This is a genomic window from Sinanaerobacter chloroacetimidivorans (assembly GCF_018128545.1).
Lineage (GTDB): Bacteria > Bacillota > Clostridia > Peptostreptococcales > Anaerovoracaceae > Sinanaerobacter > Sinanaerobacter chloroacetimidivorans.
Genome location: NZ_JAGSND010000010.1, coordinates 57,672 through 115,342, shown reverse-complemented (window position 1 = coordinate 115,342; position 57,671 = coordinate 57,672). Strand labels below are relative to the sequence as shown.

General features: G+C 43.9%; 53 protein-coding genes (1 of these 53 only partly in view). 10 read left to right on the top strand and 43 right to left on the bottom strand.

Annotated features, from left to right (window positions below):
• From KCX82_RS14740 to KCX82_RS14700, 9 genes are all read right to left on the bottom strand, one after another.
• Positions 1–96: the 5' portion of a collagen-like triple helix repeat-containing protein gene (locus KCX82_RS14740; protein WP_227019254.1), read on the bottom strand. It extends 2,094 nt beyond the left edge of the window; only the first 96 of its 2,190 coding nucleotides appear in the window; its start codon is at positions 94–96; the stop codon falls past the left edge of the window.
• 216 nt (positions 97–312) lie between these two features.
• On the bottom strand, positions 313–2,148 hold the full coding sequence (locus tag KCX82_RS14735; protein ID WP_227019253.1) for a SpoIIE family protein phosphatase: 1,836 nt from the start codon (positions 2,146–2,148) through the stop codon (positions 313–315).
• Between the two features lie 163 nt (positions 2,149–2,311).
• Positions 2,312–3,106, bottom strand: a complete 795-nt coding sequence (locus KCX82_RS14730; protein WP_227019252.1) for a TatD family hydrolase — start codon at positions 3,104–3,106, stop codon at positions 2,312–2,314.
• 131 nt (positions 3,107–3,237) lie between these two features.
• The gene (gene metG, locus KCX82_RS14725; RefSeq protein ID WP_227019251.1) at positions 3,238–5,154 is read right to left on the bottom strand and encodes a methionine--tRNA ligase; all 1,917 of its coding nucleotides are present in this window, start codon (positions 5,152–5,154) and stop codon (positions 3,238–3,240) included.
• A gap of 164 nt (positions 5,155–5,318) precedes the next feature.
• On the bottom strand, positions 5,319–6,539 hold the full coding sequence (locus tag KCX82_RS14720; RefSeq protein WP_227019250.1) for a CynX/NimT family MFS transporter: 1,221 nt from the start codon (positions 6,537–6,539) through the stop codon (positions 5,319–5,321).
• 127 nt (positions 6,540–6,666) lie between these two features.
• Positions 6,667–8,751 carry a serine hydrolase domain-containing protein gene (locus KCX82_RS14715; RefSeq protein ID WP_227019249.1) on the bottom strand — a complete coding sequence of 695 codons (2,085 nt, stop codon included), beginning with the start codon at positions 8,749–8,751 and terminating at the stop codon, positions 6,667–6,669.
• Positions 8,752–8,975: 224 nt separating this feature from the next.
• Positions 8,976–10,022 (bottom strand): DUF4097 family beta strand repeat-containing protein, encoded by a 1,047-nt coding sequence (locus tag KCX82_RS14710; RefSeq protein ID WP_227019248.1) that lies wholly within the window; start codon positions 10,020–10,022, stop codon positions 8,976–8,978.
• Entirely contained in the window at positions 10,015–10,614 is a 600-nt protein-coding gene (locus tag KCX82_RS14705; RefSeq protein ID WP_227019247.1) for a DUF1700 domain-containing protein, read from the bottom strand. Before KCX82_RS14705 ends, KCX82_RS14710 begins: the two co-directional genes overlap by 8 nt.
• Positions 10,601–10,927: a PadR family transcriptional regulator gene (locus KCX82_RS14700; RefSeq protein WP_227019246.1), complete on the bottom strand. Its 327-nt coding sequence runs from the start codon at positions 10,925–10,927 to the stop codon at positions 10,601–10,603. Before KCX82_RS14700 ends, KCX82_RS14705 begins: the two co-directional genes overlap by 14 nt.
• A gap of 281 nt (positions 10,928–11,208) precedes the next feature.
• Here KCX82_RS14700 and KCX82_RS14695 point away from each other — a divergent pair, with 281 nt between their 5' ends.
• Positions 11,209–14,250, top strand: coding sequence for a methyl-accepting chemotaxis protein (locus tag KCX82_RS14695; RefSeq protein ID WP_227019245.1), 3,042 nt, complete (start codon positions 11,209–11,211; stop codon positions 14,248–14,250).
• Positions 14,251–14,346: 96 nt separating this feature from the next.
• Positions 14,347–15,540: an MFS transporter gene (locus KCX82_RS14690; RefSeq protein WP_227019244.1), complete on the top strand. Its 1,194-nt coding sequence runs from the start codon at positions 14,347–14,349 to the stop codon at positions 15,538–15,540.
• Positions 15,541–15,551: 11 nt separating this feature from the next.
• Here the strand turns inward: KCX82_RS14690 and KCX82_RS14685 are convergent, their stop codons facing one another.
• From KCX82_RS14685 to KCX82_RS14640, 10 genes are all read right to left on the bottom strand, one after another.
• The gene (locus tag KCX82_RS14685) at positions 15,552–16,523 is read right to left on the bottom strand and encodes an amidohydrolase family protein (RefSeq protein ID WP_227019243.1); all 972 of its coding nucleotides are present in this window, start codon (positions 16,521–16,523) and stop codon (positions 15,552–15,554) included.
• A gap of 21 nt (positions 16,524–16,544) precedes the next feature.
• Entirely contained in the window at positions 16,545–17,858 is a 1,314-nt protein-coding gene (locus KCX82_RS14680; RefSeq protein ID WP_227019242.1) for a TRAP transporter large permease, read from the bottom strand.
• A gap of 1 nt (position 17,859) precedes the next feature.
• Positions 17,860–18,348 carry a TRAP transporter small permease gene (locus KCX82_RS14675; RefSeq protein WP_227019241.1) on the bottom strand — a complete coding sequence of 163 codons (489 nt, stop codon included), beginning with the start codon at positions 18,346–18,348 and terminating at the stop codon, positions 17,860–17,862.
• A gap of 18 nt (positions 18,349–18,366) precedes the next feature.
• Positions 18,367–19,413, bottom strand: a complete 1,047-nt coding sequence (locus KCX82_RS14670; RefSeq protein WP_227019240.1) for a TRAP transporter substrate-binding protein — start codon at positions 19,411–19,413, stop codon at positions 18,367–18,369.
• Positions 19,414–19,695: 282 nt separating this feature from the next.
• Positions 19,696–21,501: a sigma-54 interaction domain-containing protein gene (locus KCX82_RS14665; protein ID WP_227019239.1), complete on the bottom strand. Its 1,806-nt coding sequence runs from the start codon at positions 21,499–21,501 to the stop codon at positions 19,696–19,698.
• 20 nt (positions 21,502–21,521) lie between these two features.
• Positions 21,522–22,433, bottom strand: a complete 912-nt coding sequence (locus KCX82_RS14660; RefSeq protein WP_227019238.1) for an AraC family transcriptional regulator — start codon at positions 22,431–22,433, stop codon at positions 21,522–21,524.
• Between the two features lie 413 nt (positions 22,434–22,846).
• A complete protein-coding gene (locus tag KCX82_RS14655) occupies positions 22,847–23,512 on the bottom strand; it encodes a GyrI-like domain-containing protein (RefSeq protein WP_227019237.1) in 666 nt (221 codons plus the stop codon).
• Positions 23,513–23,514: 2 nt separating this feature from the next.
• Positions 23,515–24,315 (bottom strand): MerR family transcriptional regulator, encoded by an 801-nt coding sequence (locus tag KCX82_RS14650; protein ID WP_227019236.1) that lies wholly within the window; start codon positions 24,313–24,315, stop codon positions 23,515–23,517.
• A 96-nt stretch (positions 24,316–24,411) separates the two neighbouring features.
• The gene (locus KCX82_RS14645) at positions 24,412–24,762 is read right to left on the bottom strand and encodes a GIY-YIG nuclease family protein (protein WP_227019235.1); all 351 of its coding nucleotides are present in this window, start codon (positions 24,760–24,762) and stop codon (positions 24,412–24,414) included.
• Between the two features lies 1 nt (position 24,763).
• Positions 24,764–25,243 (bottom strand): DUF6530 family protein, encoded by a 480-nt coding sequence (locus KCX82_RS14640; RefSeq protein WP_227019234.1) that lies wholly within the window; start codon positions 25,241–25,243, stop codon positions 24,764–24,766.
• Between the two features lie 367 nt (positions 25,244–25,610).
• Between KCX82_RS14640 and KCX82_RS14635 the strand changes: the two genes are divergently transcribed.
• The 3 genes from KCX82_RS14635 to KCX82_RS14625 all read left to right on the top strand — a co-directional run bounded on the left by KCX82_RS14635 (position 25,611) and on the right by KCX82_RS14625 (position 29,060).
• The gene (locus KCX82_RS14635) at positions 25,611–27,194 is read left to right on the top strand and encodes a PTS sugar transporter (protein WP_227019233.1); all 1,584 of its coding nucleotides are present in this window, start codon (positions 25,611–25,613) and stop codon (positions 27,192–27,194) included.
• Between the two features lie 79 nt (positions 27,195–27,273).
• Positions 27,274–28,113 carry a beta/alpha barrel domain-containing protein gene (locus KCX82_RS14630; protein WP_227019232.1) on the top strand — a complete coding sequence of 280 codons (840 nt, stop codon included), beginning with the start codon at positions 27,274–27,276 and terminating at the stop codon, positions 28,111–28,113.
• Between the two features lie 164 nt (positions 28,114–28,277).
• A complete protein-coding gene (locus KCX82_RS14625) occupies positions 28,278–29,060 on the top strand; it encodes a DeoR/GlpR family DNA-binding transcription regulator (protein ID WP_227019231.1) in 783 nt (260 codons plus the stop codon).
• 136 nt (positions 29,061–29,196) lie between these two features.
• Here KCX82_RS14625 and KCX82_RS14620 read toward each other — a convergent pair whose 3' ends face one another.
• From KCX82_RS14620 to KCX82_RS14585, 8 genes are all read right to left on the bottom strand, one after another.
• Entirely contained in the window at positions 29,197–30,030 is an 834-nt protein-coding gene (locus KCX82_RS14620) for a MetQ/NlpA family ABC transporter substrate-binding protein (RefSeq protein WP_227019230.1), read from the bottom strand.
• Between the two features lie 22 nt (positions 30,031–30,052).
• Positions 30,053–30,724, bottom strand: coding sequence for a methionine ABC transporter permease (locus tag KCX82_RS14615; protein WP_405127701.1), 672 nt, complete (start codon positions 30,722–30,724; stop codon positions 30,053–30,055).
• The gene (locus KCX82_RS14610; protein WP_227019229.1) at positions 30,717–31,463 is read right to left on the bottom strand and encodes a methionine ABC transporter ATP-binding protein; all 747 of its coding nucleotides are present in this window, start codon (positions 31,461–31,463) and stop codon (positions 30,717–30,719) included. The genes KCX82_RS14615 and KCX82_RS14610 overlap by 8 nt, the downstream gene beginning before the upstream one ends.
• 185 nt (positions 31,464–31,648) lie before the next feature.
• Positions 31,649–32,938 (bottom strand): O-acetylhomoserine aminocarboxypropyltransferase/cysteine synthase family protein, encoded by a 1,290-nt coding sequence (locus KCX82_RS14605; protein ID WP_227019228.1) that lies wholly within the window; start codon positions 32,936–32,938, stop codon positions 31,649–31,651.
• A 240-nt stretch (positions 32,939–33,178) separates the two neighbouring features.
• A complete protein-coding gene (locus KCX82_RS14600; protein WP_227019227.1) occupies positions 33,179–33,616 on the bottom strand; it encodes an RrF2 family transcriptional regulator in 438 nt (145 codons plus the stop codon).
• A 184-nt stretch (positions 33,617–33,800) separates the two neighbouring features.
• On the bottom strand, positions 33,801–35,630 hold the full coding sequence (locus KCX82_RS14595; protein ID WP_465250663.1) for an ABC transporter ATP-binding protein: 1,830 nt from the start codon (positions 35,628–35,630) through the stop codon (positions 33,801–33,803).
• 20 nt (positions 35,631–35,650) lie between these two features.
• The gene (locus tag KCX82_RS14590) at positions 35,651–37,393 is read right to left on the bottom strand and encodes an ABC transporter ATP-binding protein (RefSeq protein WP_227019225.1); all 1,743 of its coding nucleotides are present in this window, start codon (positions 37,391–37,393) and stop codon (positions 35,651–35,653) included.
• A 26-nt stretch (positions 37,394–37,419) separates the two neighbouring features.
• Complete coding sequence (locus KCX82_RS14585; RefSeq protein ID WP_227019224.1) at positions 37,420–38,184, bottom strand: DUF3298 and DUF4163 domain-containing protein; 765 nt, start codon at positions 38,182–38,184, stop codon at positions 37,420–37,422.
• Between the two features lie 204 nt (positions 38,185–38,388).
• Here KCX82_RS14585 and KCX82_RS14580 point away from each other — a divergent pair, with 204 nt between their 5' ends.
• Entirely contained in the window at positions 38,389–39,417 is a 1,029-nt protein-coding gene (locus KCX82_RS14580; protein ID WP_319633357.1) for a biotin--[acetyl-CoA-carboxylase] ligase, read from the top strand.
• Between the two features lie 252 nt (positions 39,418–39,669).
• Here KCX82_RS14580 and hisIE read toward each other — a convergent pair whose 3' ends face one another.
• From hisIE to hisZ, 8 genes are all read right to left on the bottom strand, one after another.
• Positions 39,670–40,404, bottom strand: a complete 735-nt coding sequence (hisIE, locus tag KCX82_RS14575; protein WP_227019222.1) for a bifunctional phosphoribosyl-AMP cyclohydrolase/phosphoribosyl-ATP diphosphatase HisIE — start codon at positions 40,402–40,404, stop codon at positions 39,670–39,672.
• A gap of 96 nt (positions 40,405–40,500) precedes the next feature.
• Positions 40,501–41,262 (bottom strand): imidazole glycerol phosphate synthase subunit HisF, encoded by a 762-nt coding sequence (gene hisF, locus KCX82_RS14570; RefSeq protein ID WP_227019221.1) that lies wholly within the window; start codon positions 41,260–41,262, stop codon positions 40,501–40,503.
• Positions 41,263–41,266: 4 nt separating this feature from the next.
• Positions 41,267–42,001: a 1-(5-phosphoribosyl)-5-[(5-phosphoribosylamino)methylideneamino]imidazole-4-carboxamide isomerase gene (gene hisA / locus KCX82_RS14565; RefSeq protein WP_227019220.1), complete on the bottom strand. Its 735-nt coding sequence runs from the start codon at positions 41,999–42,001 to the stop codon at positions 41,267–41,269.
• The gene (gene hisH, locus KCX82_RS14560; protein ID WP_227019219.1) at positions 42,002–42,601 is read right to left on the bottom strand and encodes an imidazole glycerol phosphate synthase subunit HisH; all 600 of its coding nucleotides are present in this window, start codon (positions 42,599–42,601) and stop codon (positions 42,002–42,004) included. It abuts the gene before it with no gap.
• 12 nt (positions 42,602–42,613) lie between these two features.
• Entirely contained in the window at positions 42,614–43,192 is a 579-nt protein-coding gene (hisB, locus tag KCX82_RS14555) for an imidazoleglycerol-phosphate dehydratase HisB (protein WP_227019218.1), read from the bottom strand.
• Positions 43,189–44,250 (bottom strand): histidinol-phosphate transaminase, encoded by a 1,062-nt coding sequence (hisC, locus tag KCX82_RS14550; RefSeq protein WP_227019217.1) that lies wholly within the window; start codon positions 44,248–44,250, stop codon positions 43,189–43,191. The genes hisB and hisC overlap by 4 nt, the downstream gene beginning before the upstream one ends.
• A 1-nt stretch (position 44,251) precedes the next feature.
• On the bottom strand, positions 44,252–45,559 hold the full coding sequence (gene hisD, locus KCX82_RS14545) for a histidinol dehydrogenase (protein WP_227019216.1): 1,308 nt from the start codon (positions 45,557–45,559) through the stop codon (positions 44,252–44,254).
• 1 nt (position 45,560) lies between these two features.
• Entirely contained in the window at positions 45,561–47,246 is a 1,686-nt protein-coding gene (gene hisZ, locus KCX82_RS23390; RefSeq protein WP_465250661.1) for an ATP phosphoribosyltransferase regulatory subunit, read from the bottom strand.
• A gap of 328 nt (positions 47,247–47,574) precedes the next feature.
• On the opposite strand from hisZ, the gene KCX82_RS14530 reads away from it, so the two are divergent.
• The 3 genes from KCX82_RS14530 to KCX82_RS14520 all read left to right on the top strand — a co-directional run bounded on the left by KCX82_RS14530 (position 47,575) and on the right by KCX82_RS14520 (position 49,833).
• Complete coding sequence (locus tag KCX82_RS14530; RefSeq protein ID WP_227019215.1) at positions 47,575–48,093, top strand: biotin transporter BioY; 519 nt, start codon at positions 47,575–47,577, stop codon at positions 48,091–48,093.
• Between the two features lie 290 nt (positions 48,094–48,383).
• Positions 48,384–48,926 (top strand): RNA polymerase sigma factor, encoded by a 543-nt coding sequence (locus tag KCX82_RS14525; RefSeq protein WP_227019214.1) that lies wholly within the window; start codon positions 48,384–48,386, stop codon positions 48,924–48,926.
• The gene (locus tag KCX82_RS14520) at positions 48,904–49,833 is read left to right on the top strand and encodes a DUF3298 and DUF4163 domain-containing protein (RefSeq protein WP_227019213.1); all 930 of its coding nucleotides are present in this window, start codon (positions 48,904–48,906) and stop codon (positions 49,831–49,833) included. The genes KCX82_RS14525 and KCX82_RS14520 overlap by 23 nt, the downstream gene beginning before the upstream one ends.
• Positions 49,834–49,935: 102 nt before the next feature.
• Here KCX82_RS14520 and KCX82_RS14515 read toward each other — a convergent pair whose 3' ends face one another.
• From KCX82_RS14515 to KCX82_RS14490, 6 genes are all read right to left on the bottom strand, one after another.
• A complete protein-coding gene (locus KCX82_RS14515; RefSeq protein ID WP_227019212.1) occupies positions 49,936–50,535 on the bottom strand; it encodes a histidine phosphatase family protein in 600 nt (199 codons plus the stop codon).
• Positions 50,536–50,946, bottom strand: a complete 411-nt coding sequence (locus KCX82_RS14510; protein ID WP_227019211.1) for a bifunctional adenosylcobinamide kinase/adenosylcobinamide-phosphate guanylyltransferase — start codon at positions 50,944–50,946, stop codon at positions 50,536–50,538.
• An 81-nt stretch (positions 50,947–51,027) separates the two neighbouring features.
• On the bottom strand, positions 51,028–51,834 hold the full coding sequence (locus tag KCX82_RS14505; protein WP_227019210.1) for an adenosylcobinamide-GDP ribazoletransferase: 807 nt from the start codon (positions 51,832–51,834) through the stop codon (positions 51,028–51,030).
• Positions 51,831–52,370, bottom strand: coding sequence for a bifunctional adenosylcobinamide kinase/adenosylcobinamide-phosphate guanylyltransferase (locus KCX82_RS14500; protein ID WP_227019209.1), 540 nt, complete (start codon positions 52,368–52,370; stop codon positions 51,831–51,833). Before KCX82_RS14500 ends, KCX82_RS14505 begins: the two co-directional genes overlap by 4 nt.
• Positions 52,367–53,131: a sugar phosphate isomerase/epimerase family protein gene (locus KCX82_RS14495; RefSeq protein ID WP_227019208.1), complete on the bottom strand. Its 765-nt coding sequence runs from the start codon at positions 53,129–53,131 to the stop codon at positions 52,367–52,369. The genes KCX82_RS14500 and KCX82_RS14495 overlap by 4 nt, the downstream gene beginning before the upstream one ends.
• Before the next feature lie 70 nt (positions 53,132–53,201).
• A complete protein-coding gene (locus KCX82_RS14490; protein ID WP_227019207.1) occupies positions 53,202–54,710 on the bottom strand; it encodes a radical SAM/SPASM domain-containing protein in 1,509 nt (502 codons plus the stop codon).
• Positions 54,711–54,877: 167 nt separating this feature from the next.
• On the opposite strand from KCX82_RS14490, the gene KCX82_RS14485 reads away from it, so the two are divergent.
• Positions 54,878–55,267, top strand: coding sequence for a putative ABC transporter permease (locus tag KCX82_RS14485; protein WP_227019206.1), 390 nt, complete (start codon positions 54,878–54,880; stop codon positions 55,265–55,267).
• Here the strand turns inward: KCX82_RS14485 and KCX82_RS14480 are convergent.
• Positions 55,196–56,113: a DMT family transporter gene (locus tag KCX82_RS14480; protein WP_227019205.1), complete on the bottom strand. Its 918-nt coding sequence runs from the start codon at positions 56,111–56,113 to the stop codon at positions 55,196–55,198. The two genes, KCX82_RS14485 and KCX82_RS14480, sit on opposite strands and share 72 nt — an antisense overlap.
• Positions 56,114–56,201: 88 nt before the next feature.
• Complete coding sequence (locus tag KCX82_RS14475; protein ID WP_227019204.1) at positions 56,202–57,587, bottom strand: citrate/2-methylcitrate synthase; 1,386 nt, start codon at positions 57,585–57,587, stop codon at positions 56,202–56,204.
• Positions 57,588–57,671 lie beyond the last annotated feature (84 nt).

The following is a 57,671-nucleotide window of genomic DNA, read 5'->3' as shown; positions in this document are numbered from 1 at the left end:
TCCAGCCGAAAATACGGTTGTTTCAAAGATTACATTTTGTCCGACAGCAACTGTTTCAGCAGTGCTTCGTTCAATTTGAAGAGCGATATCGCTCATAATAATTCCTCCAATTTTTGCGTCAGCGTTAAAACGCTGTTCGTCTAAAGTATAACTCCATTTCTTTTCTCATGGTTTTATCATAATCAATATATGATGATCTGTCCTTTTTTGTTTCGTCTTGGCTGTATGGTTATCCGAAAAACAGAAAAGGCGATAAATGAATTTCCAATTCGAAAAATATCATCTATCGCCTTTATTAATTTTTATAATCGTTTAATTTACTACGGCAGTGATTACCGTCATATCATCTTTTTCCTTAAGTCCATACCGTTCTACAGCTTTATTGATGATCAAGTCCGCCATAGTCTGAGGATCTCTGGAACGAATATTTTCAATTGCTTCTTTGATCCAGTCCATCTGTGCATCGGTTCTGTCAGCATCGGTGATTCCATCTGAAACGATAATGATTTCATCACCTCTTCTTACCTGGAGTTCAATATTGCTGATCCGAATGCTGTCTACAATGCCCATTGGGAGTGCGGAAACTTTTATGGCTTCCACCTTGTCACCCCTTTTAACGAATGTTGCTGCCGCCCCTATTTTAAATAGTTTTAACTTTCCTGTGACTTTATTGAATACTCCCAGATCCACTGTTGAGAAAATTTCTTCCGTGGACTTGAAAAGCAGCAGAGAATTAATGGTTCTTAGTGCCAGCTCCACATCAAAGCCTGCTTTCATTAAATTATACAGCGAAGTAATGGTTAAGGCGCTTTCTCTGGAAGCATTCCTGCCCTTTCCCATACCGTCGCTTAACGCAATCATAAATTCTCCGTCTTTCAGATCCGCACAGACGTAGCTGTCCCCCGAAACGTTATCCTCTTTGGCGTAACTTGAAACACCGACCTTGATCTGATATTTCTCCTTAGGCTGCATAATGGTGGCCGTAGAAACCGTAAGCTCCTCCATCATGGTTCTTATCACCTTTGCCATACCTCGGAACTGCATGGAGATAATGTTGCTTCTGTTCTTTGTATCACTGTAAAGAACTGCCAGCTTTTCAAAGGTTTCCAGATATCCCCCCAGCATAATTTTCATGCGATCCTTGGCAAGAAGCTCATAGTAAATATGATCCTGCCTGATTCTGGCGAAGACCAGTTCTGTCTTATTCATCAAGGATTGAGGAAGAAGGGCAAAAACACCGGCTGCCAGCAGCGGATCATAGATGGAAATGTAGAGCTCAGGATATCCTTTTATCAACCCGAATGCCAGGCATACTGCGGCAAAGCAAACAGCTGTAACCACACGGTTGAGACCTTTGAAAAAGCCTGCCACCATTCCGGCGCAAGCAAAGATTCCAATAATAGCAGGGGAACCGGAGGATACAATCATAACCACAATTCCCGAAGCCACCCCAGCACTGCCGCCTTCCATCACCCCGATTTTATATCCGATAAAAAGTGTCAGAAACAGTGCCCCAAGGTATAGCGGAGAGAACACCCAGATCGATTCGATACCTATACCTCCAAGAAGCATGGTGATCACTACTGTAGTGGCAATAACACTCTCTGCGATAGAGCTCTTATTCTTCACTTCTTTATCAATGAGTCCGTAGAATATATAGAAGATGTAGACGAATGCCAAGATCAAAATCGCTTCAACAAACATCATAAAGACATCATAAACAAATACCAAAGGAGACAGGAAATAATAAATGGACTTGGCCAGTACCATAACACCGGCAGCAATAAAAGCTCTCATGACAATACTGATCTTTATTTTGTTCAGCAGGAAAAATCCAATTCCGCATACCAGTACGGCAATGGCATCCCCCCACAAGTCATAGCCTGTCCCATAATTCGTCAGCAGTCCGCCCAGTATAATAGGCAGGGTGTAGACGTTGGCTCTGCCTTTACTCATCAGTACCGTAATCAAAGCAATCCCGCATGGGAATATGGCATAAAACAAGGATACTCTTCCCAGTAAAAAGGAACTTGCTACAATCAAGATCACTCTGGCGTAATCGTATGCAGCCACCTTTGACACAGTGCGAGAAGTTTTAGCTCTTTTACTAAAGAACGTATTTCGTACATTTTCTAATAGTAATTCCATCACAATCACCCCTTTTTTTTAGTATAAATGGTACCGTTGGGTAGATTTGTAACTTCTTGTAAGGGAAATGATGAAATTTCAGTCATGAACCTCTAGCTTTCCGCAAAAAAAGCTCCGGTTCTTTTCAAACCGGAGCGAATATTGTCGCTTTTCCCCTATTCTTTCAATCAATTCCGAAGAATCTTTTCGCATTTTCGCAGGTGATGCGGGCCACCTCTTCATAAGAGATTCCCTTAATTTCCGCTACCTTTCTGGCCGTATATTCTACGTAAGGCGGCTGGTTTGTCTTCCCCCGAAAGGGTTCTGGTGTAAGATACGGGGAGTCTGTTTCGATGAGAAGATGTTCCATGGAGACTGCTTCAACAACCTCGATCCCTTTTCTTGCATTTTTATAAGTAATAGGACCGGCAATGGATAGGGTGGCACCCAGCTTTACATATTGCCGGGCAAGTTCTTTACTTCCGGAGTAACAATGAAGAAGAACCTTTGCATCTCCCGACAGATTCCTTCTTTCATTGCTAAAAGCGCCTTCTTCCTTTAAAATTTTCATCACATCATCATTTGCATCCCGATCATGAATGACAATGGGCATGGAAATCTCCAAGGCCAATTGAATCTGTTTGCGAAACCAATATTGCTGGACCTCTTTTTCCGAATGATTATAGTAATAATCCAGCCCGATTTCACCGATAGCCCTGACCTTGGGTTTTTTCGCAAGACCCCTGAACATTGCCAGCGTTTCCTCATCCATGGTCTTGGCATCGTGGGGATGACAGCCTACAGCAGCATAACACCAGGGGTATTGTTGTGCATGCTTCACTGCCATGGCTGAACTGGCCAGGTCAAAGCCAATGTCCATAACATAAGACATGCCGGCCTTTTCTATGGCCTCGATGAGCTGATCCCGGTTTTCATCGTAACGCTCACTATTTATATGAGCATGGGAATCGAATAACATGTTGAGGTTCCTTTCATATAATTCATATACGCTAACCGGATGGCTGCGGTTATTGAAGAAAAGCCTTGAGCAGTTTTTCAAGATAACAGCAAACCGTCGGTTAGCTTTTAAATATTTTTAATAGAATACAACTAGTTGACCGAATTCCCATTCTCCGCATCAGTCGTCACAAAAGCCAATTTTTCACCGTTATCGGCAAAGAGAATCATCCCTTTTGATTCTTCCCCTCTCAGACTGATGGGCTTCAGGTTGGCCACGACGATGACCTTCTTGCCTTTCATCTCTTCCGGTGTATAATATTTTGCCACGCCGGATACGATCTGGCGGGTATCCGTTCCGATCTTTACCTGGGAAACCAACAGTTTATCTGCCTTGGGATGCTTTTTGCATTCCAGGATTTCTCCTACCTTCAGGTCAATTTTCTCAAAATCTTCGATGGTAATTTCTGGTTTGAATTCCGTAGGCGCTGCTTCCGGTTCAGCAGGCTCGTCTTTCAATGCAGCCAGCGCTTCCAGCTCCTTTTCAATATCAAGTCTTGGGAAAATCGGATCACCTTTCTTCACCGTTTCCCCGCTCATCATGTTAAATCGGAACGCATCCTCCCATGCTACATCAGCATACCAGATGCCCAGCTGTTTTCTGATTTCTTTTGAGGTCGTATGCATAAACGGATAAATAAGAATGGATATAATCCGGATTGCTTCTGCCAGATTATGCAGTACCGTATCCAGTCTGTCCTTTGTGGATTCATCCTTAGCTAATACCCAAGGCATGGTTTCATCTATATATTTATTGGTTCTTCTTACTACGATCCAGATTTCCTCCAGAGCCTGACTGAAGCTGAATCGATCCATGCAGGCTTCCACCTTATCCGCAGCACCTAATGCAACCGCTTTTAAATCTGCATCGAATTCCCCTTCCCCTTTGAATGGAGGAAGCGTCCCACCGTTATATTTTTCGATCATGGCGACGGTTCTGCTTACCAGGTTTCCAAGGTCGTTAGCCAGATCAAAATTCATGCGGTTTAGCATCACTTCGTTGGTGTACAATCCATCCTGTCCAAAGGTATACTCTCTCAGCAGGAAGTACTTCAAAGCATCTACTCCATAACGTTCAATGAGTTTTACAGGATCAACGATATTTCCTCTGGATTTTGACATTTTACCGCCCTCCAGAAGAATCCAGCCATGACCCAGGACTTTCTTTGGAAGAGGAACATCCAGAGACATCAGCATAGCAGGCCAGATGATGGAATGGAACCGTACAATCTCTTTTCCAACCAAATGGACGTCACATGGCCAATATTTATCAAATTTTTCCGGCTCATCAGGATATCCGAGAGCCGTAATATAGTTTGAAAGAGCATCCAGCCAAACATAAATGACATGTTTTTCATCGATGGGCACCGGGATCCCCCAGTTAAAGGAAGATCTGGAAATGCATAGATCTTCTAGTCCCTGTCTGGCAAAGCTCAGCATTTCGTTTCTTCTGGTATCCGGCTGCAAAAATTCAGGATTATTCTCGAATAAATCGATCAGCCTGTCCTGATATTTGGAAAGTTTGAAGAAGTAGGCAGATTCCTTCGCCTTCTCTACCGGTCTTCCGCAGTCCGGGCATTTCCCCTCTTCTATCTGGGTTTCTGTCCAGAAAGCCTCACAGGGAGTGCAGTACCAGCCTTCATATTCCCCTTTATAGATATCGCCCTTTTCGTACATTTTCATAAATATATTCTGAACTCTTTTAATATGCCGAGGTTCTGTGGTTCTAATAAAATCGTCATAGGAAATCTCCATGGTTTTCCATAATTCTTTAATACCCTCTACGATTTCATCCACGTGCTGCTGCGGAGACATCCCTTTTTCATCAGCTACTTTCTGTATCTTCTGTCCATGCTCATCCGTTCCGGTCAGAAACATGACATCATAACCGGCAAGACGCTTAAAACGTGCCATGGCATCAGCCATTACCGTGCAATAGGTATGTCCAATATGAAGATTGGAGCTTGGATAATAAATAGGTGTTGAAATGTAATAGGTTTTCTTCGTCATTCTTTTTTCATCCTTTCGTGCCCGGGTTCGTATAGCAGCTCGCCCAATTTGCGAATCAAATTGTTGGCGAACTTATGCAAGGAAATCACAAATCTTCGATTTGTAGATTTCCACTGCTGGGAACCGGCGGCTAAATTACCCTATAGTATAACATACATCGTTATTTAATTAAATAGCTTCTCCTTTTTTGATGCCAGTATTCCAACGATAAGCATCATAACGGCCAGCCCTATAAAAAGTATAATGACAAAATTCCAGGAATGGACCTTATCATAAAGCACACCGCATAAAGTGGGGCCGATGGCAGCCAATGCGTAGCCCACGGATTGCATCATTCCCGAGAGGGAAGCTGCTTCTTCGGCATTATCGGCTTTTAAGCCCGCCATAGCCATGGACCAGGCAAAGCTTGCAGCACCGCCATTTGCAATCAATAGAAGAGCAAGCATGGTGAAGGGGACGGAAGGCCGATACAAAAGCATCGCCAGCCCCAGTACACAGAAAATCCCTGACCCCAGCGCTACGGGTTTTTGGCTTTTCAATTTAGCGGCCATGACAGGGGCAAGAAAGGAGGCTGGAATACCAATCAGTTGAAACCATAGAGCCATATATCCCGTAGTTTCCGGTTCCATGCCCCAGCTCTGCAAAATGGAAGGAATCCATGCAGTCAGGGAGTAAAAGTTAATAGACTGCAGGCCCATGAACAAAGTGATATACCATGCCAGCGGCGACTTCCAAATACTCTTTTTCTTATGATTCTGCCCAATTTTCCGATTTCTCTTTCGTGCAATCTCTTCTATTCTGTCATCTTCCCCCAGGCTCCTGTGCGGCAGCCAGCTTAAAACAGCGAGGAAGGCTACTCCCGACCAGACGAGCAAGACCCTTTCCCAACCCAATCCGGATTCTGCAAGGGGATAGCTGATTCCTGCTCCAATAGATGCAAAAGCAGCCATAGCTGTGATATAGATGCCGGTAACGATTCCAATCTGCTGGGGAAACTTTAGTTTTACGATACTGGGAATCAGCACATTTCCGACACATATTCCGATGCCTACCAATGCGGTGCCCATGAGCAAGCCCGCAATACCGGCATATGACCGGATTACCCCTCCAAGAACGATCAGAAGCAATCCGGCCATCATGGTCTTTCCCAATCCAAATCGGACATTGAACCACGATACCATTGGAGAACAAACAGCGAAAGTAATCAGGGGAAGGGTTGAAATAAACCCTATAAACCCATTGGTGGCGCCTAAACTCGCGCCCATCAGCCCCGCTAACGGTCCAATGGAGGTCATTGGTGCCCTCAGCGAAAAGCTGATGCATATGATTGCTGTCATGAAAAGCCAGCCGCTTTTTTTTGAATTTTGAAATTCCGGTCTGCCCATAAGGAAATTACCTCTCTACGCATGAGTAGCTCTACCTGAGGCAGAGCTACTTGATTTTAGAATCTATTATATCTGAGTTATGTTTCTTTTGCAATCAAAGAAGATACGAAATCCCAATTTTTACCTCCTATTGACAGCTGATATCAAAACGTACGCCAGGATCTCCGATAAACACTACCATGCCTTTTTCCGGAAGTTCCAGAGTATGATTGCCTGTGATCCAGGTAAAGTCCATACAGGTCTGATCTTCGTCATAGACTGCCACCGCACCATTTTCAGGCAGGGCCACCGTCATTGTTTTACCCGTATCTTTGGGTCCTACATGGTACCATCTTGCATATCCGTCCTCTGCGATGGTGCAGACAGCGTTTCCTGCCGTATAGAGATCTGTGACGTAGTCTTCTGAAATTAGTATGGTACTTCCCTGAAGCATATATTCCCTGCCGTTTTCTTTCATAAAGCCGGTGTCGCTCAAATCTCGCCCTGCAGTACCGGGTATTTCAACAAAAGCTCTGGCATTATTTTCATCTGTGATAATTTCACTGCCAAGATATCCTGGAGCCTCATCAAGAAATCCAATCCCGGCCATGGGTAATTCCGTTGCATAAGCTTGTGAGGAATATTTTTCATTGACAGCATAATACAGTTTTTCATTCCTGGAATCCCAGGCTGCGGCTGCGGAATCCGTAAGCTTCACAGGTTCAGTCTTTTGCGCCATATATTCATTCACCGCTATCTGACCCAAACCCGCTATATGATTATAACCCCTGTTTATCATATAGGTCTTGCCGTTCTCCTCTACTGCAAAGCCTATTGCACCGCTGCCGTCCTGATTCCTGAAAATGCCTTCCGCTGTATAAATCATCTTTTGTACAGGATAACTGGGCATGGCGGGTATGGTAACGTACAAGCTGCCATCCGTAGAAATTTCCGCCCGCATGATCATCTCCCCACTGGCATAGAGCCCGGAGAAATTTATCATCTCCTTCGGCATTTCCGCCTTTACAGGTTCAGCACTTTCCACATCTCCTTTGATCTCAGGAATATGTCCTTCTGCTTTTAAAACTTCCAGGAGTATGCTTTGGGCAAAGGCCTGGCTGTAAGTACTTACTCCGGAGGAAGAAAGCACCGCCATAGCCATATTGTATTCCGGCAGCACAATCAGCGCCCCATGATACAGCAAGGTGTCTCCTCCCTTATAGGCAGCCTGGATCTCATACTGATTGAAGGGGAAGGCATTCACATGATCCCAGCCCAGTCCGTAGCCAAGCAGTCCATCTTCTCCTGCAGGCCAAATACCCTTCTCATATTCTTTTTCCATGGTGGAAGCTGCCGTTTTTCCCGACAGCAAGTTATTTGCCTGTCCTTCCGGTTTTTTCATAAAGATTTGGGAGAACCTGCAAAGATCCTCCGCAGTGGAGTAAATGCCTCCGGTCCCGATAACGGTTACCGTATCTCTTGGTGTTGCGTCCGAAAAGCCCTGCAGATAGGTTTTGGCCAGCCGTTCCTGGTCGAATTCCTCTGCCGGTGTTTTGGTATGATCCATATCCAAAGGATCAATGAAATTTTGATGGATATATTCTGTAAAACTCATGCCGCTTACCTTTTCAACAATCAGTTCGGCAAGTGTAAATCCGTCATTGCAATAGACCGAATATGCACCGGGGTCGGCCTTAAGTCTCTGCGTTGATAACGTTTCCAGCAATGAATCCTTCGCGGAGGAATCATAATCACCCAGCAAAAAAGCATTGGTAAAGCTGGAACCCATCAGGCCCGATGAATGATTCAAAAGCATCCGTACCGTGATTTCAGAATATCTTTCATCTGCCATGGTAAAGTCCGGCAAATATCTCGTAACCGGCTCATCCAGCCGGATCTTCCCCTGATCGGAAAGCCTCATCACAGCTGCTGTGGTAAACATTTTACTAACAGAGCCGATTCCATACATGGTTTCCGCCGTAATCGGTCTTCTATCGGATCTATCGAGCACTCCTGAGTGACCGGACAGTACTATTTCACCGTCGGATATCAGCGCATATTGCACGCTGACGGCACCGTAGCCCTGAACGAATGTGTCTGCTTTTTTCTGGGCCGCTTCCTTGATTCCCGCATACAGGCCCTGATTCGACTGTTCTTCGGCAAAAATCCATGAAGGAAATGCCGAACACAATATCATCACAACCAAAAGTATAAAAGATACTTTTTTTCTCATCGTCCCTCTCCCCTTATCTTCACGACCAGTATTCCATTCCTGTATTTCATTACAGATATTTTTTCATTCCTTATATATTTGTTCTATTTCTTCCAATAGATATAATATATCACATCTTTTGCGATCAGAGATTGAAATTTTAAACAAAATCAAGAAATTTCTCTGGAAAATGAAGGCTGCCGAGTCATCCTTTTCTATCAGAATTCCTCGGCACCTATTTTTATTTATTTAAAGTTTAAATGGATATCGCCCATATTTGCTTTTATTTTTATCACATGATCCGTCTTTCCTCCGGTGCCGGAGGTCACCCCTGACACTTTATCCCCGTCAAGAAACACAGATCCCATATCCGTATTCAGTTCATAGGAATATTGATCCTTTGGAATATCCGTATCAACGCTTACCTTTCCCATGCTGCATGTTACTTCCGTTTGCCCGGAAAAGGCTCCCTGAAGATTGACATCCCCACTGTTGGATTCAGACTTTAAGCCCTTCGTCTTAAAGTTTTTGGCGCTGAGCTTTCCAAAATCAAGATTTAGGTCTGCTGATTCAGCATCCGTATCCTGAATCACCACATCACCGGAGTTGGCATCGATCTCAACTGTCTTGAAAGAACCCTTCTTCAGCGTTACCTTTCCAAAGCTGTTGGCAACATGCAGTTTATCTCCTGAGATTTGCTCCAGACTGCAATCACCGCTGTTCATCTCCACTGAAATGGTATCGGCTGTAACTTCATGCAAGTCGAGCCTTCCGAAATCCAGATCCAGGTTCAGCTTCTCAGCTGCTAGTTTTTCATAAGTTAGATCCGCAGCGCTGCAATGAATCGTTACCTCTTCGAACTTCGTTTCCTTCGGATAGTAAATTTTCATTACATATCCGTCTGCATTACTGAAGGAAAAATCCAGAACATCAATATTGACACTGACACGATCCTTTTCTTTAATAATTAAAGTGTCATTTTCAACCTGATAGGTGATATCTTCTTTTTTCCCGGTATACGTATACTCCAGTCCGTAATGATCGCTTGGAATCAGGTCAACATCATATTGTCCCAGATCGGCATCGATATTATGAAAGGCCTCCAGATCATCTGTAAACCGTTCCATCTTGCCGTTAGAGATCGTTCCTTTTCGGTCCGACAGCTGGATGCCGTCTCTGCCGATATGAATGGACTGGCTGCCGCCGGTTATATATCCCACTCCTGCAAGCAGGATACCTACGGCAATCATGCAGGCTCCGACAATGGCTACCGCTTTTACCGCTTTATTCATTTATTTCATCCCCCTTTGACTGTTTATGCAGTTGTCTGTTACTAAGCTTTGCAATTCCGCTGAAGGCAGCCCTTGCCGCCAGCATGATCAGAATGCCCACCAGAAGCATAAGGCCAATAAGACTGAGTCCAACGCCTACCGTAAATGCAGCAGTGGGAAGGCTGGTGGCAATTGCAGCGATTCCTGCTACAATAATGATAATCCCGGAACCTAAAAAAGCAATTACCGTAACAATTAAAGCCACGATGATTCCGATTGCCGCCAGTACCAGACCGATAACCAGGGCTGCCGCGCCTATGGCCAAAGGCAATGCGATAGGTGCCGCGAAGATAGCCAGCAAAACCCACCAGATGGCCGAAATTCCTTTTTTTACCGAAGGTGCAGGCTCCTCCAGATTTTTTACTGCAACATCCGCTCTGATTCCGGCAGCAATCTGGGCAGGTGAACCAAGTTCTTCGATGACCCTCTGTTCATTTTCTTCTCCCGCATCATCAAAATACTCGTTATAATATGCGATGGCTGCTTCCGCCTCCTCTTTGGGAACCCTGGAAAGCCCTTGCTCCAATTTCTTAAAAAACTCAGACCTGTTCATTGTCTACACCTCCACATAACAATTTATCTACTTGAGTTTTGTATTCGATCCAATCATTTTTATAACTTTCATACTTCGCTCTTCCTTCCGCCGTTATGGCGTAATATCTCCTGTTTCGCCCCTGAAAAGGCTGATCATAGGTAGTCAGATACCCATCCTTTTGCAGTCTTCTCAAAACCGGGTATAAGGTCGACTCTGAAATATCCATAGCATCTCTCATCGTCTGGGTTAAAATATATCCATACGTGTCACCCCTGGATAACACCGCAAGCACACAAGCGTCCAATAGAGTGGATCCCACCTGAAAACCCATTTTATTCCCTCCTTTTTTATTGCTTTTTCTTAAGTCATATAATATTATTTCTTGTTTAATACTATACGTCGTATAATATTATTTGTCAACTACTTTATTTCATTTGCTTCGGTGATTGTTCATTCTCTTAATTAACCTACTTTTAACCTGAAGTTAACCGGTATTTTATGTGGCCGCTGTAGGATAAAAGGGACAGACGAATATCATAGAAGCCTGGTTCCATTACAGCACATAACAACATCACATAACATAAAAAAAACAGACAAGAAAGGAGCTTTCATATGATTCGCAGTATGAAAATAAAGCAAAAACTAATCTCAGCATTTCTCTTAATCGGGCTCTTCTCAACACTGGTGGTTTCCTTGGGTTTATTTACGATCCATAAATCCAACAGTATCACCATGCACAGTTATAACGAGCATCTTCTTCCGACCTCTTATCTTTATACCGTTCAGAAAAACATGCTCTATATCAATTCCAATTATCTTCTGATACTCTACGAGAAGGATATTCTCCAATCAGAAAAAAGAATGAAAGAAATTCGGCAATGGACGAAGGAAAATCAAGAGCTGCTGATTCAGTATGAAAACAGTTCCCCTGATAGAAATCAGCTGGATACCTATACGCAGTTTAAGAAGGATCTGGATTCCTATCAAAACATCTCATCCCAATTAAGCAATCTGCTTCTCCAAAATGATTTTTCCAATGCAATGAATGTTGCGCCCTCCTTCCATTCAAAGACAAAAATTATCAACAAGGATATACAAGTTCTAATCAATGACAATCAGCAGGCTGCTGAGGCTGCCATGGCAGAAACCCGTTCCTTTTACATGACAGCAACCGTCATCCTGATAGGCCTCGCTGCGCTTTGTCTGGTGCTTGCTCTGATTTTGGGCCTGCTGTTTTCAAAAATGTTCTGTGTCCCCATTATCAAACTGACAGCCGCAGCGGATAAGCTCGCAGAAGGAAATATCGAAGTTGATCTGGATCATAAGGGAGAAAAAGAAAGTTCCGTCCAAAAAGATGAAATTGCGGAGCTACTGTGTTCCTTCAGAAAAATGGCGGCGAACATCAAAAGGCAAGCCCAGGCGGCGGAAGATATCGCGTCAGGAAATTTATCCCTTGAAATTGTACCCCAATCCGAAAAGGATGTCCTGACCCGCAGCATGATTTCTATGAAAGAGACCCTGCAAGACCTGGTTGAGGAATCCAATACCATGACTTTGGCCGCCATAGAAGGAGACCTGGAAAATCGAGGAGACGAGCTGCGTTTTCAGGGGAGCTACCGGGAGATCATAGCCGGTTTTAACCGTACTCTTGATGCTTTAACAGAACCTCTGGACGTCTCGGCAAAATATATTGAACGCATCAGTAAAGGAGATATTCCCCATCGAATCACAGAAAAGTATAACGGCCATTTCAATATCATCATCGAAAATTTAAACCAGTGTATAGATGCGGTAAACGCATTAATAGAAGATATACAAATGCTTTCGGATGGAACCCTTCAGGGAAATTTAAAAATCAGAGCCGATGCCAAAAGGCACGGGGGTGATTTCGGCAGAATCATAGAAGGCATGAATTCGACCCTGGATGCGGTAACCGTTCCGTTACTGATGGCAGGGGAGTATATGGATCAAATTGGGAAGGGTGAAATCCCCGAGGAAATCACCGAAACCTGCTATGGTGATTTTGACCGGATCAAGGGCAGTATTAACGCCTGCATCCTCGGGCTGGGAGCTCTCCGTGAGGGAAGCGGGGTCCTTGAAAGAATGAGTAATAATGACTTTTCAGCACGGGTTACCGGAGAATATTTAGGAATTTATCAGGAGATTGCAGAATCCGTGAACGAAGTGGCTGAAAGCATTGATAGTGTAATAAAGATTGTAAACCACGTTTCAGTCGGGAGCTTCTCAGACCTTGAAGTCTTAAAAGGGAGCGGGAAAAAGAGTGAAAAAGATGAATTGATCCCCTCTCTGATCATGATGATCGAAACGATCCGAAGCCTCGTAAAAGAAACGGATCTGCTCTCCGAAGCCGCAGTGGAAGGAAACCTTTCAGTAAGGGGCCAGGAGGCCGGATTCCTTGGAGAATATGCCAGAGTCATTCAGGGCATCAACAAGACTCTGGATGCCGTCAATGCCCCTGTGGAAGAAGCTCTTAAAGTCCTCCAGGAGATGGCCATGGGAAATCTTCAGACGGAAATGGAAGGCGATTATCAGGGCGGCCATGGGGAACTTAAGAAAGCGATCAATGATACAACAGGCAAGCTCAGAAGCTATATTAAAGAAATCTCTGAAGTTCTGAATGAGATGGGCGGAGGAAATCTGAATCTCACCATTACTGCAGATTACAGCGGTGACTTTGTGGCCATCAAGAACTCCCTGAATCACATCATTGTTACCATGAGCCGGATTTTAGGAAATATTAACAATGCCGCCTATCAGGTGGCTTCAGGCGCAAAGCAGGTCTCCGACGGCAGTCAGTCTCTTTCTCAGGGATCTGTCGAGCAGTCCGGTTCTATCGAAGAGCTGAATGCATCCATTTCCGAGGTATCTTCCCAGACAAAGCAGAATGCAAAGAATGCCGGAGAGGCCAGCCTTCTTACCTCGTTAGTGAGAGAGCATGCAGATACAGGAAATCAACAAATGAAAGAAATGCTATCCGCTATGGAAGGGATCAGCCAATCCTCCGCAAGTATCTCAAAAATTATCAAAGTCATTGACGACATCGCTTTCCAGACCAACATTCTGGCTCTGAACGCAGCTGTCGAGGCGGCCAGAGCCGGCCAGCACGGGAAAGGTTTCGCAGTGGTGGCAGATGAGGTAAGAAGTCTGGCCAAGCGAAGTGCGGATGCTGCCAAAAACACGTGGGAATTGATTGATGAATCGATGAAAAAGGTTCAGGACGGAGCCAAAACAGCAGATAAAACTGCACTGGCTTTACAGGAGATTGTAAACGGCGTAGAGGCGGCTGCCGATCTTGTATCCGATATCGCTCAGTCTTCCAAAGAGCAGGCCTCTGCCATCGCGTTGATCAGCAAAGGGATTGAGCAGGTTTCCCATGTGGTGCAGAACAATTCTGCTACGGCAGAAGAAAGCGCTGCAGCCAGCGAAGAGCTGTCCGGCCAGTCAGAGATGTTGAAGGAAATGGTGTCCGGATTCCGGCTTTATGAAGGGCAGCCGTTATTACCTGACACGGAGCCGCAGTCAGACACGGAATCAGAAGCCGAGGTGCTCCTGTTGGAGGATGGTCTGTCCAGAGATTATTTTTGGAATGAAAACAGTCCCTGGGATGATGAAAAAATGAAAAATATAAGCTAAAATCCGCAGCCTAGATTCTATAATAAGAAGAACGCTCATAAAGTAATTCCGTAAGCCCAAATTATCAGCCCGGTTTACTGAAGGAGCGTTTCTATTTTGAGATTAAAAATTCATACATCAACCGAATTATTGGAGCCTCTTTCCTACCTTCTCTCTTTTTTTCTAGGATTTGAAGCAGGAGGCTTTCAATTTATTTTGCTTGAAATTGCACAAGAATTTCAACTGAACAATACCGCAATGGGGAGTTTCGTTTCTGTGGAGTCTGCTGCCATAATGATGGGCCCCCTGTTGTTTGGAGGACTTGGAGACCGAATCGGAAAAAAACCGGTTGTGATATTTTTTGCCTTCGTATTTGTGATCGGGTGCTTTATCATCACAAACACCCTGTCCCTCATCGTACTGTTTATCGGCATCTTTCTCGTTGGTTTCGGCTACAGCCTTTGTCAAAGTGCTACCATTGCTGCCCTGGCAGATGCTTACGGAAAAGAATCGGCAGAGCCCATCCATATGTCTCAATGCCTTTTCAGTATCGGTGCCGTTTTAGGCCCGCTGGTTACTCATTATACGATGGGAGAATGGGGCTTTGACTGGAGAATCGTCTTCTCCATTGCGGGAGGCGGATATTTTATTTTGCTGTTTCCGCTCTTTATGACCAAATTTGTGAATCGCTCAAGCAGACAGTATCATCCTGCTCTTGGATCCGGGAGAAAAGAGCCGCCATGGCAGTCCATTCTCTGTTCTCCTGCTTTTCTCTGTCTATTTTTATCGATCCTGATTTACGTAGGAATGGAAAACGGATTGGCCTTTTTTCTGGATCTTATGTTTACCGATGAATTGAATGCTTCGGCCCAATCCTCATTTTCCGTATCGTTGTTCTGGCTGGCCATGATTCCTGCAAGGTTCCTTGCAGGAATATTCTGCAGACATCAGCAGCTGTTTCTGCTTGTAGGCTTCGGCGGTGCGGCCATTTTCCTTTATCTGCTCACCACGGCAACCCAGCCCATACAAGCCCTTGCCTGCTGCTTTCTGCTGGGTCTTTTTTACGGTCCTATATGGCCTTCTATCACCTGTCTTGCAACGAACGAGTTTCCCAATCACTCCGGAAGAGTCGCAGGCATTATGCTGGCCGGCTCTGGCTTCGGCGGTGCGGCCTCCCCCGTTCTCATGGGCCGTCTTGCAGATATTGCCGACATCCGGACCTCCTACGGCGTCCTGTCTGTGATGGCTTCCTTCGGAATGATCATCATGCTGCTTTATACCGGAAGAAGAATACTGCGTCATCGATCGTGAACCGGCCAAGTTCAAGTTAAATTGAACAATTTTATAATATTATCCCGTCCTATTTTTACTCTGTCATTTTCACTAATGGAGCAGTTGTCAAACCAGACGCAGGCATCTTTCACTTCTTCAAAGGGGAAGTCTGTTGCGAACAGAATGCGATCCGCTCCGAACTCCATGATGGTGTTCCAGAGAGCCGCTGTTCGGAACTGTCCGCTGGTGGTTAGCCACATATTTTGTTCCATATATTCAGGCAAGGCACGTTTTGCCGGAATTCCGCGATTTTCTTTTCGGATTCTATTTGCCGTACGCCAGATACAAAACGGCAGTGTCTCTCCCAGGTGTCCCAGGATGTATTTTAAATTTGGAAATTCGTCAAAGATACCACTGCACATGAGTCTGAGCGTATGAGTAGCGGTTTCAACCCCAAAGGACCAGGCTGCACCATCGAGCCAGGGATGTCCGGCCAGCATCTTAGAGTTGCAAGGCATTGGTTCTCTTGGGTGCATATAAAAGGGAACGTCCAATTTTTCCACTTCGGCCCAAAATGGACGATAAATGGGATCATCAAGATATTTATACTCATCCTGAGAATCAATTTGAGAATAACCATTCACCAGCACACCCACACAACCCAGTTCCTTCACGGAGCGATGGAGCTCCATGATGGCAGCATCCGGATCCTGCATCGGCAATGCCGCAAATCCACGAAACCGTTTCGGGTTTTTCGCGATGGCTTCTGCCATAATATCATTGGCTTTTTTGGCAACTTCCACGGCTTCTTTTCTGTCGTAAATAGCCTGAATGGCAGGGGAATTCAGCGATAAAATCATCATTTCCATGCCGTTTTCGTCCATTTGATTGATGCGGATTTCCATGAGATCCAGGATGTGCTTTGAAAATTTAGGCCATACCTCCTTCGGAAAGTATTTTTCCGAACAGCCCAGGGTTTCAGGGATTGCAAAATGTTCTTCCAGTCCAATTTTATGTAACATATAAATTCTCCTTATCTTAAACTACATCGTTGACGGCAGCCAGGTTGAAATTCCCGGGAATACGGTCAGTATCACCAATCCGGCCAACAAGATTAAAACCATGGGTACCGCACCCTTGATGACGGTTTCCAAAGTCAATTCGGGGACAGCCCCTTTGAGAACAAAAAGATTCATTCCTACCGGCGGCGTTATCATGCCGATACAGCATGCTATGGTTACCGTTACCCCCAGCCAGATGGGATCAAAGTCCATTGCGGTCAGTGTGGGAAATATAAAGGGCATGGTTATCATTAAAATTCCTACAGGCTCCAGGAAACATCCCAGGATCAGCAGCACGATCATCACAACAATATAGGTAATCCAACGGTTAGGGCTGACAGCAATTACATATCCGGCCAATTCCTGAGGCAGTCCGTAGGCACTGAGAAAGAAAGCAAATACAAGGCCGCCGAACATCAGGAAAAGGATCATACAGCTGTTTTTTGTCGTATTGAGCAGTGTCATTCTCATGCAGTCCAGGGATAGTCTTCTGCGGCAGACTACTAAGAGAAATGCGCCAATAGAGCCGACGGCTGCCGATTCCGTTGCCGTCACGATTCCCGTATACAAAAGCCCGAGAACAACTATAATCAATACCAGAATCGGCAGAACCGAAACCAAATCATGCCTTCTTTCTTTTCTTTCATCGATAATTCCCGGCTCTTGCTGTTTTATTTTTGTCGGATCAATAGCCCTGGGATCCAGTTTTATTCTTATCAAAACGTAAAGAATCAATAAACCTGCCAGGAAAATGCCCGGTATGATACCTGCCATGAATAGCTCTACTATGGAAGTTTCCGTTATAATGCCGAACATGATGAAGGTAATGGAGGGCGGTATCAGGATACCAAGGGTTCCTCCTGCCGCCTGCAAGCCCGCGGCAAATTTGGCATCGTATCCTTTTTGAATCATAGACGGAATGCTGATGGTTCCGATGGTAGCGGCTGTAGCAGGTGCGGATCCGCATACGGCGGAAAAAATAGCGCTGGCCACAATACTGCTGATGGCCAAATTACCCGGCAGCATCTTCAGCTTTCTTGCGATGGTATCAAACATATCAGAGGCTACCCCCGAGTTTGCCAGCAATTCCGCCATGAGTATAAACAACGGAATCATCAGTGTCGTAACACTGGTTGCCTGGGTGTAAGTTATCAGGCAGAGCTGGGAGAGCAGATTCGGATTCAGAAAAAGCATGATGCCAGCCATTCCCAGGAAACCCAGACCCAAAGAAATAGGGGTGCCGATAAATAAAATGAGTATTAGTATCAAAAATATCAACCCTGTCATCCAAAGCATCTTATTTTTCAGCCTCCTTTTCTTCCCCTTTCCTCCAGATCTCAACCACTCTGGCAAGCAATGTCAGGATCAGCATAACACTGCCGAATACCATAATTCCATACAGAATCACAGAGGGCAGGGGCAGATTTCCCTGGGCATCCCAGGCAAATTGATACGCCATAACGGCATACTCCCAACAAGATTTCAGCAAGGCTGCCGCGAAAATCAGAGCAAATAGATATCCAAGGGTAAAAAGAATCCTTCTGGGCAAGGGCCGAACCCTGTCTACCAAAATTTCCACATGGACATGGCCTCCGCTTTGCAGGCAATAAGAGGTTCCAAAGAAGGCAGCAGCCAATATCAGGTATTGAGAGATAGACTGGGCCCAGACGGAGGGTGATCCGAGGAAGTATCTTGCAAATACATCATATAGCATGATAACCCCGGTCAAAAATATCATAAACCCGCTGACATATCCCAGTATGGTGGTGAATTTCTTCAAAAGCATCGATTGTTTCTCCTTATATTACCAAGGCAATGCCCGGAGGGTTTCCATCAGTTTCACACCTTTTTCTCCGGAATATGCGGCTACCTCCTCATACAGTCCCTTACTGGCTTCCATAAAGACTGCACGTTCCTCGTCGGTACATCGATAAACGGTGCCTCCAACGGATTCTACTGCTTCGTAGAAGGAAGCTTCATAGTCTTCCATCAGACCCTCGTTATAATCCATAGCCAATTCTGCCGCTTCCAGCATGATTTCCTGCTGTTCCTTGCTCAGCTTCTGCCAGGCAGCATCAGAGATGGATACATATTGCCAAGTGGAATTTGAAAGACCAAGCACACTGATATTCGGTGCTGATTCAAACAATTTAAAGTTATAGACAAAAGGCCAGCCTGTATAACCGCCGTCCACGGTACCTCTGTCAAAGGCAACTGCTACGTCAGCAGGAACAACTGTCATAGGAGAAGCGCCCCAGGCTTCTAAAGTTTTTCCGATCCACATGCCATGATCCCGGATTCTCAGGCCTTTTATATCCGCAGGCGAATGTACTTCTCTTGCATTTTTATTGTTTATGTAGAAAATTGTTTCTCCCTCATCGGTAGCAAACAGATACCGCTGCTTATATTCAGCCAGTATTTCATTCATGATGGGAGTAATAGCTTCGTTGGCCTCTCTCCATTTTCTCGGATTGAAAAGTCCGGGAACATCCAAAGGCGCCAGTGCCTTTGCTTCATTGGAATTTAAAGATGTAGGACAAGCCGCCATATCAACGGTATTCGTCATTACCGCTTTTAAAGCCTCCTGGTTTTTTACCAGTCCTTCTGTTGGATATACTTGAATATCAATGGTTCCATCCGATAGTTCTTTTACTTTATCAGCAAAAAATTGATAAGTCTTTCCTCTGGAATCCTGCTCTGTAAAAGCATGGTTAAATGTCATCGCAACAACTTCTCCTGCAGGCTTATCGTTTGATTCGTTGCCGTTTGAGGGCGTACTACCGCCGCAACCGGCCAGGGCAGATATCGAAAATACAAATAACAGAAATAGGGTGAAAATCTTTTTCAACATAATTACCTCCTCGTAATTTTGTAGATTTTGTAACCACCTAGGTAAGACAAGTTACATCCAATTGACAAATATATAGAGCAATTTCTATGCCAAACTTGGATAAACCCTATATCCCATTCATTCCAATAAAAAAATGCTTGTTCATTAACAAGCATACTTCTTTTTTTGTGCCAAATTGGCTTAGCCACATGCACATATGTGCTCGCAAGCAATATTCCTTACAAAATCAGCCCCCTAACGCGCACATATGTGCCATCACCCCCTTCGTGTATCAAAATTCCTTTATTCTTTTCTCTTGTAAAGGTAATTGTCAATTTCATAAGCCTCAAGTCTCCGATATAACGTTCTCCTTCCAATTCCCAGCATTTGAGCTGCTTTGCTGATATTTCCCCTGCTTTTCTTTAATTCTTGGAGGATTGCTATTTTTTCCAGTTCCTGATGCGTAGTGAGCTTTTCTTCCGATTTTGATTTTACAACGGTTTCTTCCGTTAGAAACTGTTGAAAGCTTGAAGGCAGATCCTCGATCATAAGCTCATTTTTCCTTGTAACATTCACCGCTCTCTCAATTACATTTTCCAGCTCCCGGATATTTCCGGACCAGTTATGGTACATTAAAGCCTTCCTGGCAATGGGATGAATCCCTGTTACCTCTTTGTTTAACATGACGTTGTATTTCTTGATGAAGAGCTCTGTGAGCTGAATCAAATCTTCTTTTCTTTCATTGAGGGGCGGGATGCTTATGGAGAAGACGTTCAGACGATAAAACAAATCCTTCCGGAATCTGTTCTCCTGTACTTCTTTCTCGATATCCCGGTTTGTGGCCGCAATGATCCTGACATTGATTTTAATGATCCTGTTGCCCCCTACCCTGACCACTTCTTTGTTTTGAAGTACTCGAAGCAGGCTGATCTGCTCATTGATGGGCATATCGCCGATTTCATCCAGAAACAAGGTTCCTCCGTTGGCCTGTTCGAATTTGCCCGGCTGGCCTTCCTTCCGGGCTCCTGTAAAAGCGCCGCCTTCGTACCCGAAGAGCTCGCTTTCAACGAGGCCGCCCGGCATTGCTCCGCAGTTTATGGCGACAAAAGGCCCTTCTCTGCGGCTGCTGTGATTATGTATGGATTGTGCGAACAATTCCTTGCCGGTTCCGCTTTCACCTAAAATCAACACGTTGGAGGTGCTTCTCGCCGCTATTTTGGCAAGACGGATCGCTTCCTTGATCGTGGGAGAGGCTCCCACGATATCCTCGAAATAAAAATGGGCCTTATTGTCATCCTTGCTTTTTTTGAATTTCCACATGTATTTGGAATTTTTCAGTTTTATGACGAGCCCCTGTATATTTTCATTTTCCTTCCCTTTCACCAGGGATACGATCACTTCGCAGGTAACGTCACCATCCGGCATATGAAAAACCATTTCTTCATCCAGCATTGTAATTCTCTGATCCAGCATCTTTTGAAAGAATCCGTTGGTGTGCAGGTAAGCGTCCACTTTTTTGCCGACTATGTTTTTGATATCCTCGCCGAATATTTTTTGAGTTGCATCATTGACGTGGATGATCGTCATGTTATGGTCCGTAACGATGGTACCGATAGGAATGGTCTCCATAGTACCTAACAGTTGATTGTAAACTCTGTCATAATCAGTTTGAAACTCCAATGCCTTCAGCTGTCCTTCCAGGGCCGAAAGCGTAATTTTAAAAATTCCTCTTATGGAATCGATCTGATCTCCCAAATCTGGGCAGAAAATGGCAAGAGAGCCTACTACGGAATTGTAGGCGTTATGGACAGGCTCGGCAATATGATGAATGCTCACAATTTTGTTCAGGGCTTTCTTTTCTGCTATCAACTCTACAAACATATCCTGCTTGATGGACTGGCCTATGGCCTGGCCGACAGTATCCTGAAAAGAAATTTGATCTCCTGGTTTCAGGTTCAGGACATATTCCGGCTTTGCCGAAACATTCGTCCAAACCTGAATAATTTTACCTGTGGTATCTGTGAAAACCACCGTTGTGTCTGCATTTCTGATGACCTGGAACATATTTTTAACTATTTTATAAGCAATGCTGATAAATTTATCATCCATATTCGCGCTCCTCACATCTTCTATTTCATTTTTAAGACACCCATTTTGTGCAGGTAGGCTGCTTTCTGAACCTGGCTCTCGAAACATATTTTATTTCTTTTCCTGTATTCGCTTGGGGTGCAGCCATACAGCTTCCGAAAAGTCGTATAAAAATTGTGAGTAGATGAAAAGCCGCAAAGCTCGGAAATGTCCGACTGGCTTTTGTCGGTGGAAAGAAGCAGATTAATAGCGTATTCTATGCGGATCTGGTTTACCAGATCTTCAAAGGTCATCCCCGTGTCTGCTTTTATGGTTTGGGAAAGAACTGTTTCACTGAGATTGGCAAAATGCGCCACTTCTTTCAGCGTTAGTTTCTTCTTGTAGTGATCGTAAAGGTATTGATAAATTTTTGAAGTATCCTCAACCTTCTCAGAATTTCCTGCCTTCAGAGCAGCAGCTCCGAATTTTTCCAAACATTTGACAGATGTGCTGAATTTGCTCTTTAATAAGGTCAGCAAATCGGCGGCATAATAGACTGCTCTGTTTTCATATCCCTTTTCCAGCTTGGTGAATTCAAGGACGATTCGATTGATCTTTTCCCGGATTTGAGCCGCAGCTTCCTTTTCTTTCCCCGGCATTTCTTCAGTCCCGCACTTGAATTTGACATTGCTGATGTTTGGAAGCAAATCATCAAAGGCATAAATATTGATATGACAGCAGGCATAGATCAGATTAAAGCTTTTACTCTCAATCCGATGGACATCATCACAATTCAGAACAACGATATCACCTTCGGCCAAGGCATAGTTTTGATTGTTTAAAGTAAGAGTCATTTTTCCGGACAGCACCGAAATAATCTCAACGAGATCATGCCAGTGAAATCCTTCTTCTTCCGTCTTGATGCTTGCTTTTATAAAATAATCATACATGAAGAGTCCTCGCAATATGTTCATTCCGGGCCGCCGGACAACCCCAAAGTAAATGGGATTGTTCATCAGGCCCTGATTTGACTTCATTTTTAACTAAGTCAAAAATAACATAAAACAGAGGTCGTGAAAAGCGTATTTACGACAGAAACATGCAAAACAGGAAGCGGGTTGTAAAGCTGTCTAAAGAGATTTGATCAGGAATAGTGGGAAGAGCCCTTGTGAGCAGAGCATTTTGAGGAATTTCTATCCTTTTTCATTTTGTGAGTGAGGTTTTCAGCGAGCATGAAATGCGAAGGAAAGCACTGTTTAAACTACAGTTTGCTTTCCTATCTGAAAACCACGAACAAGATGGTGAAAAGGATAAATTCCGAAAGTTGACTCTGCTCACAAGGGCTCTCCCCATTTATTTCTCAGATCTCTTATTAGACAGCTTTACTTTACTTTCCTTCCTTGACCGGATGGCGTAAAATGGTTTTCAATTTAGCCGGGGCTGTTTTTCTGGGATCTCCCAGATAGATTTCATGATGCCTCTTGACGGTTCCGTCAGGCAGTATGTCACAAATAGCGCTCCGATAACCCTGCTCCCTCATAAAGGTATCCATTTGAGCGATGGATTTCGGCTCTTCATCGTAGGGTCCGATATGCAGCATCTGGATGCATAAGCCCTCCTTGTAATCCTGCAGTCTGGCTTTTGCGGTATCCAGATGAGGCTTTTTACCGGCCACCTGATCCATGGCCCATTGAAAAACTTCATCGGATACAAATTCCGGCTGGCGGATCATGGAGGTCCAGCAGAAGCGGTCTTTCCGGGTAAAGTCAAAGTCCTCAGGGTCTTCCAGCCACCAAAGCCCTTCCAGAGGAGGAACTACATAATCGAAGAATCCCTGGGGTTCACGGCCGCTTTTAGGACTCATTTTAATGGTATAGGACAGGGCATACAGCAGCTCCACTGCCCGCTCATATTCTCCTCCATCAAGATTGGGATTCCCTTTACCATCTACCATAATAAACTTGATTTCCGGTACCAGGACGATCCCCGGCACCGTTTTGGGCTGATACAAATCCGGGAATTCCTTTTTATAATCCATTTTCACCTGTGTCATCATTACACCTCCTCAATGGGAAGGATAATTTCTGTCAAATAGTTATTTTCATTCCCTTTAAAGATCATACCGGGCCCTTTATGGTAGATCTCTCTGAAAGGGGTGGTGCAGCGGAGATTGCTTTTAGCGGCGTAATCCAACAAGGCTTTATATGCCAGATTGATCTTGCCATAACTCCCTTTATGGAAGGTTGTGATTCCTTTGATCTCAGGCAGCTTCCGGGAATTGATTCCGGGCTGCTCTACGGGCTTGCTCGTGGGTACACAAAGCTCGATGTCCGCTTCTTCTTTATATTCCGCATCATAATAGCATTGGAAAGGTGCACCTGCGGCATGATTCTTTACGGCCTTGTAAATTTTGCCGATATACTTTCCGGTATCCCCGTATTTCCCTTTGTAACGGATCGATGCCACTATCACCGGCGGAATGGTTTTGATTTCAATTTTATAGTCCATACTGTTATCCTCCCTGTTTCTGGGTTTGATATAGAGGTCAATGTGATCCATAAGTTCCTTTTCTCTTTCTATATTTTGCAGAATCCGGCTTTTCTTTTCCTCCAGATAAAAGGATAAGTCTGACGGATCTTCACACCCTGACAGGACATCCTTCACCTCTGAAATGGTAAAGTCTAAGGAACGCAGCAGCGAAATGAGCTGCGCTTTCTGAAAATCAGCATCACTGTAATACCGATACCCGTTTTCCTCATCGCGAAAGGAAGGTGTCAACAGATTCTCTTCGTCATAATAACGCAATGCTTTTACAGTAAGCCTCGTTATCTTTGAAAAATCGCTTATTTTATACATTTTGTTTCCTCTTGGCTTCAGTATAAACGATCCCCCGCAGGGGAAAGTCAAGGGCTTTTTTTATTTGCCCCTGACTTATTATTTTATAAGATTTTTTTAATAGGCTTTATCCGGATCGAATTTGGCGGCCCAGGCTTCTTCCAGTCTTTTGAGCCGGTCTTTGAATCCCATATTGCTCTCGTCTTCTTTCTTTTCAACTTCTTCCAGAAATTCAAGAGAAAAAACTTCTGATCCGTATTGATTGTAGTCCCCCTGCATTTTCGGATGCAGGCAGCCTTTCACTCTCTGATTGAAATTATATCGGTTTTGAAAAGACTGAAGATCGACCTCCGCTTTCAGCAGATATCTTCCGTTCGCCATGTTCGTGATCTTATAGACCCCGCCGGTGGTCTTCTTCTGCTTATATTCGCTGATAATTTCTTTTTTACGTTCTCTTTCGATTCCCATTTTAATATCCAAGCTCCTTTAACAGCCTTGACAAGGTACTGAACCGCTCACCCAAAAGCTCGCTGTCATCGGACAGCGCTTGGCGCACCGTTTTGATATCCTCATCAATCATCTCATTTTCGGTACAAACTTTTACGGTCATGGCATCTCCCTGAAGCCCGACCCGCTCTATCACCGTATTTTCGGGATCATAAAGCTTCTCATAACGGTAAGCTTCCCTGAAATATTGTTCTGCCTTGCAGATGAATATGGCAAGGTCAAGTACCCTGTGAAGCGGCATTTCTTCCGACTGTCTTGACCATTTTTCACCGGTATATCTCCAAACCTTTGCGGAAATATCCATCTTTCCCCTGTCGTTCCATTGCGCCAGTCCTAGGGAAAGGCCCTGCACATCGGTTTTATAAGCATATCTGCCGTCTACATTTCCATAGTTTTCTGCTACGATTACTGGCTTATGCTTTAACGTAGTTGGTATTTTCATTTTTCATTCCCTCCAATATTTTGAGCCGTTCACCAGCCTTAATAATTACTAATTTAGTAAATTACTAAATTTATTATAGACTCCATACATAGATCTGTCAACGAAAATCATTATAAAGGTATCTTAAAGAAAAAAATTGTTGCATAGTTTGAAATCGAAGATTATAATAAACATGTTCGTTCATGATCGTTAATGATTGTTAATAACATAAAATCCAAACAAAGAAACATAAAATTATAAAAAAACGAACAAATGTCACTTTGGAAAGTGAAATCCTAAAAAGAAGAAAACATAGGGGGGATATAATTTTAAAAATACGATGATGGACTTAATTTTTAATTATTAATTATTGAAGGGAGTAACCAGAATGAGTAAAAAAATTGCCATTTTAGGTAGCAGCGGAGGTAACCTGTATACCTTAGGAGGGAAAGATCCCAAAAGCCTACTCGGTGAAACAGCGCAGCAGATAAGAGCAGCGGGCATGGAAATTGGTGCGATTCAGTTTATTGCTGCTGAGGCTTCGATGGATTTTGTCAAACCAACAACGAAAGCCCACTTATGGACCTGGGACGGAGATAGTTTCGGTATAGTCTTTTCCGGCACACTCGAAGAAGTTAATCATGCAGCGGTTGAAAAAGATAAAAAAATCGCTCAGCTTATTGAGAATGGTGAAATCGATGGTTTAATTTTAGCTAGCGCCGATCCGGATGGAGCAAACAAAGAAGCGATTAGTGCTGCAATCAAGACAAAAATTCCAACAACAGGTACCGGTGGAACATCGATGGCAAAAGCTCAATCAAAGGGGTTAAATGTAATCGCAGTTTCAGGAACAACCGGGACAACTAACAGAATAAGAGCAGTAGCAAGTATATCAGCACTATCAAAACATTTTGGAATTAAATACAGAGCTGCAATCGGAAATGCCGGTGAAATAGATACGTCAGGCAGTATTTTATCAAGAATCAGCTTACGCGGAATCTTAATGGCCTCACTGCCAGGGTTTATTGCAATGGCACTCACTCTGTTCATTAGTAAAATACCTGGCTCCCCTGAGTCTGTTACGAAGCTTTTTGATGTTATGATCGCAGCATTGCCTGTAATTGTAGCGGCAGTGGCTTCAAAGCAGGTCTCCGGAATGAACGAGGTTGCTATTGTTGCAGGTGTTGTAGCAGGAACTTTGTCAGTAAGCGGCGGACTAATTGGCGGAATAATTGGTGGTATCATTGCCGGAGCTCTTGTACAGATATTTTTAATGAAATGTTTACAATGGAGGTTCCCGGCAACGACAGCAAACATTGTAGCTGGAGGATTGGCTGGTTTGATTGGCGGCCTGTTAGTCTACTTTATCATAGGGCCGTTGGCATTGATGGCCGGTAATGGAATTCGTGAATTAATTAATATGGCCTTAGATTTTAGCCCGATTTTATGTGGAGCTGTTGCGGGACTTTTAATATGGCCCGCTATTATCGGCGGTGTTTATCATGCAGCTATTCTTCCTATCGTAATGCTTGAGATGGAGAAAACCGGAAACAGCTTTCTTGGGGCAATTGATATGTGTGGATTAGTTATGGTCTCAGCAGGAATAACTCTGGCCAATATTATTTACCCGAGAACAAAGGATGAGAAGGCGCTGGCAGCTCCGGGATTCCTAATCAATGTTGTGTTTGGTACATTTGTGGAAGCCGCATACCCCTTTATGTTCTCAAATAAAATTGTATTTGGAGGAGCACTGGTATCCGCATGCTTATCCGGCGCTGTTGTAGGATTTTTCGGTGTTCGCGGAACTGCCTATGTACCTTCAGTGCTGGCACCAGCTTTATCGAATAACTCGGCCGGATTCATTGTGAGTATGCTGGTAGCTGCGGCAAGTGCTTTTGTGATTACAGTAGTTGCAAATAAAATTGCCAGGGCTAAAGATACAAAAAAAGATAAGGAAGCCGCAATAGGCTAAATTAAAATTTATTCAGACTACGAAATCCAGATAATGACGAATACGTTTAAGGCTGGAATAGAGGAGGATCAAGACTAAGATGATTAAAGCAGATATGAAAAGAAAAATGGATATTGCCAGGAAAAAGGTGCTCGATGCAATTGAATTACACGGGGGAACAACTTTGCTGTCAACCGGAATAACGGGAGATGATGCAAGAATGGCAAAGGCTGCCATCGATGCAGGCGCAAAACTCTTAGAACCGAACCATCCTGCCGTTGTTTTGGCAAGAGGTTATAAAGGCGTGACCAGTATGCATAAAGCTGAACAAATCCGCCATGAAATCCCGATTTCTGAAATGGCAAAAGTAACATCTGGAGTTCGACAGATAGCTGGACCGAACATCTATATTACGGTAGGTATTCCAGGTGGTTTCACAGAGGTAATGCCTACGATTCTTAAAGATGAAGACTTTTTATTAATGTCAGAATCCGGTGCAGATGGCCTTCATGTTCATAAGACCAGCATGGAGGATTTGAAGGAAGTTGTTGAGAAGGCACATTATTATGGTCTCCTAGTTGATGCTTACATAGGACATCCGAGTGATCTGCATTCGTTTGGGATCCCGGCAGAAACTCCGGAAGATGTGGCGAGGGTCGCAGTTGAGATGGAAGAGATCGGAGTTGATCTAATAGGCCTGATGACAGGAATGAGCTATGAGGGAGTTGCTGCTGGAGAAATACCTGAAATTATAAGAGAACGCCTTAAAGCTCTTGTAGGATCGGTTCGTGTTCCAACGCTGGCGGAAGGCGGCATTAATGTACACAATCAAAATGCTTTCAGGAATACGGGTGTCAACATTCTTGTCGTTGGAACTGCTATAGACGATATGGCGGGTAATGCGGTAAAAGAAGCAGTAAGTTCTTTTATAAAACAATAATCTCGAATTAGTAAATAATCAGACATAATATCATTAAAATTTAAAGGGCAAAGGCACGATTACAAGTCTTTGCTTTTTAAATTTAAAAATAAGAAAATCCCGAAAATTGATTTTTAAGAAATGAACTGCTATAATTTAGACAACGTACTGAAATGGAGGTTTCTATGAACGAAGCGGAACGTATCAATCAAATATTAAATATTTTGTACCAGCAGGAATCTGTAACATCAGAAAGTTTGGAGAAGTTGTTTAATGTATCCCCCATGACTATACGGAGGGATCTCCAAAAACTGTATGAGAAAGGATTGATTGTTCGGTACCGCGGCGGCGCCATGCTAGCAAGAACTACATTTGGACACGAACCTCCGCTCCACGAACGTGAAACTGAAAATTTGCAGAAAAAGCGTGCCATCGTTATGAAGGCAGCAAACCTTATCAAGGACGGTGAGGTGATTGTTCTGGATGTCGGAAGTACAACGATTGAATTAGCAAAAGTTCTTAGAAACCGAAGTAATATAACAGTTTTTACCGCAAGTCTAACGATTGCAAATATTTTCTTGAATACAAATGTAACAGTATATCTTGTCGGCGGAGTGCTGCAACATAAGGAAAACTGCCTCGGAGGGCCAGTTGCCAGAGGAGTGATACGTCAATATCACTTTGATAAATTCTTTTTGGGAGCTGCCGGAGTCTCTGAAAATTCTGGCCTGACAGATTTCGGAATGGATGAAGTTGAAACGAAAAAAGCATTTATTGAGCGCTCAAAAGAAGTCATTGCTTTAACTGATTCCAGTAAATTCGGAAAAGTATCCTTTACAACCATATGTAAATTTAACGATATTAATCACATCATTACAGACTGCGATCTTGATCCACAGATGCAGAACAGTATAAGGAAAAAAGGAGTAAATCTTATCATTACAGACTATAATGAGGAGTTACTGTAAATCAGGAATGCGGATTTTCTCTTTTATTACAGTTAGAGAGGCTGTCTCTCGATGATTTTTCAATCATTTTGATACAGCCTCTTTTCGTTTTCTATTGTATTTTAAATAATTTTTATTTGTTATATAACTTTGCTTCCTAGAATACAGGTACTACGGAACCCTGATAGGTCTCTTCAATAAATCCTCTTACTTCCTCAGAGGTTAAAGCTTTTATAAGGGCCTGGATTTCCGGTCTGGATTCGTCTCCTTCATATACGGCAACGATATTGGCGAAGGTTTGTGCGCCTTCGGACTCGGAGCTTTCAAGTGCCAGAGCGTCCTTTGCTACAAAACCGGCTTCCAAAGCATAATTTCCGTTAATAACAGCCAGGTCTACGTCCTTGGTGGAACGAGCCACAGCAGCAGCCTCAGCTTCATAGATCTTAATGTTCAAAGGATTTTCTACAATGTCCTTTGGTGTTGCAGCCAGACCGACTCCATCCTTTAGCTTAATAATTCCTTCCTGTTCCAGTAACAGAAGTGCTCTTGCTTCATTGGTCGGATCATTGGGTACTGCAATGGTAGCGCCGTCTTTCAAGGCATCAATGCCGGCTGTTTTTCCTGCATATATGCCAAGAGGCTCATAATGCACCGCTACGGCAGAAACCAAATGGGTTCCGTTTTCTTCATTAAAGCTGTCCAGATACGGTACGTGCTGGAAGTAGTTTGCATCCAGTTCATGGCTTTCCACTGCGGTATTCGGAATTACATAATCCGTATACTCCGTGATCTGAAGGTCAATTCCTTCTTCTGCCAGAATCGGCTTTACAAACTCTAAAATTTCAGCGTGCGGTACTGTTGAAGCACCAATTTTCAGAACGGTGGTCTCAGTGTCAGCATTGCCTTTGTCTGTATCCGCATTGCCGCCGCAAGCAGTAAAGGCAAAGACAGTCAGTGTGAGAACCAGGATCAGTGCAATTTTCTTTTTCATCTTTTTTCCCTCTCTCTTCATTCTATTTTTTTATTCTTTTATCGATTTTTCTCGAAATACCATTTCCTAAAATCTGTATGATCTGTACCAAAATCATTAAAATAATGATCGTTGCAATCGTCAGATCCGTCTGGAATTTATAGAATCCATAACGGATGGCAATATCTCCGAGACCTCCTGCGCCGAGAGCACCTGCCATAGCCACATAACCAATCAGGGTAATAAAGCTGATGGAAGAGCCTAAAACAATGGAGGGCAGGCTTTCCGGAAGAATGACCTTCCAAACGATCTGCCATGTGCTGCAGCCCGTGGACTGAGCTACCTCGATGACTCCTGCATCTACCTCCTGCAGCGAGCTTTCTACCATTCTCGCCACAAATGGAGTTGCCGCTATAACGAGCGGCAGAACGGCGGCCTTTGGGCCGATAGCCGTACCCATGACCAACCTGGTAAAAGGCATCAGAGAGATCATCAGTATGATAAACGGTATGGATCTTCCCATATTGACGATCCAACCCGCCACCAGATTCAAGCTTTTATGGGGCCAGATTCCGTGAGGCTGGCTGATCACCAGCAAAACACCCAGCGGTACTCCGAACAAATAGGAGAACAAGGTGGACGCAGCCGTTATACAGAGGGTAACCCAGGTTCCTTCCAGGAGCATGTCCCCGTATTCTGCAAAAAACTCACTCAACCAACTCACCCCTCTCCAGCAATTGCTTTGTTATTTCCTGCTGTGGATTTGAAATAATATCTTTTGTAAATCCTTGCTCTACGATTTCGGACTCATTGATAATCGCAACCTTATTGCAGATTTTTTCAACAACGGAAATCTCATGGGTGATAATGATGATGGTAACGCCAAGTTTATGATTGATGTCTTTCAATAATTTCAAAATGGAATTGGTGGTAAGGCTGTCCAATGCGGAAGTAGGCTCATCACACAACAAAAGAGTCGGATGATTTGCCAGAGCACGTGCAATGGAAACACGCTGCTGCTGTCCACCGGACAACTGTACCGGGTAGGCTCCTGCTTTTGATGAAAGTCCTACTATGTCCAACAGCTCCTCAGCCCGCTGAAGACGCTGCTTCTTATCTGCTCCTGCAATTTCCAGCGGGAACGCTACATTATCCCGGATGGTTCTTTGCATCAGCAGATTAAACCGCTGAAAGACCATGCCGATCTTTCTGCGAAGAATAAGTAAATTTCGACCTTCCAAAGAAGTGATATCCTGCCCGTCTATGAGGATCTGCCCTTCGCTGGGCTTTTCCAAAAGATTGATGCAACGGATGAGGGTACTTTTTCCTGCACCGCTCATCCCGATTATGCCAAAGATATCACCGTCTTCGATGGTCAGGTTGATATTTTTAATAGCTGTAAAATCCCCGTTTTCCGTACTGAAAAACTTGGATAAATTTTTTATTTCGATCATGTTGTTTTGGTTTTTCGCTCCTCTCAAGCCTGCTTAGCAGACAATCTCATCCGATTTGTCAGCCGCCTGGCTTTCCATCTCCGATATCCATATATTTTAGCTTTAGAACAGCGAAAAGTCAAGAAATTCTAAACTGGCAAAATGGAAACAGCAAATTAAATTCAGTAAAAAATGGTTAGATTTTCTTACTGAAATGCCTGAGCCAGATCTTCAATAAGATCGTCTATGTGCTCTGTTCCGATGGATAGTCTGATGGTATTTGGTTTGATACCAGCATCCAGCAGTTCCTCCACTGTCATTTGAGAATGAGTGGTACTAGCAGGATGAATGACCAGGGACTTTACATCGGCCACATTGGCAAGCAGTGAAAAGATCTGCAGTTTGTCGATGAAGGCCTTAGCTTCTTCTGCTCCGCCTTTGATTTCAAAGGTGAAGATAGACGCGGCTCCATTTGGAAAATATTTATCATAAAGTGCTTTTTCCGTACCTTCTGTTAAGGATGGATGGTTTACACGCTCTACCTTCTCATGGTTTTTCAGAAAATCAATCACGCTTAGGGTGTTCTCAATATGGCGTTCCACTCTCAGCGAAAGAGTTTCCAAGCCCTGAAGGAACAGGAAGGAATTAAACGGGCTGAGGGATGCGCCGGTATCTCTCAGCAGCGTAACACGAGCCTTGATGATATAGGCTGCAGCGCCCACTGCCTCTGTAAACGTTACGCCATGGTAGCTGGGATCCGGCTCTGTTAAATAAGGGAATTTGCCGGAAGCTGCCCAGTCAAATTTACCGGAGTCAACGATCACTCCGCCGATGGAAGTCCCGTGACCGCCAATAAACTTCGTTGCAGAATGAACAACGATATCTGCTCCGTATTCAATAGGTCTTAATAAATATGGTGTTGCAAAGGTATTATCCACGATAAGAGGGATCCCTGCTTTATGCGCAACTTCAGCAACTGCTTCGATATCAATGACATTGGAATTCGGATTGCCAAGGCTTTCGATGAAGATCAGCTTTGTATTTTCCTGTATCGCTTTTTCAAATCCGTTTTCTTCAAGAGGGTCTACGAAAGTTGTGGAGATGCCAAAATCGGCCAAAGTATGTGCAAATAAATTATAGGTTCCGCCGTAGATGGTCTTTGCCGATACGATATGGTCTCCGGCATGAGCGATATTCTGCACGGAGTAGGCAATAGCGGCAGCTCCCGAAGCGGTGGCAAGGGCGCCGATTCCGCCCTCCAATGCATTGATACGCTGCTCGAATGCATCCGAAGTTGGATTCATGATTCTTGTATAGATATTTCCGCCTTCCGTAAGGCCGAATCGGCCTGCAGCCTGAGCAGAATTTTCAAAGACATAAGAAGAGGTTTGATAGATTGGAACAGCTCTCGCACCGGTAGCGGGGTCCGGATTTTCCTGTCCGGCATGCAGCTGCAGGGTTTCGAACCTTAATGTTTTATTTTGTTTCTCTGTCATAATGATCATCTCCTTTATTATTTTATTTAACAGAACGACATAACTATTTAATACTATTCCTATCAAATTACTATGAAATTAAAATAATACTAATCTAATTTCAGTTTCATGTCAATAGTTTTTTATTAATTTCTATAAAAAACACTCCGGCAAATGGGATACCCGGAGTGTTTCCTCTGTAAAATCAATTAGCAGCACATCTTTGGCTGTCACTGTTATCTAGATAATAGTGATCTCCACCTAGATAATGTAGACCGGCTCTGCCTTTTCCTGATATCGCACTACCAGGTCGGCCAGCGTAATATTATCAACTACATTTTCAACCGCCGATTGTATCTTTTGCCAGATTTCCTGGGTTACACACCCTACCGCCCGATCGCAGGCATTGGTTTCTTCATCCAGACAGCTTACGGGAGCCAGGCTTCCCTCCATCAGTCTCAGAATCATCCCAACTGTATATTCGGATGGATCCTTTGCCAGCATATAACCGCCTTGAGCGCCTCTGACACTTCTCACATATCCGGCCTTGTTCAGCTGCGTTATAATCTGCTCCAGATATTTTTCCGAAATTTCCTGTCTGGCTGCAATACTCTTTATGGAAATATATTCACCTGTATAATTAATCGCCAAGTCTAACATAAGACGTAAAGCATAACGGCCTTTTGTCGAAATCTTCATTTTACCACCCACCATTTATAGAATAATTGCTATTAATACTCATATTATATAATAGGAGTACTATGAATTCAATAAGAATTATTCGACTTTCCGTTGAATATTTTAAATCGGATCAGCCAATACCTCCGCGCAGAACGGCAGGCAAGCCCTTTTCCAATGAAGCCATCCCCAGAAAACCGATTTTTTATACCTCAAACTGGCTGTTGTATAACTCCGCGTAAAATCCTTTTTGGCTCATGAGTTCTTCATGGGTTCCCTTCTCAACAATGTCGCCATGATTCATCACCAGAATCAGGTCTGCATCTTTTATAGTGGAAAGTCTATGAGCGATGATGAAGCTGGTTCGGTCTTCCATTAAATTGTTCATAGCCTTCTGGATCAGGGACTCCGTTCTGGTGTCAACGGAGCTGGTAGCCTCATCGAGAATCAGGATAGGCGTATCTGCCAAAATAGCCCTGGCAATGGTGAGCAGCTGCTTTTGCCCCTGTGATATATTGGAAGCATCCTCGTTGATCACCATCTGATACCCATTTGGAAGGGTGTGAATAAAATGGTGAATATGTGCTGCTTTGGCGGCAGCGTAGACCTCTTCATCCGTAGCATGAATGTTGCCGTAACGGATATTCTCCATAATCGTGCCGTGAAAGAGCCACGTATCTTGAAGAACCATCCCCAGCATATCGTGCAAATCCTTTCGGGAAAGTTGGCAAATGTTTACGCCATCAATCCGGATCTCTCCTTCATTCAGTTCATAAAAGCGCATCAGAAGCTTCACAATGGTGGTTTTTCCTGCTCCTGTAGGGCCTACGATGGCCACCCTTTGCCCTGATTTCACATCGATGCTGAATCGATTAATCAGCGGTGCTTCGTCGGAGTAACCAAAGGATATATTACGGAAAGAAACTTCACCCCTCAGATGATGAAGATCCAGTTTGACAGGAACTTCCGCCTCTGCAGCCTCCTCCTCTTCCTCTAAAAACTCAAATACACGTTCCGCCGCTGCAGCCGTAGACTGCAGGATGTTAGCGATATTCGCCGTTTGTGAAATAGGATGCTGAAAGGTTCTGACATATTGCATAAAGGCCTGAATGTTACCGATGGTAACGGTGCCTCTTACGGCGAGGTATCCTCCGACAACGCAGACAAAAATGTAAGCCAGATTTCCCACGAATCCCATCAGTGGCATCATTAAACCCGATAGAAACTGTGATTTCCACGCCGACTCGCAAAGTTTGTCGTTAATGCCCCGGAAGGTATTGATGGAAGCGGCTTCACCGTTAAACGCCTTTACAACTACATGGCCGGTATACATTTCCTCGATGTGTCCGTTGAGTTCCCCCAAATACCTCTGCTGATCCTTAAAGTGTCCCTGGGAACGTTTGATAACGATCCTTATCAGCAGGAAGGAAAGGGGCAGCACGATCAAAGCCACCAAAGTGAGGATCAGATTAATGGAAATCATCATCACCAGCACCCCTGCAATGGTGGTGATGCTGGAAACCATCTGGGCGAGACTTTGGCTTAATGTGGTGTTTACCGTGTCAATATCATTGGTAACACGGCTTAAAATTTCACCATGGGTCTTCGTATCAAAATACTTTAAGGGAAGGCGATCCAGCTTTTCGGACATGCTTTTCCTCAATTGATACGTAATATTCTGAGACACGCCGGCCATGATAAATCCCTGAAAATAACCAAACAACAAACTCAATATATAAAGTGCCATTAAAAAAGTCAGAATCCTGAATAAAGCCTCAAAGTCAATGCCGCCGGCACTGACACCCGTTACAATAACATCCGTTGCATTCCCGAGAATGGCCGGGGACAAAATGGAAAATACGGTGCTTATTATTGAGAACAAAAACACCAATATAATTTTAAATTGATAAGGCTTGATATATTGCAAAAGCATTTTCATGGTGCCTTTAAAATTTTTCGCCTTTTCCCCAGGCATCATGCCCTGAGGTCCTCTTCCGGGACCGGGTCCCCTGCCGGCTCCCGGACCTCTGCCCATAGGAGTTTTTTTATTCTCACTCATGCCAATTCCTCCTTTGCCAGCTGGGACAACGCAATTTCCTGATAAACCTGACACTGCGACATCAACTCCTTATGAGTGCCTATGCCGACAATATTGCCCTGATCCAGGACTATGATCTGATCCGCATTTTTGATGGTGCCAATACGCTGCGCTACGATGAGAACGGTGGCGTCTCCGATATCTTCCTTCAATGCGCGCCTCAATGCGGCATCCGTTTTAAAATCCAGTGCGGAAAAGCTATCATCGAAGATATAAATGTCCGGCTTTTTTACTAAAGCTCTGGCAATGGAAAGTCTTTGCTTCTGCCCTCCGGAGACATTGGTGCCTCCCTGGGAGATAGCGGACTGCATACCTTCCGGCTTTTCGCGGATAAAATCCTCAGCCTGGGCGACAGCCGCAGCATGAAGCAGGGCTTCCTCCCCGGCATCTTCATCTGCATAACGCAGATTGGATTCTATCGTTCCGGAAAACAAAACACCTTTTTGCGGTACATAGCCAATTTTATCCCGCAGTGAATTTTGTGACACTTCACTGACATTGATTCCCTCCACCAGAACTTCTCCTTCCGTAGCGTCGTAGAACCTGGGGATCAGGTTTACCAAAGTCGTTTTTCCGCTTCCGGTACTGCCGATAAAAGCCGTGGTTTCACCGGGCTTAGCGGTAAAGGAAATGTTCAGCAAAGCATAATCGTCTGCGTCGGGATAACGGAAAGATACATTCCGGAATTCTACAAGCCCTTTTTTCTCCGGGCTAAATCTATGACCCAGCTGCTCCTTTTCCGGCGGATCCAGTATGCTGGGCTCAGCCATCAATACTTCCGAAATTCTCTGGACGGAAACAAGCGCCCTGGGCAGCATAATAAAGACCATGGAAATCATCAGAAAAGAAATGATGATCTGCATGGTATACTGCATGAAGGCCAACATATCCCCTACCAGGATACCTCCCAGATCTACGTATTTTGATCCTACCCAAATAATAACGATGGAAATGAAATTCATGATAAACATCATGATGGGCATCATAATTACCATTGTACGGTTGATGAACAGGTTCAAAGCTGTCAGGTCCTTGTTAACATCATCAAATCGGGATCTCTCTTTTTCCTCCGTATTAAAAGAACGTATCACCATGACTCCGGACAGTCTTTCATTCATCACTAAATTCAACTGGTCCACAAGCTTCTGTGTCAGTTTGAACTTGGGCATGGTGATGGTAAAGATAACCAGCATGATGCCAAGGATCAGAGCCAGGGCCAGTATAATGGTCCAGGAAAGAGACGGACTTTTATAATATGCTCTTAAAAGTGCTCCGATACCCATCACAGGAGCCAACAGCACCATTCGCAGCATCATAATGGTAACCATTTGGATCTGTTGGATGTCATTGGTAGAGCGGGTAATCAGAGATGCTGTCGTAAAATGATCAAACTCGGGATTCGCAAATTCCGATACCTTTTCGAATACGGCATTCCTGATATTTCTGGACGACTTGGCCCCGATTCTGGAGGCATAAAAGCTTACCAGCGCAGCGCACGCTACACTGCCGAAAGCCAGCAGCACCATTTGAATTCCTTTGGTATAAATATAAGGAATGTTTCCTGCAATGATACCCAGATCTATAATTTTAGACATGTAATCCGGCAGAGCCAGATCCGTCATGGCTTGTAAAAACAGCAGAAATACAACCATTATAATACTGATTGTATAAGGCTTATAATATTTTAAAATTTTGAACACAAAACTCTCCTTTCCGGCTTTCTTCTTTAGTTATCCGCGTCAGACTCTCCGGTTTCAACCGGTTCCGTATCCTTGATTGCATTATAGATCTCAGGCTTTAAAAGCTCTTTGAGTTCTTCCGCATCAAACTCAAAATATCGGATTCCTGCAGCGTAAGGGGCTATCTCATACAGTGAGAAGAATACTGTAATTTTATTGCCGTTTATGTAAAACGGATAGCCGCCCTTGTAATTCTTTACCGTCTCTTTCGCTTCCGGGAAATAATAATCCTGACTCTCCGTAATCTCCGATAAGATTTTGTCAGTGATCATGCTGAGATCTTTACCCTTTTGAAAAAGACTTTGAAATTGATAAATTTCATTTGTTGAAATGTTGAAGGTGTAAGGTTCAATCCAATAGAGGCCATGGGCCCCTCCGGTGTAGTTGCTCCACATGATCCACAAAGAAACGATATCGCCGCTCTGCGAATATTGAAAACTGCTGCCCAGACCTGCTTTAGCAGCGCCCCCTCCGGCCTCCTTCATACTCTCCGCGGCCTCTTCAACCTCTTTTTTGGCAGCATCCATGCTTTTTGCAATCATCTTATTGATTTCCGGCGCCGTCTCAAAACCAGATAAAGCCGGAAGATCCAGATTGATTTCCAAATATTCATCGCTTTCAGCTGTTGTCTCGTGAGCAACAGAAAAAGGCTCCTTTGAATTAGTATCAGCTTTCGCACATCCTGTTATACCAAACAACAGAATTGCTGCAGTAAAAAAAACCAGTATGGTGTTTTTCCCTATTCTTTTCATAATCATATACCCCCTGTTAGAAATCACCTGCATACATGAAAGTACTCTAGTTGATTCGCAGTTATTTATTATAACGCAACTTGAATTCCCCTACAACCTATCTTGACACAATTCTATCAGTCACTTTATAATCAGTTCATACGTAAAGTCTGCCGGAAAGATATCTTTTAAAGCCGGCAAGTCCCAAGACAGGTGGTGGAAAGAATGTCTACGAAGCTTAGTGTACTTAAGATATTAGAAGAAAAAAAGGGGCAGACGATCTCCGGAGAAGAATTGGCAAATCATCTGGAAGTCTCCAGGGCTGCCATTTGGAAGGCAATCAAGGAATTACGCAAAGAAGGTTACGCGATCGATGCCATTACGAATAAAGGCTATTGTTTAACGGAAGATAATGACAGAATCTCCGTTCAAGGAATCCTCCCGCATTTACAGTCAGCCAATATGGAAGAGAAGGTCTTCGTATATAAATTATTGGAATCAACCAATTTGACGGCAAAGAAAATGGCTCTGGACGGGGCGGCTCCCGGAACGGTGGTGATTGCGGAAGAGCAGTCAAAGGGCCGGGGCCGTATGGGACGCAGCTTTTATTCTCCTGCGGATAGCGGGATTTATATGAGCCTGATACTGAAGCCCGGCTTTGACGTGGCAAAATCCGTTTTGATTACTACCGCCGCTTCGGTTGCGGTTTGTAAAGCAATCGAAAAAGTTACCGGGATCCGTTGTGAAATCAAGTGGGTAAACGATATCTATATGAAAGGGAAGAAAATATGCGGAATTCTGACCGAGGCTGTTACCGACTTCGAAAGCGGTCATATCGAGCATATCATTTTAGGTATAGGCATTAATTTTACAACTGCAAAGGTTTCTTTTCCTGAAGAACTAAAAGATATTGCCGGCTCTCTGTTTCATAAGACAGAGGATCTGAAAAAAACGGGAACAAAACAGATTTCAAGAAATCAGCTTATAGCAGAGGTAATCAATGAGGTTCTTTCCATCCATCAAGATCTGGAATCCCGTTCCTTCATCCCCGAATACAAAGAACGATCCTTCGTTCTTGGAAAAGAAATCAACATTATGCAAAGGATCAGTTCTTCTTCCGGTTCAGACGTGCCCCCTCCCGTACCTGCCACTGCAGTAGATATCGACAGTGACGGCGGACTCGTGGTTCGTTATGAAGACGGGAGTACGGACACCTTAAACTCAGGTGAGATCAGTATCAGGCTTCGGAATTAACTTTTAATCACTGCATATATAAAGGCTATCTTAAATAAAAACGTTGAGTAGTTTTCTTATATTTTCAACCGAGTCGAATTAGGTTTTTCCTAGATTGCTTCAGCAATCCCAGCAAATAATGTGACTTGTCACATTTTTGCGAAGGAAAAACCATGAGATAAGGTTACGAAAATATGAAAACTACGAACAGTTTGTTTTAGGATAGCCTCTTGTAATGCAGTGATTAAAAAACAATATCGATTCTGATCTCCCTTAACTGGAATGGTCCGTTTCATGGAACTTCTTCAGGTTGCCGATCTTTCGGCTTCGCTCTTTCAGGATCTGATTGATGTCGTCCAGAGGGATATTCTGCTCTGCCATCAGTACGGTGAGATGATAAAGAAGATCACAGATCTCATTCTTAACGTCTTCCCGGGCTTCTTTTGCTCTGGCCTCATCAGCTGCTGAAGATAAATTTTTTGCGGCAATCAGCACCTCACTGCATTCTTCACCGCATTTCTTCAAAATTTTATCCAATCCTTTTTCAAAGAGATAACAGGTATAGGATCCTTCCGTAAAGGTTGCTTTTCGATCCAGAACCACTTGATACAAATCGCTTAAAGCTTCGTCATCAGTTTTTAACGCTTTCTCCCCGTTCTCTGCCTTATCCGGTACGGTATCGTCAAATTTCACGATATCTCCTGTCTCATAAAAACAGCTGTGGTTACCCGTATGGCAAGCCGGGCCCGTTTGTTCCACCAAAATTAAAAGGGTATCATCATCACAGTCTGAGGTAATGCTTACCACTTTCTGAAAATGACCGGAGGTGGCTCCTTTATTCCAAAGTTCATTTCTGGATCGGCTGAAAAACCAGGTATATCCTGACTCCAGCGTTTTTTTTAGGCTTTCTTCATTCATATAAGCCAGCATCAGCACTTCATTGGTTCTCTTTTCCTGAATAATGGCCGGGATCAGCGGCGACTTTGCGAAAAACTTCGTCAAATCCATTTTCTAAACTCCTATCTGTTTCTAACCGTTTCCGTTATCTTCTCTTATCAATACACACCTATCTACAAATTTTCCATATTAGAATCTACTGTTATATTACACCAATCTCACAGGTAAATCATTGGTTTCCAATTCTTTTTTTACTTGCTTTACGGTAAGCTCTCCATAGTGAAAGATGGAAGCGGCAAGGGCCGCATCTGTAGATGTCTTTTGAAACACTTCCGTGAAGTGTGGCAATTCACCGCAGCCTCCGGAAGCGATAACCGGAATATTCACCACGCTGCAGACCGCATTGAGCATGTCGATATCAAATCCCTGTTTTGTGCCGTCGGCATCCATGGAGGTCAGAAGAATTTCACCTGCCCCCAGCTTTTCTGCTTCCATAGCCCATTGAACTACGTCCAGGCCCGTGTCGATTCTGCCGCCGTTAATAAATACATGGTACTTCCCGTTTTCTGCTTTTTTTCCATCGATGGCTACGACGACACATTGGCTGCCAAATCTGGCCGCCGCTTCGGAAATGATGGCAGGATTTCTGATTGCCGCGGAATTTACCGAAACCTTATCCGCTCCTGCCAATAAAAGATCCCTGAAATCTTCCACCGTTCTGATCCCGCCTCCTACGGTAAGAGGGACAAAAACATTTCTGGCTGTTCTGCTTACAACGTCCAGCATGGTTCCCCTTCCTTCATGGGTGGCAGTGATATCTAAAAAAACAATTTCATCGGCCCCCTGCTCGTCATAAGCAATGGCACAGTCCACCGGGTCGCCAACTTCTTTGATTCCTACAAAATTGATTCCCTTTACCACCTTTCCGTTCTGAACATCAAGGCAAGGGATGATTCTTTTAGCCAGCATAGGCTTACTCCTTTCCTGATTCTTTTTTTCTGCAGTATTCCACCGCTTCCTTTAAGGACAAGGTGCCTTTGTAAATAGACTTCCCGCAGATGGCGCCATAGAGTCCCATTTCTTCCAACGCCTTAATATCCTCCATGGTGTGGATTCCTCCGCTGGCGATGATCTTGCAGCTCACCGCTTCATTGATGCAGGATAACTGCGTAAGATTTGGTCCCGACAAGGTTCCGTCCTTGGAGATGTCCGTATAGATCATATACTGAACACCCAGCGATTCCATCCTCTTGGCGAGTTCCAGATAATGAATGCTGCTGTCGTTCAGCCAACCCTGACCGGATACCATCTCATTTCTGGCATCTATGCCTATGGCAATTTGATCTGCGTATTTCTCCACTGCTGTTTTTACCAGTTCAGGATCGGATATGGCGGCAGAGCCTAAAATCACCCGTGAAATACCTGCGCCGATGTAATAATCAATACTTTCCATGGTTCTGATGCCTCCGCCGAGTTCCACCTTCAGTCCGGTGTTTCTCGCTACATTCAGAAAAACGGAGCTGTTTATCCTGCTCCCTTCCTTTGCTCCATCCAAATCCACCATATGGATCCACGCTGCCCCCTGATTTTGGAAGTCCAGGGCTGTTTCCAAAGGGTCTTCTGCCACCTTCTCCACCGTAGCAAAATCTCCTTTCGTAAGTCTGACACACTGACCGTTCTGGATGTCAATTGCGGGTAATATGATCATTTATTTCAGTCCTCCAAAATTCTTTAGTATTCTCAAGCCGATTTCCCCGCTCTTTTCAGGATGAAATTGAGTTCCAAATACATTATCTTTAAAAACCAAACCGGGAATCAGCTGGCCATATTCACTGTAGAGTGAAATGTATTTTCTATCGGTATCCGCTTTATAGGAATGAACATAATAAAGTCTTGCACCATCTTCAATTCCTTCGGAGAGCACACAGGAGTTTTCCGTCTTTACATCACTCCAGCCCATGTGCGGGATTTTCAGACCGGGAGCATATATCAGTGATACCTCTCCCGGAATCAGAGACAGGCCCTCCGTTTTCTCAAACTCGTATCCGTATTCAAAGAGCATCTGCATTCCCAGGCAGATACCAAGCAGCGGTTTTTTTGACGCTTCTTCCCTGATCACCCCATCCAGACCCGCATCCCGGAGCATCTTCATAGCATCAGGGAATGCTCCTACGCCGGGCAGGATCAGTTTATCTGCCTCTCGCATTTCATCTGGTGAAGATGTAATAAAATTATTAAAACCTAAATAGTCAAGGGCATTTTTTACACTGAATAAATTCCCTGCTCCGTAATCGATAATTCCAATCATTCTGTAGTCTCCTTACAATGTGCCTTTCGAGGATAAAATCCCGCTGCTCTCCATTTTCACCGCTGCTTTTAAAGCATGGGCAAAAGCCTTGAAGATCGCCTCAGCCTTGTGATGATCATTTTTCCCGTAATAGAGGTTGATATGGAGCGTAACTCCCGCATTCATGGCAAAGGCTCTGAAGAATTCCTCCACCATAGCAGAATCCATATCTCCCAGGCGATAATCACCGAATTCCGCATTGAAAACCAGATAAGGTCTTCCGCCGATATCGACGCTGCAGGATGCCAGGGCTTCGTCCATAGGAATGGTAAAGGTTCCATACCTGGCAATTCCATTTTTGTCAGCCAGAGCCTGGCGGAATGCCATGCCCAGGCAAATTCCAATATCTTCAATGGTATGGTGGCAGTCCACCTGCAGGTCCCCCTTGCAGCTTACCGTTAAATCAAATCCGCTGTGTACCGCAAACCCTGTAAGCATATGATCGAAAAATCCTACGCCGGTTTTGATCTCGGCCATACCCGTACCATCCGCATGAAATGCCAGCTGAATTTGCGTTTCCCTGGTTTCTCTTTGTACCGTTCCCGTTCTCATTCTTCCAACCTCCTGAAAATTTTACCGAGAGCCTCTACAAGGCTGTCATTTTCTTCTTTGGTTCCGGCGGTGATCCTGAGAAAATCTCCCAACCGTCTAACAATAATGGATTCTTTTTTCAACTCCGTATAAATTAATTCCGCATCTTTCATTTCAACAAACAGAAAATTGGTTTCCGGTTTCATGATTCTGATCATCTGATTTTCTCCCTGGAATTTCAAAAACTCCTGATACAAATAATCCCTGGATTTTTTTATTTCTGCCGCCGCCTGCCTGATATATTCAGGATGGGAGAAAATAACACAGCCCACTGCCTGGGTAAGTCCGTTTACGTTATATGGGGATCTTACACAATGCAAGGCGTTGATGATACTTTTTGAAGAAACCGCAAACCCCAATCTGATGGCAGCAAGCCCCAGGGCCTTGGAACAGGTCTTCAGAATGATCAGATTATCGTATGCTGTCGTGAGATCCATGATGGACTGATCAGAAAACTCCATATAAGCCTCATCAATGATCACCAATGCATCCGTACTGCGAACTATTTTTTCCGCATCGTCCCGGCTGATCACCAATGAAGTGGGACTGCACGGATTCGAAAGCACAACTGCCTGAGGCTTCGCCTTTTCAATGGCTTCAATAGCCAGGTCTGCGGTCAGCACCAGTTCCGTATTTTTTTCTACGACGATCCCCTCTTTTTCGTAGGTTACGCCATAGAACTGATACATGGAGAAATCCGGAGAAAAAAGAAGCAGCTTATCCTGCGGCCTTAAGAAGGCACCCAGGATCACGGTGATCAATTCATCAGATCCGTTTCCCGCGACCACTCTCTCAGGATCCACACCATAGAACGCCGCAAATTTTCTGCAAAGCTCTGTTGCCTTGGAATCCGGATAACGATTCAGTTCAATACCGGCCACAGCGGACAGAATTTCCTCTTGAAACTGAGTTCCCGGATTGATAAAGCTTTCATTGGCATCCAACCTGATTTTATAGTCACCTGCCACCGCATCATAGGGTATCAGGTCTTTTACTTTGTCATTTAATTGATATGTCATCTTATTCAAACCTCACTTTTACTGAATTTGCATGGGCGCCAAGTCCTTCTTTTTCGGCAATGGTAATGATGTCGTCCTTATCCTGAGCCAGGGCATCCCGTGTATAGCAGGTATAGCTCATCTTCTTTACAAAGCTGTAGACTCCCAAAGGTGAAGAAAATCTGGCCGTTCCCGAAGTCGGAAGGACATGATTGGTTCCGGCAAGGTAATCTCCCAGCGGTTCCGGCGAATAATCGCCGCAGAAGACAGAACCTGCATTTTTAATTTTATTTACATAGTCCATAGGGTCTTTTACCATAAGTTCCAAATGTTCCGGTGCAATGAGATCGGCAAGTTCAAGCATCTCCTCCATTCCGCTGCAAACCATTATAGCGCTGCAGTTCTCCAGAGATTGCCGTATGACATCTTTTCTGTCCAAGCCCTTCAGCTGAAGTTCAATCTCGTTTAAGGTGTTCTTCGCGATTGCTTCCGACCTGGTCAGCAATACGGCTGAAGACAAGGGATCATGCTCCGCCTGGCTCATGAGGTCCGCTGCGAGGTACCTGGGGTTTGCCGTTTCGTCTGCAAGAATTAAAATTTCACTGGGCCCTGCAATCATGTCGATATCCACCTGGCCGAAAAGAAGCTTTTTCGCAGTTGCTACGTATATATTTCCCGGGCCTACAATCTTGTCCACTCTAGGGAAGCTTTCGGTACCGTAAGTCAGGGCGGCCACCGCCTGTGCACCTCCCGACAGGAAGACTCTGTCAACACCTGCCAGACAGGCAGCGGCCAGAATATCGGGATTGGCTCTGCAAGTGAGGTTTCCTGTGTCATCCTTCTCAACCAGAGGCGGCGTCACCATAATAATCTCTTCAACCCCTGCAATTTTTGCCGGAATGGCGTTCATCAATACTGTTGAGGGATAAGCGGCAGTTCCGCCGGGAACATAAATTCCCACACGGTTGAGGCCTCGAATGATCTGACCCAGGATCACCCCGTTTTCTTTTTTCAGTTCATAGCCCTTTTGCACCTGTTGTTCATGATACCGGGTAATATTCTCCTTTGCGTGAATTAAAGCATTCCGGAAGCGTTCATCCGCCGCGTCATAGGCTTTTTTCATCTCATCTTTTGAGATTTCAAAGGATGCAGGGCATGCACCGTCAAACTTTTCACCGTATTCCCGTACCGCTTTATCACCTTTCATGCTTACATCCTTCAGAATCCCAAGGACGGATTCGCTGACAGAAAAATTTACCTCGCCGGCTCTCCGGTTCATCTCATCAAGAAACTGAAATTCCGCCTGTTTATCTGTATAGATTACTTTCATCTTATCCCCTCACCTTCTGCTGGATATCTGCTATCAGCCGATCAATCTCTGTTTTTTTCATTTTCATGCTCGCTATATTGACAATCAGTCTGGCAGATACGCCGCGGATTTCCTCAATGACCTCCAGCCCGTTCTCTCTCAAGGTGGTGCCCGTTTCTACAATATCCACAATTCCATCCGCCAGGGAGAGCAGCGGTGCCAGTTCAACGGAACCTTCAATTTTTATGACTTCCACGTCCATTCCCTTGGATTCAAAATAGGTACTGGCGACTTTGGGATATTTGGTTGCGATTCTTTTTGTACTGTATCCGCTGTAAAAATCCGATCCCTTTGGTACGGCCAGTGCAAATCTGCATTTTCCGAAGCCGAGATCCAGAACCTCATAGAAGGTTCCTCCGCTTTCCAGTATGGTATCCTTCCCTACAATTCCCACATCGCAGACGCCATGCTCCACATAGGTGATGACATCGGCGGCTTTTGCAAGAACTACGTCAATATCCTTATTCGGGATGGGAAGCAATAGCTTTCTGCCCTTTTCCTTCAGGTTTACGCAGTCATATCCTATAGTATCGAAAAGATCCATGAAGTTCTTTTCCAATCTTCCTTTTGTCAAAGCAATTCTGATATTTTTTTCGGGGGTTCCGGAATCACTTACCGCTTTTTCCGCTTTAGCATTGTAATCCATCTCTTTCAGTCTTTTTGCTGCAAGCTGATCCACGTTGATGCCGAAGCCTGTAGCGGGAAGATTCTCTCCAAAGTCCTTGAAAAGTTCATCATATCTGCCCCCGGATAAAACATGTTCTCCGGCAGAAGAGATGTATCCTCTGAAGATTAAAGAACTGTAATATTCAGCCTGATGTACCAGCCCAAAGTCGATCATCACTTTATCCTGAAGATTTTCTATTCCCGAAATATTCAATTCTATTAAGCCCTGGTAAATACGTTCCAAATAGGAAAGCATCTCTATCAGCTTTGAATCATAGCCGTTAAACAGAATTCTGGCCTTCTCCAGAGCTTCTTTGCCCCCGAACAATTTGGGCAGCTCCTTCAGGATTTCCACCGTCTGGCTTGCCGGAAAAGCTTCCAGTAAATCCGCAAGTCCTGCATAGTTCTTTGAAGAAATCAGGGAGTGTATATTTTCCTTTTGTTCAGAAGTAGCGTCCAAATCTTCCATAAGCAGCTTAAAGATTCCGATATGACCCAGCTCCAGCCGGAAATCTTCCCCGCAGCAGGCCGCCAGAGCTTCAATACCCGTTGTCAGAACTTCAATATCTGATTCAAAGGTAGAAAGCCCAATGAGTTCGATGCCCATCTGCATGGTTTCACTGCTTCTTCCCCTTAGCTCCGGCTGCTGCCTGTAAATTCGCTGGGCATAGTATAAGCGAAGGGGTAAGGCATGGCCTTTCAGCTTGGTAGCTGTCAGTCGGGCAATTGGAATCGTGGAATCCGCCCGCATTGCAAGCAGCCTTCCTTTATGATCAATGAGCTTATACATGCTTTCCTGAGGGAAGTACATGGAGCTCGAGGAAAAAACGTCATAAAATTCAAAGCCCGGCGTGATGACTTCATGGTACATCCTTGCCTCAAAGGTTTCTCTCAATTGATTCAGAATTCCTTTCTGTGCGGCACATTCTTCAAAAAGCAGGTCTCTGGTTCCTTCCGGTGTAATTCTGTCATACTTTCTCATGGCTGATCTCCTTTTAATTGATCTGATTTCTTATTCATAATCTAATCTTTCATTATAATGAAACTGATTTATCATTCATTTCTCTGATTATTTTTTTCATTTCCGATCCTTCTATCCTTGGCCTGCAAAATTTGCAGTGCAAATGGAAGGCTGGCCTATTCTAATTTATCACGTTATAATATTATCACTTTAAAGCACTAAAGTCAATGTTTTTCTTTATTGTAAACAGATCACCGATTTGATTGTAAACCTTATTTGTAATTTTAGTTGACAATTCCTCATGGAAAGCTCTATAATCAAAATAGATTTAAGAAAAGGAGCTTTTGCTATGAAAACGAAACAAATTATTTTATATGGCCTCTTTGCTGCTTTGACAGCCGTATGTTCCATGATTTCAATTCCATTGCCCTTTACTCCGGTTCCAATCAATCTGGCAACACTTTCCGTATTCCTGGCAGGCGGTCTGCTGGGTTCCAAGGGCGGAGCGATCAGCCAAATTGTTTACGTTTTTGTTGGGGCGGTCGGTTTACCGGTATTCTCCAATTTTACCGGAGGGATGGGAATCGTTACAGGCCCAACCGGCGGTTATATTATCGGGTATATAGCTGCTGCCTGGCTCACCGGTTTCCTGATTGAAAAAATGGGCAGAAATTATTATAAGAGCATCATCGCTATGGCAGCCGGTCTTGCCGCCTGCTACCTGTTAGGCACCCTATGGTTCATGTACCTAACCGGTATGGCTGTTGTAGAAGCACTTTTCTTATGCGTCATTCCATTCCTTATAGGTGATGCGTTAAAAATTATCGCCGGATCGATTCTGGTTCAAAAACTATATAAATTCGTATAAATGATTTAGAAATTGACCTAGATAATTTCATAAATTACTGACAACTGACCTTTTTAATTTTTATAATTTTGTAAAGAAAATAGACCTGATTTTAAAGATAAAAATGGAATCGTTATGATAAGCCTGGTTTTCGTAAATTCGCAAACCGTCCGCATCATGACGGTTCTTTTTTTGCTCGCTTCGGTTACTTTATACCGACTCCGGAAATTTTATTTTATTTCAGCCTATTTTTGATGAGACTTTTCATCCTGCATCTTCGTCTAAATACTGTAAGGAGCGTGAAAGCCATAATGTCGACATCAAAAAAAGAAACTTACAGCAGCTTCATTCAATACATAGAAGAAAATCAGAACCGGTTTTATTATCTGGCTTACAGTTACGTTAAAGACCCGGATTCTGCGTTAGACATTGTTCAGGAGGCCGTTTACAAAGGCTTGAAATCCATCGATAAGGTGAAAGAAGCCTCCTATATCAAAACCTGGTTTTACCGGATTCTTGTGAACGCCAGTATGGATGAGCTCCGAAGAAGCTCCCGGTCAATCCCTTCGGATCCCGCGTACTTGTTTCAGGATCAGGGAAACCATTCCCACGATGAGAAAACTCCGGAACAGGCAGAACTGATGGATTTATATCAGGCCCTAAACCGATTGGACCCAAAATCAAAAGCAGTCATTACGCTGCGTTATTTCGAAGATATGAAGCTTACAGAGGTAGCCAAAATCCTGGGTGAAAATGTCAGTTCTATTAAATCCAGGCTGTACCGTTCCCTGGCAAAACTGAAAATTCAATTGGAAGGAGATGTTTTTCACGATGAATCAGAAAAGCAGCAATAACGATAGAAAAAGAAATCACTTGCCTCAGTTAAAGCAAATTTACGAAAGTCCTCCTATCCCGCAGCAACTATCAAAGGTCATTCAAGAGGTTATGAAACAGGCGGAAAAGGAAAAGCAAGAGGAAATCAGCGCGAAAAAGCTTCGGGGTACCTGGAAAATATGGCCGGGAAAGCGATTTGCAGGTGTCGCCGCAGCAGCGGTCCTATTCATTGCAGCCTTTGGTGTCGGTGTCAATACCAGCGAATCCTTTGCCGGCACCATGGAGGATATCCCCGTTTTAAGCAATCTGGTGAAAGTATTGACTGTGCGGGAAATACGAGATACTGAGGAATCCATCGACATGAACATCAAAATTCCCGGAATCGCAGGTCTCAAGGATAAGGAGCTTCAGAATAAAATCAACAGGGAGGTATACGAAAAAGTCAGCAATGCGGTAGAGGAATCCAAGCGTCAAATACTTGCTGACAAGGAAGCCTGGCTGGCAACAGGAGGGAAAGAAGAGGATTACAGACCTATGGAAATTCAGGTGGATTATGAAGTGAAGTCCATCACCAATAACATCCTTTCCTTTATGGTTTGGAAGACCCAAACCGGAGCCAGTGCCTATTTCGATGAATTCTACTACAACTATGATTTAAATGAAAACAGAGAGCTGACACTGGAGGATTTGCTGGGCGCAGATTATATTGATAAAGCAAATAAGCAGATTTCTGAGGAGATCAAAGAGCGCAGCAAAGAAGAAGGCGCCATGTACTGGGACGGAAGCGACGGATTCGAGGGTTTCCAAACCATTGTGCCGGAACAATCCTTTTATGTAAACGAAAACGGCAATCCCGTTATCATCTTCAACAAATATGAAATCGCTCCCGGATATATGGGGATTCAGGAGTTTGAGATCACGAAATAACAAAAACAGCAATTCAAGAAAGCATTACATCATGAGAGTCAACAGTTCATAAGGATTCGACGGTACCGGGATGCCTGCGGGCACCCCGGTACTTTTATTTTTTTAGATTGCCTCATAGACTACTGCCTTGCCTTCTTCCAGGGAAATGGTATATCCTCTGCCCGGCTCGGGCTGCCATTGAAATACATTTTTCCCCTCATTGGGGAAACACATCTCCATGATAATGGAAATCACTCCTCCGTGACAGACGATGATGCTTTTCCGGTCCCGGGCTTCCTTCCCCTGATGACTGCCGAGAATCATCTCGAAGCCTGCCTTTACTCTGGCCCGGAACTCCTTGGGACTTTCTCCGTTGGGGCAAGGAGTCAGCCCCTCCCGATCCTGTATCCAGCTTAGATATGCTTGATTTTCCTCTAACTCATTGTGCGATTTCATTTCAAAATCACCGAAGTGATATTCTCTGAGAGCCGCTATTTGCTGATGCTCTCTGCAGCCGTAAATTAAAAAGAAGGTTTGCTCCGTACGCATCAACCCTGTAGTATAGCAGAACGCCCCGTCGGCACTGGGATAAATTCCTTTTAGCACCAACTGGGAAATTCCGTCTACACCTTGATTTGCCAGAGGCAAATCGGTGCTTCCATAATATCGCAATGCGATGTTCGCTTCTGTCGTTCCATGCCGGATTAAATGTATCTTGCTCATCTATTTTATCCTCTGAGGTATTCCACAAAATATTCTTGTTACTTCCTCTGCTTCCTTTCCTAAGTAAATCATGGTCCTGCCTGTCATTTCCCTCCAGGCTCGCTGCTCAGCTTCATAGGGAACAATCCCTGAAGAAATATCCGTACAGATAAAGATGCATTCGCTCCATTCCTCTTTATGCAGCTCCAAATAATCTTTGGCTTCCATTCCCCGACGCAAACAGTTTATGATAAAAGCTTCAAGATGAACGATTACTTTTTTACCAAAATCAATTTCAACGGGCAAGGAGGCTTCATCCCTTTGAGGTTCCTCTGCAATGGTGCAGTTATAAATCTCTTCCTCTTTAATTCCGAATGTTTCTTTTACATAATCCAGCTTTCCCTGATAAGCTCCTCCAAAGACAAAACGCATGATTTCCCGCTCCTTTATTTATACTGTCTGGTCAAAATAATTTATTTTACTTCTTAATTTCTTTATTAAAATCCAATAAATTCAAAGTGTAAGGATCGAAATTGCCGCAATCCCCCATGCTTCCGCTATGGTAAGGGCGTAGCCTGCAAGATCTCCGGATACTCCTCCCAGCTCTTTCATAGCCGGTACGATTGCTATGAGATAAGCCGGTATTATACTCGTCAGAATAATTAAATTTTCGAAAGAAAACGAGTTCGCCGACATCCCGGAGAGAGCCCCCATTCCCAGGCAAGCCACTGCTGTCACGATGACTGCAAAACATTCCTTTTGATTTTTAGAGTGATTCTCTTCCCTGTAATATTGACTATGTCCCAGCGGTTTTGTACAAAGGACAAAAAAGGCTGAACAGCACCTGCTGATCATAGGAATGAAAATAAGTGACTCTAGAGTACTGACGCGACTTCCTTCCAGTACCCGAAGCTGAAGATTTTCAACTGCCCCCCACATAGCCGCATAGGAGACAACAAAAAGTATCCCTAGGGAAATCACTGCAAATGCCCCGGTATGCGGGTCTTTCAGTATCCTTAGCTTCTCCTCCAGGGGTCTTCTGGACAATAGAGCGTCGTTGGTGTCCATAAAGCCATCCAAGTGCAGAAAGCCTGTTATCAAGAATGGATACAGCATCAATACCGCTGCCTCCAGCTGCAACGGCAGAGGAAGATACAGCAAAAGGAGAGAAAGGGCAAACCAAAGGATGCCGATGAGTAAACCAACCAGAGGAAGGAATACCACCATAAGAGTTCTTGCTTTTTCATTCCAGGGCCTGTAGGGGCAAGGGATAGAACTGAACATCCCCAGTGACATAAAGAAAGCTTCCAAATATTTCACAGCAACCCTGCTCCTTCCCCTTTTATCAGGATGATATTGCCGAAAGCCACCTCTATCACCAGATCGCATACTGCGGCAAGGGTTCTGTCGATATAAGCCAGCCCCTTCCGGTAATCCTCCGTCAGTTTTTCATAGTGAATGGCATCGGAGTAGATATAATCGGATACAAATACCGTATTCCCGGATTTTTGGGCAAAAGCTTCAAGATCAGATGCGACATGAAGATAGGCTTTCTCCTCCACGGTTCCGTCTGATGAGAACATCTCGTTGGATAACAAGGCTGTGACACTGTCCAGCAGAAAACTGCCCTTCCAGTCCGCCTGAATGTCACATATCCTCCTCCCCTGTTCAATGGTGGTAAACCCCCAGCCTTCCCGCTCCGCTTGATGACGTCTGATGCGAAGATGATCCTCTTTGTCTACAGGCTCCATCGTAGCAATATAGTACAGGGGGCCTCCACAGGCCTGTTTCTTTGCCAACTGTTGGGCATAGTAGGATTTTCCGTTTTTACTTCCCCCGCTGATCAGGATATTCATTCAAGCCATCCATTCTCAGAAAGCCAATCCAGTGACCTTCTGCAAGTTAGATTTTCTAAGGTATAAGTAAGATTCCCTGGGGCATATCGCTGAAATCCCTTTAAAATTCTATTATAATCGATGGCCCCTTCATCCAGTGTCCAATGGTTGTCATAAACCTTGTTATTGTTATGTATGTGTACATGACTCAGCCAGGGGCCTAAAGTCTCCACCCATTCCATCAAATCCAGCGTTGTTGTACAATTGGCATGGCCTACATCAAGGCAGGCTCTTATTCTTTGATCATCTATGCTTTGAATCAGCTTTGCCAGAGTATGGGGTTCGTCTTCCAGAACATTTTCAATCATAATATGAAAATTGTGCGGTTTATTCTTCATAAAGTTTTGCCAGAATTCAACAGAACGTTCCAGGAACCAGCTTTTGAAGTAAACATAAGGTACATATCCCGTATGCACCACCATTCTGTTTATGCCATAGGTCTTTGTCAGCTGATAAGACTGCTCCAGGCGCCGATAAGCCAGCTCTAATGCCAGAGGATCTATCGCTGCAGGAAACAGTTCATTAAAAGGCGCATGCATTACAAACCGGCTGATTCCCTCCATTTTCCCTCTGACCAGGGAATCGATTTTGGGAAACTGCAACTGATCCATATTGGATGCAGTACAATATTCATCGATTTCGAGACCGATTTGAAATTCTCTTGCCGCATCAACCGCATCTTCACCAATGGTAGCTACATATAATCTGTCTTTTATACTCATCGATCTGCCTTTCTCCTTCGACATATATCGCCTAATAGTAATGCACTATACCCTTTATAAATACATAGATCTACAAAATAAGCTCTGTAGGCTGCATCAACTGCATTAGCAGGGCTGCATCCTCTTCACTCAACGCCACACCGTATTTTCTGCCCAGAGCAATGAGATTATCCAATCGGTAAATGTCAGATGCCTTGCTGATAAACTCATTCATACGGCCTTCCAGTTTCCCCATAATCAGATCGTCAATACTGATGGTCTCTTCTTCCTTCCCCAGCATTCCCCGAACCTTCAGTCGGTTCAGCATACGCTTTACCACATAGGCATTAATCAGTGAACTCCAGTTTTCATCTCCAACCTCCTGATAGGTGCATGGATTTTCCGAGTTTCTGTCGAAGCCGCATTCCCCATAGCAGATCGGTAAAAATTTGCACTCTTCGCAGGCAGGGATGCTGGTCGGATTATAGATGCCATGTTCATAAAAATTTTTATTTAATTCCACAGTGCCGTCGTTTTTCAGACTGCCGCAGATTTGTCCGTCTCCCGTATCAGAGATGCACTTGAACAGGTTGCCGTGTCCATCAACTATAATACCATACAATTGATGAATAAGACAGAAGCAATCCTTTCTTGAAAACTTCTTAGGCCCAACTCCCTGATGCAGAGAATAATGGATGGCTTCATACATATACTCTTCTTTTGTAAAGTTCAAATCATTTTCTTCCGCGGCAAAGTACTGCGGTTTGCCAAGGCGGGGAATCACTTTATTTTCAAGACCTTTTTCTTCAATAAGGCTCATCATTTCATAAGCGTCGCTGATATCCTCTTTATCTACATTGAGTCTCAGATCGATTTCATCAAAATAGTCCGCGCTTTTCACAATATTGTTTAAAATAATATCGTAGGTTGGACCTCCGTCCTTCTGTCTTTTCTTGATATTATGGTTTTCCCTACAGCCGTCAATTGACATTTTATAATGGGTGATTCCAATCTGATATAATTTTTTTGCAGTATCTTCCGTAAAAAGATATCCGTTGGTAGACATCCCTGAGGAAAAGGCAATACCCTTTTCTTTTGCCAAACCTTGCAGCCGTCCGCCAAGCTCTAAAACAACGTCCAGGGCCAACAGCGGTTCACCGCCATGCCAGAAAACAGCCAGCTTTTCGACTCCATGCAATCGGGATTTGATACCCTCATAAATGGTGTCCTGCACATGTTTGCTCATAATCGTATGATCCTCTGTACTATAGCTTAATTTTTCGTAACAGTAGGTACAATCTAAATTACATTGATAGGTAGGAACGATAACCACCGACAACAATCTCTTATCAAATTTTGATTTCAAATAATCCACTTTTACAATGGCGAGCTCGTTGGTATTTTCATCTACGATGAAACCTTTCTTTTTAAAGTCATCAATCTTTGTATAATGTATACCCAAACTGCGATCACAAGTCTTGATAAATTCAGCTTCTCGTGTGGTCAGTATTCCCACTGAATCTTTAAAGGTGTTGTAAACCACGGTGTAATCCTTGTTGAATTGATATGGATATACGATATTGTACCTAGATGGTTTCATTTTCCTTCACCCTCCTTAAAGGCATAAACTGCAGACTTCATTAGAATTATTTGACAAATTGATTCTATCATTTATTATGTTTTTTTTCCAGCTATAAACGATGTCTATTTACAAATAATAATTTCAGGCTGCTGACATGGAATTTTAATGACACAATAGGAGAAGATATGGAAGTATTATTGCGAAATCTTAAGATATTTTTAATCGGCGCTTTTGGTTACGGCCTTATGGAAACCTTTTTTCGAGGCGGCACCCATTGGACGATGCTCGTAACCGGAGGTGTTTGTTTTGTCATACTGTACTATATAAATTCAAAAAATGAAAATGCCCCCCTTTGGAAAAAATGCCTTGTGGGAGCTTTAATTATCACAACGATTGAATTTGCAGTAGGCTGTATCGTCAACCTCTGGCTTGGCTGGAATGTTTGGGATTACTCCCGCTATCCGTTTAATATTTTCGGGCAGATTTGCCTGGCATTCACCTTTTTATGGTTCCTGCTCTGCATTCCTTTGGCCTATTTTACTCGATTTATCCATATCCGTCAGAATCGAATATAGAATACCTGCAATGATGAAAATACCGCCGATAATAAAGTTAACTGTAATGATTTCACCAAGGAAAAGGACACCCAGGAGTGTGGAAACCATAGGCTGCACCGGATAAAAAAGCGAGCAGGTTGCAGCATCAACCAAAGACAAGGCTTTGTTCCAAAGGAACAGAGCCAGGGATGTACATACGATTCCGATATAAAGAATTGCCGCTATCAGACTCGGCGTTACCACCGACCAACCGATATGGTTTTTGATCAGTTCATAAGTGGAAACCGGAAAAGCCAGAACCACTGCCGTAGACATCCCATAAAGAGTAATGGTAAGAGAATCATATTTCTTTGAAACAAGCCGAACCAGCACAGATGCTATGGACCATGTAATTACAGCCCCTAAAGACAGAATTACACCAAACATAGCGCTCTTCCCCTCAATATTCCCAATGATGATACCGGCACCGGCCATGGTAATGGCGACAGCAATTACTTTATGTAAAGTGGCACGTTCTTTTAACACAGGAATCGCTACCAAAATAATGACCACAGGATTGGTGGAATTGATTAAAGAAGCCAGCGATGCATCACAGTATTGAATGGCAGCCAGTTGAAGACCGATCCCAGAAAAATAACCGATTGCACCGATAGCAAAAAAATATTTCAAGTCTTTTTTCTCTATCTTTTGAACCTCTCCTCTTTTATAGACAAAATACAAGATGGCGGCGCCGATTGCATATCGTATAAAAAGCAGAGTAAAAGCCGGAATGCTCTCCACAACAAATTTGCCTGCGACATATAAACTGCCCCAGGCTGATGTAGTTATAAGTAAATAAATGTATGCTTTCTGTTTTTGATTCATTTTTCGTTTTTTGTTCTGTTATTATGATCTGTTGTTTCCGATCTATTGACATCTATGACAGACATCTATGACCTATTGGTTCTTTCATTTAACGATCTTTTATCGCAACATATTCCTTTCTCGGAGCAACACTCTTGTACGCAGGTCTGATAATCTTTCCGGCATTGACAAGTTCCTCGATGCGGTGGGCACTCCAGCCTGAGATTCTTGCTATAGCAAAAATAGGCGTGTACAGCTCCAGTGGTAAATCCAGCATGCTATAAACAAAGCCGCTGTAGAAATCAATATTCGCACTGACACCTTTATATATTTTTCGTTCTTCTGCAATTACCTCTGCCGCCAGCTTTTCCACCAGAGAATACAATCGAAATTCTTCCATTCTGCCCTTTTCCTCAGAGAGTCTCTGAACAAAGCGCTTGAAAATATTCGCTCTGGGATCGGACAAGGAATAAACGGCGTGTCCCATACCATAGATCAATCCGGCTTTATCAAAGGCTTTTTTATTTAACAGATCCCTGAGGTAACCGGAGACCTGTTCTTCACTGGTCCAGTCGGAAACATTTTTCTTCAAGTCATCAAACATTTGCACAACTTTGATATTTGCTCCCCCATGCTTCGGTCCCTTTAAGGATCCCAGAGAAGCTGCCACAACAGAATAGGTATCTGTTCCGGAAGACGAAACCACATGGGTGGTAAATGTTGAATTGTTTCCTCCGCCATGCTCCGCATGAAGCACCAGTGCGACATCTAAGATCCTGGCTTCCAGCTCGGTATATCTGCAGTCGGGTCTGAGCATGTACAAAATATTTTCAGCAGTAGACAACTCCGGTCTTGGCGTATGGATAAACAAACTGTCTCCGGCAAAATAATGCTTATATGCCTGATAGCCGTAGACGGACAGCAGCGGGAATACGGCAGTGAGCAGCAAGCCTTGCCTTAAGACGTTGGGAATACTGATGTCATTGGCTTTTGTATCATAGGCATGAAGGGTCAGCACACTTCTGGCAAGCGTATTCATCATATCGGAGCTTGGAGCCTTCATAATGATATCTCTGACAAAGCTTGTGGGTAATGTTCTGTATTTTGCCAGTAGGCTTGAAAAATCTGCAAGCTGCTGGTCCGTAGGCAGTTTTCCAAAGATCAGAAGATAAGTCACTTCCTCAAAACCAAACCGTTTTTCTTTGATGAATCCGTCGACGATATCCTCAATATCGACGCCTCGATAGAAAAGTCTTCCTTCACAGGGAACTTTATCCTCACCATTCATCTGGAAGGATTGGATTTCCGAAATTTCCGTCAGCCCTGTGAGGACTCCATTCCCATTTACATCTCTTAAACCTCTGTTAACCTTATATTTTGAATAAAGCTCAGCATCAATGGAGCTGTTTTTCAAACATAAATCGGTGAGCGCCAAGATCTCCGGCGTAATCTCAGAATATTTACTATCCAGTGTATTAAACTTTGTTTCCAGCAATGTAAATTCCCCCTTTCAAAATATCGCAATAAACCCCAAAATCCCAAATTGGGTTTCATCTAGTATACTATAAAAATAGATTAC

What these genes read in the sequence shown, in the direction of transcription:
- KCX82_RS14735 (WP_227019253.1), bottom strand. Translation starts at nt 2,148, where the DNA reads ATGGAATTACTATTAGAAAATGTACGAAATACGTTCTTTAGTAAAAGA.
- KCX82_RS14730 (WP_227019252.1), bottom strand. Translation starts at nt 3,106, where the DNA reads ATGTTATTCGATTCCCATGCTCATATAAATAGTGAGCGTTACGATGAA.
- metG (WP_227019251.1), bottom strand. Translation starts at nt 5,154, where the DNA reads ATGACGAAGAAAACCTATTACATTTCAACACCTATTTATTATCCAAGC.
- KCX82_RS14720 (WP_227019250.1), bottom strand. Translation starts at nt 6,539, where the DNA reads ATGGGCAGACCGGAATTTCAAAATTCAAAAAAAAGCGGCTGGCTTTTC.
- KCX82_RS14715 (WP_227019249.1), bottom strand. Translation starts at nt 8,751, where the DNA reads ATGAGAAAAAAAGTATCTTTTATACTTTTGGTTGTGATGATATTGTGT.
- KCX82_RS14710 (WP_227019248.1), bottom strand. Translation starts at nt 10,022, where the DNA reads ATGAATAAAGCGGTAAAAGCGGTAGCCATTGTCGGAGCCTGCATGATT.
- KCX82_RS14705 (WP_227019247.1), bottom strand. Translation starts at nt 10,614, where the DNA reads ATGAACAGGTCTGAGTTTTTTAAGAAATTGGAGCAAGGGCTTTCCAGG.
- KCX82_RS14700 (WP_227019246.1), bottom strand. Translation starts at nt 10,927, where the DNA reads ATGGGTTTTCAGGTGGGATCCACTCTATTGGACGCTTGTGTGCTTGCG.
- KCX82_RS14695 (WP_227019245.1), top strand. Translation starts at nt 11,209, where the DNA reads ATGATTCGCAGTATGAAAATAAAGCAAAAACTAATCTCAGCATTTCTC.
- KCX82_RS14685 (WP_227019243.1), bottom strand. Translation starts at nt 16,523, where the DNA reads ATGTTACATAAAATTGGACTGGAAGAACATTTTGCAATCCCTGAAACC.
- KCX82_RS14680 (WP_227019242.1), bottom strand. Translation starts at nt 17,858, where the DNA reads ATGCTTTGGATGACAGGGTTGATATTTTTGATACTAATACTCATTTTA.
- KCX82_RS14675 (WP_227019241.1), bottom strand. Translation starts at nt 18,348, where the DNA reads ATGCTTTTGAAGAAATTCACCACCATACTGGGATATGTCAGCGGGTTT.
- KCX82_RS14670 (WP_227019240.1), bottom strand. Translation starts at nt 19,413, where the DNA reads ATGTTGAAAAAGATTTTCACCCTATTTCTGTTATTTGTATTTTCGATA.
- KCX82_RS14665 (WP_227019239.1), bottom strand. Translation starts at nt 21,501, where the DNA reads ATGGATGATAAATTTATCAGCATTGCTTATAAAATAGTTAAAAATATG.
- KCX82_RS14660 (WP_227019238.1), bottom strand. Translation starts at nt 22,433, where the DNA reads ATGAACATATTGCGAGGACTCTTCATGTATGATTATTTTATAAAAGCA.
- KCX82_RS14655 (WP_227019237.1), bottom strand. Translation starts at nt 23,512, where the DNA reads ATGACACAGGTGAAAATGGATTATAAAAAGGAATTCCCGGATTTGTAT.
- KCX82_RS14650 (WP_227019236.1), bottom strand. Translation starts at nt 24,315, where the DNA reads ATGTATAAAATAAGCGATTTTTCAAAGATAACGAGGCTTACTGTAAAA.
- KCX82_RS14645 (WP_227019235.1), bottom strand. Translation starts at nt 24,762, where the DNA reads ATGGGAATCGAAAGAGAACGTAAAAAAGAAATTATCAGCGAATATAAG.
- KCX82_RS14640 (WP_227019234.1), bottom strand. Translation starts at nt 25,243, where the DNA reads ATGAAAATACCAACTACGTTAAAGCATAAGCCAGTAATCGTAGCAGAA.
- KCX82_RS14635 (WP_227019233.1), top strand. Translation starts at nt 25,611, where the DNA reads ATGAGTAAAAAAATTGCCATTTTAGGTAGCAGCGGAGGTAACCTGTAT.
- KCX82_RS14630 (WP_227019232.1), top strand. Translation starts at nt 27,274, where the DNA reads ATGATTAAAGCAGATATGAAAAGAAAAATGGATATTGCCAGGAAAAAG.
- KCX82_RS14625 (WP_227019231.1), top strand. Translation starts at nt 28,278, where the DNA reads ATGAACGAAGCGGAACGTATCAATCAAATATTAAATATTTTGTACCAG.
- KCX82_RS14620 (WP_227019230.1), bottom strand. Translation starts at nt 30,030, where the DNA reads ATGAAAAAGAAAATTGCACTGATCCTGGTTCTCACACTGACTGTCTTT.
- KCX82_RS14610 (WP_227019229.1), bottom strand. Translation starts at nt 31,463, where the DNA reads ATGATCGAAATAAAAAATTTATCCAAGTTTTTCAGTACGGAAAACGGG.
- KCX82_RS14605 (WP_227019228.1), bottom strand. Translation starts at nt 32,938, where the DNA reads ATGACAGAGAAACAAAATAAAACATTAAGGTTCGAAACCCTGCAGCTG.
- KCX82_RS14600 (WP_227019227.1), bottom strand. Translation starts at nt 33,616, where the DNA reads ATGAAGATTTCGACAAAAGGCCGTTATGCTTTACGTCTTATGTTAGAC.
- KCX82_RS14595 (WP_465250663.1), bottom strand. Translation starts at nt 35,630, where the DNA reads ATGGGCAGAGGTCCGGGAGCCGGCAGGGGACCCGGTCCCGGAAGAGGA.
- KCX82_RS14585 (WP_227019224.1), bottom strand. Translation starts at nt 38,184, where the DNA reads ATGAAAAGAATAGGGAAAAACACCATACTGGTTTTTTTTACTGCAGCA.
- KCX82_RS14580 (WP_319633357.1), top strand. Translation starts at nt 38,389, where the DNA reads ATGTCTACGAAGCTTAGTGTACTTAAGATATTAGAAGAAAAAAAGGGG.
- hisIE (WP_227019222.1), bottom strand. Translation starts at nt 40,404, where the DNA reads ATGGATTTGACGAAGTTTTTCGCAAAGTCGCCGCTGATCCCGGCCATT.
- hisF (WP_227019221.1), bottom strand. Translation starts at nt 41,262, where the DNA reads ATGCTGGCTAAAAGAATCATCCCTTGCCTTGATGTTCAGAACGGAAAG.
- hisA (WP_227019220.1), bottom strand. Translation starts at nt 42,001, where the DNA reads ATGATCATATTACCCGCAATTGACATCCAGAACGGTCAGTGTGTCAGA.
- hisH (WP_227019219.1), bottom strand. Translation starts at nt 42,601, where the DNA reads ATGATTGGAATTATCGATTACGGAGCAGGGAATTTATTCAGTGTAAAA.
- hisB (WP_227019218.1), bottom strand. Translation starts at nt 43,192, where the DNA reads ATGAGAACGGGAACGGTACAAAGAGAAACCAGGGAAACGCAAATTCAG.
- hisC (WP_227019217.1), bottom strand. Translation starts at nt 44,250, where the DNA reads ATGACATATCAATTAAATGACAAAGTAAAAGACCTGATACCCTATGAT.
- hisD (WP_227019216.1), bottom strand. Translation starts at nt 45,559, where the DNA reads ATGAAAGTAATCTATACAGATAAACAGGCGGAATTTCAGTTTCTTGAT.
- hisZ (WP_465250661.1), bottom strand. Translation starts at nt 47,246, where the DNA reads ATGAGAAAGTATGACAGAATTACACCGGAAGGAACCAGAGACCTGCTT.
- KCX82_RS14530 (WP_227019215.1), top strand. Translation starts at nt 47,575, where the DNA reads ATGAAAACGAAACAAATTATTTTATATGGCCTCTTTGCTGCTTTGACA.
- KCX82_RS14525 (WP_227019214.1), top strand. Translation starts at nt 48,384, where the DNA reads ATGTCGACATCAAAAAAAGAAACTTACAGCAGCTTCATTCAATACATA.
- KCX82_RS14520 (WP_227019213.1), top strand. Translation starts at nt 48,904, where the DNA reads ATGAATCAGAAAAGCAGCAATAACGATAGAAAAAGAAATCACTTGCCT.
- KCX82_RS14515 (WP_227019212.1), bottom strand. Translation starts at nt 50,535, where the DNA reads ATGAGCAAGATACATTTAATCCGGCATGGAACGACAGAAGCGAACATC.
- KCX82_RS14510 (WP_227019211.1), bottom strand. Translation starts at nt 50,946, where the DNA reads ATGCGTTTTGTCTTTGGAGGAGCTTATCAGGGAAAGCTGGATTATGTA.
- KCX82_RS14500 (WP_227019209.1), bottom strand. Translation starts at nt 52,370, where the DNA reads ATGAATATCCTGATCAGCGGGGGAAGTAAAAACGGAAAATCCTACTAT.
- KCX82_RS14495 (WP_227019208.1), bottom strand. Translation starts at nt 53,131, where the DNA reads ATGAGTATAAAAGACAGATTATATGTAGCTACCATTGGTGAAGATGCG.
- KCX82_RS14490 (WP_227019207.1), bottom strand. Translation starts at nt 54,710, where the DNA reads ATGAAACCATCTAGGTACAATATCGTATATCCATATCAATTCAACAAG.
- KCX82_RS14485 (WP_227019206.1), top strand. Translation starts at nt 54,878, where the DNA reads ATGGAAGTATTATTGCGAAATCTTAAGATATTTTTAATCGGCGCTTTT.
- KCX82_RS14480 (WP_227019205.1), bottom strand. Translation starts at nt 56,113, where the DNA reads ATGAATCAAAAACAGAAAGCATACATTTATTTACTTATAACTACATCA.